Here is a 56,899-nt window from a genome sequence, read left to right as displayed (position 1 = left end):
GCGCAGCAGCCCGAAGCGGGCCCTGGACAGCCGTCCCGAGGCGACGACCTCCGTCACCGTGGCGGGCACACCGCCCGCGGCGGTCGTGCGCTGCGGCACGTACCCGACCCGGGCCCAGTCGCGGAACCGGTGCCGGGGCGTCCCGAACAGCTCGATCTCGCCGGCGGTGACCGGCACCTGGCCGATGACGCTGCGCACCGCCGTCGACTTGCCCGAGCCGTTCGCGCCGAGCAGCGCGACGACCTCACCGCGGCCGACGGACAGGTCGATGCCGCGCAGCACGGGCCGTGAGCCCAGTTCGGCGCGGACGCCGCGCAGGGATATGACGGGCTCGGTCATGCCGTCCTCCGTGGGGTTGGATCCCGGGTCGGTCACTGGGAGCCCAGGGCCGTCTTCAGGGCCGTGAGGTTGGCCTCCATGACCGCGAAGTAGTCGTCGCCCCTCGACTTGTCGGTGATGCCCTCGAGCGGGTCGAGGACGTCCGTCCTCAGGCCGGCGTCCTGGGCGAGGGCCTTGGCGACCTTGTCGCTCACCAGCGTCTCGTAGAAGACGGTGGTGACGCCGTCGGCCTTGGCCTCCTGCCGGAGCTCCTTGATCCGGGCCGGGCTGGGCTCGCCCTCCGGGGAGACGGTGATGGCCTCCTGGGTCAGTCCGTAGCGCTCGGCGAAGTAGGCGAAGGACGCGTGGTGGGTGAAGAAGACCTTCGTCCCGGTGTCCTTCAGGGCGTCCGCGGCCCGGGTGTCGAGTGCGTCGAGCTTCGTGACCAGCGCCGCGGTGTTCTTCTTGTAGTCGTCCGCGTGGTCGGGGTCGGCCTCCTCGAAGGCGGCGCCGACCCCCTTGGCGATCTCGGCGTACTTCACCGGGTCCAGCCATACGTGCGGGTCGAGCGTGTGCCCTTCCCCGGCGTGCTCCTCCTCGGCGTGACCTTCCTCGCCCTCGTGTCCGTGCTCGTGCTCGACGTCGCCGTGGTCCTCCAGCTCGGTCAGCGTGGCCGCGTCGATCTTCGTCTCGACGTCCGCCTGCGCGATCGCCTCGTCGACGGAGGGCTGTAGGCCCTTGAGGTGGAGGAGGGCGTCCGCATCCTGGAGCTGCGCGGTCTGTCTGGCGCTGATCTCCAGGTCGTGCGGCTCCTGGCCGGGCTCGGTCAGGGTGGTGACGTTCACATGGTCCCCGCCGATCCGCTCGGCGAGGAACTGCAGGGGGTAGAACGAGGCGACGACGTCGAACTTGTCCGTGTTGCCCGCGCCGCCCGCGCCCGCGGTGCCGCCGGAGCACGCGGTCAGGGCCGTGAGGCCGAGGGCGGCGAGCGCTGCCGCGGGTATCAGACGTCGTCGTATGTTCATGAGAGTCATTTTCAACAAAACTGGAAACCGTTGTCAACAAACGGCCGATCCCGTTCCAGGGGAGCCCCGATTTGGTTCCGGGGGAGTGCGCGCCGGTAACCTGAATCATTCGCTGGAAGCATCTCGCTTCGTCGCCCGTCGTCGTAATGAAGAGAGCACCGTGGCCGCCGACAAGATCGACACCATCGTCAGCCTGAGCAAGCGCCGTGGCTTCGTTTTCCCCTGCAGTGAGATCTACGGCGGTCAGCGTGCCGCCTGGGACTACGGGCCGCTGGGTGTCGAGCTCAAGGAGAACCTCAAGCGTCAGTGGTGGCGCTACATGGTGACGTCGCGCGAGGACGTCGTGGGTATCGACTCGTCCGTCATCCTGGCCCCCGAGGTCTGGGTCGCCTCCGGCCATGTCGCCACCTTCACCGACCCGCTCACCGAGTGCACCTCCTGCCACAAGCGGTTCCGCGCGGACCACTTGGAGGAGGCGTACGAGGAGAAGAAGGGCCGCGCCCCCGAGAACGGCCTCGCCGACCTCAACTGCCCGAACTGCGGCACCAAGGGCCAGTTCACCGAGCCCAAGCAGTTCTCCGGTCTGCTGTCGACGCACCTCGGCCCGACCCAGGACAGCGGCTCCGTCGCCTACCTGCGCCCCGAGACCGCGCAGGGCATCTTCACCAACTTCGCCCAGGTGCAGACCACTTCGCGCCGCAAGCCGCCGTTCGGCATCGCGCAGATGGGCAAGTCCTTCCGCAACGAGATCACGCCCGGCAACTTCATCTTCCGCACGCGCGAGTTCGAGCAGATGGAGATGGAGTTCTTCGTCAAGCCGGGCGAGGACGAGACGTGGCAGGAGTACTGGATGGAGCAGCGCTGGAACTGGTACACCGGCCTGGGCCTGCGCGAGGAGAACATGCGGTGGTACGACCACCCCAAGGAGAAGCTCTCCCACTACTCCAAGCGCACCGCTGACATCGAGTACCGCTTCCAGTTCGGCGGCAGCGAGTGGGGCGAGCTGGAGGGCGTCGCCAACCGCACCGACTACGACCTGAACGCGCACTCCAAGGCCTCCGGCCAGGACCTCTCCTTCTACGACCAGGAGGCCCAGGAGCGCTGGACGCCGTACGTCATCGAGCCCGCGGCCGGTGTCGGCCGGGCGATGCTCGCCTTCCTCCTCGACGCCTACGTCGAGGACGAGGCGCCCAACGCCAAGGGCAAGATGGAGAAGCGGACCGTGCTGCGCCTGGACCACCGCCTCGCCCCGGTGAAGGTGGCGGTCCTCCCGCTGTCCCGCAACCCCGAGCTGTCGCCGAAGGCCAAGGGCCTCGCCCAGGCGCTGCGCCAGAACTGGAACATCGAGTTCGACGACGCCGGCGCCATCGGCCGCCGCTACCGCCGCCAGGACGAGATCGGCACGCCGTACTGCGTGACCGTCGACTTCGACACCCTGGACGACAACGCGGTGACCGTGCGCGAGCGCGACACCATGAAGCAGGAGCGCATCTCCCTCGACCAGATCGAGGGCTACCTGGCCACGCGTCTGCTCGGCTGCTAGTCGCAGGCCCCGCGCCGGAACGCCGGACGGACCGACTCGGTCGGCCCGTCCGGCGTTCGTCATGCCGGGGACGCTCGTCCTGTTTCGTGTCCTGTCCCGCCGCCGTCGGGCCGCTCGTGGCGTCCGCGGACGGCCATGGCGTGCACCGGCCGCGGGTGACGACCTGGCCGCACCGGACGTTCGCGGGGCCGGCCGCGACACCGGGGTGCGAAGCTCGCCCGCAAGGCGGGCGACGATCCGGAGCTGTTCGCGACCTACAGGGTGCTGACCGGTGAGAGCGGCGTGGCGGTCTCGGAGCACATCGCGGAGCTGACCGCCCAGTTGGCCCGGATGGTCGAGGCGGGGGTGGCGGTCGGCGCGTTCACGGCCGCCGACCCGCGGGTCACCGCGAGCGCGGTGTTCGGCACCGGGCGCTGCCACGATCCCTGTCACGCCCCGATGGGGAGCGGCCGGGTGCGGAGGCGACTTCGCTGCGGTGATGGAACTGGTGGTGCGGGGCCTGCGGGCCTAATCCCGGGTGTGGATCAGGTGCTCGGGTCCACCGTCGCCTGATGGGCCTCCGCGAGGTGCTCCTGCGCCTTCAAACAGGGCAGGGCCTTCAAACAGGGCAGGAACTGCGCGCTCCGGCGCCAGCCGCACTGTCGCACCTGATCGTGCGCTGCACCGTTCCTATTCAGTGTGCAGGAGTGGGTCTTGGACCCATTCCTGGTCACTGCGGACATCCCGAACGGTTGTGGATGTCCTGGTCGCCCGCGTTCTCGCCGCGTCCGGCGGCACGGATCGTGTCCGTGGTCCGGGGATGCGGGGGCGGGGTCCCTCACGCCCAGGGGCACGCCGGTCGGCCTGGACGGTCCGATGCCCGTGCGCATCGCTCTGGTGTGCACGGGGCGGTGTCGTCCTCCCCCAGTGCCTTAAGGGCCTGGGAGGTGCCCCCAGCCGGATCGGATGCCCTTGGGCGCGCCTGCCGATCGCGATGCTCGCGGCATCGTGTCGGGTGGTCTTACGGGTGGGGCCGGCCATCGGCTTCTGCCAGTGTTGTGCGCCCCACTTGCTGGTGTAGGCCGGGTCGACGGCGATGACCGTGATGCCGGTGGCGTCGGCCATGGAGGTCAGCCGGGCGCGCAGTCTGCCGGTGGGCATGCCGGAGATGAGCTGCCGGAATCGGCGTCGGCGGCCGTGTTTCTCGCGGGTCTTGTCCGCTGTGAAGTCGAGGTCCTCGACCGCGATGGCCTTGACGCCGCAGGTCTTCGCCCAGTTCAGCAGCCGCGTCAGGGCGTGGCGGACCTGGGCGTCACGATGGTCCGTGCTGCCGGACAGGTCGTAGAAGAAGCGGCGGGGACGGCCGGTCGGGTTGCCGTGGACGTCGAGGCGCCAGGCGGCGAGGTGGTCGGCGTTGGTGTCGACACCGATCACGCCGTGGGCGAGGGCTGCGTCGATCGGGACGGTCTTCGTCGGTGGGAGCTGCCAGGAGGCCGTCACGTACCAGCGTCCCCGCTGGACGTCGTGGTGGATGCGGTAGGCGACCGCCCGGTTGGCCTCGACGCGGTCGGCCCATTCCTGTCCCCGGTGAGGGAAGCGCACCGTGGCGGCGAGTACGTACCGGCCGTGCCCGGCGTTGGCCAGGTTTGCGAGCGGGGCCGGGAGCCTGATCGACACCTCACCCTGCGGCGAGATACGGATCGTCTCGTTCCCGAACCTCTTGCCGGACTCCCCGTCAGCGGACAGGAACCAACGCTCAGCCTCCCAGCGCGTCCGCCACTCGGCCTCGGTGAGCTGCGCCTCGTCGAGATGGTGGCGGGTGCCCAGCAGACGCTTACCGCCCCGCACCACATGCACGACACCCTTGTCCCGGTCGGCGCGGACCGTAGCGAGCCGGTCTTCGAGGACATGGAGGCGGCGCGTCTTGCTGAACCATTCGCGGGTGGAGCGGTAGCCGCCGGGAGCGCGCTTGCTGCCCTTCTCGCCGACCGGGAGCGACAGGCGGTGCCGGATCGTCTGGACGTCGGCCTCGAGAGACTGCACATGCGCTGCCTGTCCGCGCCGGGCCAGCGCCCACTGGTCGTGCGTGGCCTTGGTGATACTCCCCGCCCACCGCGAGGACGACTGGGCCGTCAGCTCCCGCTTCCGCGCCGCCCATCTCTCGGCGGAGTGCGCAAGCCCGTCCACGCACCGGGCTTTGAGGTCTTTCGACGCCAGCGACCCCAGATGCGCGCCCACCAGCCCGAGCACCCTCTTGTCCTCGGGCGTCAGATGCCTCAGACGGTCACGCACCGCCACCCCGGACGGGCCAAGGACGACGAACGGCGCCGCCACCTCCCGCAGCCCACCCACCACGAACACCCTCGCTCCAAGCCAAGACCCGAGACACCCGCCATCACACCCAACGAACACCACCGGGAAAGGTCACCCATTCGAAACAAGAACCCCCGTTCCAAGCACGACCCGTCCATGAACAGCCGAGCCCTCACCCATGCGCACCCGAACCCACTCAAACGCTGTCATCCGACAGCAGCTCACAACCCCCGTGCGCCGGACGCGGACCACGTGCTCCCGTCCGTGCTGGTCCCACCGGCTGACCTTGCTCGTGTCGATCTGCGGCATGACGCCTCCCACGTCCGGTCCGGCGACCTGTTCGCCCGGCTGTCTCCTCGCGCAGCAAGGAGTGTGCAGCAGGATCAACATCAACGGGGATCTCTTCACGTCGAGTTGGCCAAGCTGTGCCCTGGGGCGAGGAAACGGGCCGGGAAAGGCACTGGTGCCGAGTCGGCCGAGGTTCGCCCCGTCGCGGGCAACCTCGACCGACGCGGTACTAGGGACGCTCCGCGGCCCCCACCGTCTGCCGTGCCGCACCCGGCTCCAGCCGCGCGGCGGTCCGCTCGGCCGTCCCGCGGGCCCACCGTCCGCTGGTCAGCACTCCGAAGACCAGGACGGCCGCACCGCACAGCACGAGCACCCACCATCCGGGCCGGGCCGCCGTGACGAACGCCTCCCGGTACGACGACGTCCCGATCCCCGCCGCCAGCACCGCGCCCACCACCGCGACCCCCAGCGTCTGACCGAGCTGGCGGCTGGTGGAGGCGACGGCGGCGGCCACGCCGGCCTGGGCCCGCGGCATCCCCGACACCGCCGTGTTCGTGATCGGCGCGTTCACGAACCCGAAGCCCACGCCGAACAGCACGTACCCGACGAACAGCGTCACGTCGGACGTCTCGCCCTCGAACGCCGCGAACAGCACCGCGCTCGCCGTCATCCCCAGCCCCGCGATCAGCAGCGGCACCCGTGGCCCCCGGCTCCCCACCAGCCGCCCGGCCAGCGGGGCGCACAGGAACATCGGCACCGCCATCGGCAGCATCCACAGGCCGGCGTGGAGCGCGTCCAGTCCCCGGACGTTCTGGAGGTACAGCGTCGACAGGAACAGGAAGCCGCCCAGCGCCGCGAACGCGCTGATCGCTATCACGGTCGCCCCGCTGAAGGGCGCCGAGCGGAAGAAGCGGATGTCGATCAGCGGCTCGGCGCGCCGTGGTTCATAGGCGAGCAGCCCCAGCAGCGCGGCGAGTGCCAGCGCCGCGAAGGGCAGCACCGTCGCGAGCCCGGCGCTCGGCGCCTCGATGATCGCGTAGGTCAGCGCCCCGAACAGCGCGATCACCAGCAACTGGCCCACCGGATCGGGCCGCCTGGCCTTCGGGGCGCGTGACTCGGGGACGAACCGCAGGGTCAGCAGCAGGGCGGCGGCGCCCACCGGGAGGTTGACCCAGAAGATCGCACGCCAGCTCACCGCCTCCACCAGCAGGCCGCCGACCAGCGGGCCCATGGCCATCGAGATGCCCACGACCGCGCCCCACGCCCCGATCGCGCGGGCGCGCTCACGCGGGTCCGTGAAGGTGTTGGTGATGATCGACATCGCCACCGGGTTGAGCATCGAGCCGCCGACCGCCTGCACCATGCGGAAGATCACCAGCGTGTCCAGGTCCGGCGCCACCGAGCAGAGCGCGGAGCCGATGGTGAAGACGACCAGCCCGGCCATGAAGACCCGCTTGCGCCCGATCCGGTCGGCCGTGGAGCCCGCGAGCATGAGCAGGGACGCGAGAACGAGGGTGTAGGCGTCGATCGTCCACTGGAGCCCGGAGGTCCCGGTGCGCAGGTCCTCCTGCAGCGAGGGCAGGGCCACGTTCAGGGCGGTGTTGTCCAGGCTCACGATCAGCAGACTCATGCAGCAGATCGCGAGAACCAGCAGACGGCGGCGTGGGCTGAGCTCCGGCATGGACTCCATCGTACGCTATTTCGATAGTGCGGTTAACTAACGATTTGGGGAAACTCGTCGCACGGCACAATGGGGGAATGTCCACGCCCCTGCAGATCGGTCCGCACACCGTCCAGCCGCCCGTCGTCCTGGCCCCCATGGCCGGGATCACCAACGCGCCCTTCCGTACCCTGTGCAGGGAGTTCAGCGGTGGCAAGGGCCTGTTCGTGAGCGAGATGATCACGACCCGGGCGCTCGTCGAGCGCAACGAGAAGACCATGCAACTGGTCCACTTCGACGCGAGCGAGCGGCCCCGGTCGATCCAGCTCTACGGTGTGGACCCGGCCATCGTCGGCAAGGCCGTCCGCATGATCGCGGACGAGGACAGGGCGGATCACATCGACCTGAACTTCGGCTGCCCGGTGCCGAAGGTGACCCGCAAGGGCGGCGGCTCGGCCCTGCCGTACAAGCGGAACCTGTTCCGCGCCATCCTGCGCGAGGCGGTCAGCGGCGCCGGTGAGCTGCCGGTGACGGTGAAGTTGCGCAAGGGCATCGACGACGACCACCTCACCTACCTCGACGCCGGCCGGATCGCCGTCGAGGAGGGCGTGGCCGCCGTCGCCCTGCACGGCCGCACCACCGCCGAGCACTACGGCGGCACCGCCGACTGGGACGCCATCGCCCGGCTGAAGGAGCATGTGCCGGAGATCCCCGTGCTCGGCAACGGCGACATCTGGTCGGCCGAGGACGCGATGCGGATGGTCCGGGAGACCGGCTGCGACGGGGTCGTGGTCGGGCGCGGCTGCCTGGGACGGCCGTGGCTGTTCGCCGACCTGGTGGCCGCCTTCGAGGGGCGCGAGCAGGACGTCACACGCCCCGCCCTGGGCCAGGTCGCCGACATCATGGTCCGGCACGCGACGCTGCTCGGTGAGTGGATCGGCGACGAGGCGCGCGGCGTCATCGACTTCCGCAAGCACGTCGCCTGGTACCTGAAGGGCTTCGCGGTCGGCTCCGAGATGCGTAAGCGCCTCGCGATCACGTCCTCGCTCGAGGAGCTGCGCGCCGGGCTGGACGAACTGGACCTCGACCAGCCCTGGCCGGTCGGCGCCGACGGGCCCCGCGGACGTACGTCCAGCAACAACCGTGTGGTGCTGCCGGACGGCTGGCTGAACGACCCGTACGACTGCGCGGGCGTCGGCGAGGAGGCCGAACTGGACACCTCCGGCGGCTGATCACCGCGTCCGCCTCGATCCGGCCGGCCGGTCCCTTCTCGACGGCCGGCCGGCCGGTCCGTCGCCGGTCAGCCGGTCCTGCCCGACGGTGTCGACCCGTACGCCGTCAGGAAGCGGTTGCGGAAGTCGCTCATCTTCCAGACCGGGGTGTCCTGCGTGGGCCGCAGCCCGTCGGTCCAGCCCCAGTCCGCGATCGCGTCCAGCACCTTCGGGTCCTTGGCGACGATCGACACCGGCACGTCCCGGCTGGCGTCGGGGCCGGTCACCTTGGCGAGCGGCTGGTGGTCGCCCAGGAAGACCAGGACGGTGTCGTCGGTGCCGTAGCGCTCGAGCCACTCGGTGAGGCTGGTCACGGAGTACACGACGGACTTGCCGTACTCCTCCTTGGAACGGGCCGCGTCGGACACGATGTCCGTCGCCCGGTTGCCCGCCTTCTCGATGGGCCCGAAGAGCGAGCCGTCGCCCAGGTCCTCCCAGTCGACCATCTTCGGCAGCGGGGCCCATGGCTGGTGGCTGGAGGTCAGGATGAGCTCCGTCATCAGCGGCTTGTCCCGTTCCCTGCCGTGCGCCAGCCGCTCGAACGCCTCCAGCGTGTACTGGTCCGGCATGGTCGACCAGCTGAACTTCGGGCCCTTGTAGCCCAGTTCGAAGGCGTCGTACACGTTGTCCAGGCCGAAGAACCTCTGCTCCGGCCATGCCTTCTGCACGCCCGGCATCACGCCGACCGTGTCCCAGGCGCCGGTCTTCTGGAACACCTTGGTGAGGGTGAGGTGTTCGCCCGTCGTCACGGTCCGATAGCGCTGCTGGGTGTCGATCCACAGGCCGGACAGGAAGGTCGAGTGGCCGAGCCAGCTGCTGCCGCCGAACGTCGCCGAGGTGAGCCAGCCGCTCTGCGCGTGGAAGCCGGCCGCGGCCAGCGCCTCGGTACGGGTGTCCAGGGCCGAGGTGACACCGGGCGCGGTCACCGGGTCCTCGATCGCGGTGCGGCCGTAGCTCTCGATGAAGGCGAAGACGACGTCCTTGCCCCGCAGGTCCGGCACCAACTGATCACCGGGCGTGGCACCGAAGACGTCGTTCCTGGCCTGCTTCGCGAACGCCGCCTCGTCCTTGAGCGTCCACTCCACCAACTGCTGCTTCGCCTGCACGGCCGCGGTGGCCTGGTCGGCGGCCACCGGCACCCCGCCGACGCGGAGTCCCAGGATGGCGCAGGTGATCCAGACGGTGCCGGCGATCAGCGTGGCGCGGCTCGCGACGGCCTTGTCGCGGCCCAGCAGGCCCGCCAGGCGGACCGTCGCCAGTGCCGTGCCCGTGACCAGCAGCAGGACGAGGAGGAACACGGCGACCGTGGCGATCAGCGTGGTCGAACGCCCCATCGTGTCCACCATGTACGACTGCGCGTCGTCCAGCAGTTCCCAGTCCAGGACCGGGTTGAAACCGCGGCCCAGATACTGCTCGAAGCCGAGGTCCAGCAGGTTCACCACGGAAACCGCGCCGAGCACGGCTCCGGCCAGCGCCGCCAGCACCGTCCGTATGCGCCGCGGAGGCACGAGCAGCACCACGGCGGTGACGATCGCCTCGGCGGGAATCCGCAGGAACCGCTCGGGCCGCAGATCCTCCGGCGCGTTGGGGAACAGGAGCGACGCGAACACGAGCAGCACCGCGAGTCCGGTGAGCACCGCCCCCAGGGCGCGGGCGGCGCCGGGGTGGCGGCCACGCCACCCGCGCAGGAGCCTTTGAGGGCGGAGACGAGGTAGGGCGGCGACGAGAGATCGCCGGGAGCGGGAACTCCCACCCGCGGCGGTCCCCCCGTCCCCGTCGCTCCCACCGGCCGCCTCCTCACCGGCCTCGACGGTCTTGACGGCTTCGGCGGTTTCGGCGGTCTCGGTGGTCTCGGCGGTCTCGGCGGTTTCGGTGGTCGCGACGGTTTCAGTGGTCTCGGCGGCTTCGGAGGTATCAGCGGTTTCGACCGCCTCGACCGCCTCGACCGCCTCGACCGCCTCGACCGCCTCGACCGCCTCGGCGGTCACCGGGCCGTCCACGGGCGCCGGTTGCTCCGGTGGCTCGGTGCCTTCGGCAGGATCCGTCGATGCCTCAGATCTGCGCAGGCGCGTGAAGGCGGCCACCAGAGAAGTCCTTCCGTATGCAACGCGGTGGGCGGCGGATCCGCCGTGCGTGGGGGGAGCGAATCCGCCGACCTCCGGTACGGCCACGGTCGCCGCCGCGTTCAGCGCACAGCGGAATATCACCGCCGCCCGGGATCACGCGCCCCCGACGGCCGTCAGCAGAGCCAGCGGTGCCGCGGCCGCCCGTGACTCGCGCACGCACGCGTGCGGATACGGCACCGGCTCGGCGTGCGTGTCCCGGCCGTAGCCGGCGAGCACCTCGGGCAGTCGGTGCCCGGTCGCGGTCGCCGCGTCGATCAGCGCGTGGGCGACGGTGCGGGCCTCGTCGTGCAGCCCGTAGCGTGCGAGGCCCAGGGTGATCAGCGCGTTGTCGTGCGGCCAGACCGAGCCGCGGTGGTACGACAGCGGGTGGTACGCGGCCTGTCCGGCCGCCAGCGTGCGCACGCCCCAGCCGGAGAAGAAGTCGGGCTCCAGCAGACGCCGGCCGACGACCTCGCCGTACTCCTTGTCCAGCAGCCCCGACCAGAGCAGATGCCCGGCGTCCGAGGCCAGCGCGTCCAGCCGGCGGCCCTCGCCGTCCAGGGCGAGCGCGGGGAAGGACCGGTCCGGCATCCAGAAGTCCCGCTGGAAGCGGTCGCGCAGATCACCGGCCGACTGCTCCAGCAGCGCGGCGTACGTCCGGTCGTCCCACACCGTGCGCGCCAGCCACGCCGTGCGGCGCAGCGCGTCGTACGCGTAGCCCTGCGCGCCCGCCGCCATCAGCGGGCCGGACGGGCGGCTGCCGTCGGCGGAGCAGATGGCGCCGGGGGAGTCCTTCCAGTTCTGGTTCGCGAGGCCGCCCTGGTCGGCGCGGTAGACGAGGTAGCCGCGCGAGGTCAGCCCGCCGTGGTCCAGCATCCAGCCGACGGCGGCACGGGCCTGCGGTTCCAGTCGGCGGGCCAGGGCGGTGTCCCCGGTCCGTTCGGTGTACGAACCCAGCAGCACCAGGAACAGCGGGGTCGCGTCCACCGAGCCGTAGTACCGCCCGTACGGCACCTGCCCGAAGTGCGCCAGCTCGCCGTGCCGCACCTCGTGCACGATCTTGCCGGGCTGGGCGACCGAGGCGGGGTCCGTGGCCGTCGCCTGGGTCGCGGCGAGGGCGGAAAGGGTGGCGGCGGCCGGCCCGGGCCGGTACGGCAGGGCGAAGAGCGAGGTCAGCAGGGCGTCACGGCCCAGCAGGGTCAGGAACCAGGGCGCTCCCGCGGCCGGGACGCGCAGGTCCTCGCCGTCCGGGCCGGTGGCCGGCACCTGGAGCGCGGCGAGGTCGGCGAGGCCCCGCGCGCAGGCCGCCGCCAGCTCCGGCCAGCCGGTCGGGAAGGCCACGCCCTCGATGAAACCGCCCTCCATCGCCAGGACCTGCTCGCTCACGGCGGCGGGGGAGCGGGGCACGCGCAGCGCGCGCTTCTCGCCGTGCGGACGGGCGATGACGCGCAGCGTCAGCTCGGCCGTGCCGTGCGGTGCGAGGTCGAGGTTCCACACCAGGCGCCGTGCGCCGGTGCCGGTCTCCTCCACGGCGTCCGGGGCCGGGTCGGCGGTCACCGTCGTGCAGGAGTGCCACTGGCCGCGCCGGTAGGCGAACTCCACTCCGCCGGTGACGGCCTGGCGGGAGCGGACGGCGCCCGTCTTGGCGTAGGTGCGGTGGTCGGAGCGCAGCTCGAACTGGTCGGCGAAGTCGGCGTCGACGGTGAGCGCGAGACGGACCGTGACCGGCGCCGGGCGGTTGCCGGTGACGCGCAGCAGCTCCACGAACGAGCTGTCCGCCACCGCCTGTTCGCGGAAGACCGCGTACGCGGAGGGCTCCTGCCGGCCGCCGCGCGGCACGAGGACACAGCGGGCGGTGTCCCCGTCGGCGACGGGAGCGAGCGCCTCGGGGACATGCCCGTCGACGGTGAGCTGCCAGCGGCTCAGATGGCGGGCGTCGCGCACGAACAGGCCGTCCGGTGAGCCGTGGCCGCGTACGCCGCTGATGTCCCCGCTGTCGCCGACGGCGGCGAACGTCCCTCCGTGCACGAGCAGATGATGCCGGTCCGTCATCCCCGGTCCCCTCCTTCGGCGGCGCCTGCGCCGTGGGTTTTTAACAGGTCGAGTGTGAGTGCGGCGGTCCAGCTGAAGCCGGTCGCGCCGCATGCCTCGCCGGTGTGCGGGTCCACGTACTCCGCGAACCCGGACGCGTCGGCGGTGTCGATCACGGCGTCGCGCAGGGCGTCGGCCCGCGCGGTCGCGCCCTGTGCCCGCAGCCCGCGCTCCAGCAGCCAGTTCGTGTTGAACCACGCCGGTCCACGCCAGTAGCGGTGCGGGTCGAAGGCCGCGCCGAGCAGGTCGTAACTGGGCACCAGCCGGGCCCGGAAGTGCGGCCCGTCGAGGGTGCGCACGAGGGCGGCGACGATCTCGCGGGGGAGGGTGGGCAGGAGGAGGGGGACGAGGCCGGAGACGGCGCGCTCGGGGATCGGCGCGCCGGTGCGCAGGTCCCGGCACAGGAACATTCCCGCCGTCGGGTCCCACAGCCGCGCGACCAAGGCGTCCGTCAGCCGTTCCGCCCGCGTGCGGCGGGCCGTTCCTGCCGCGCCCAGTTCCCCGGCGATCCGCGCGAGCGCGTGCTCGGAGGCGATCAGCAGCGCGTTGAACGCCGGGTCCTCCACCGCGAAGTCGCTCGTCCCGTCGGCGTAGCCGGCGTCGCGGTAGTCCGCCGCCAGCCGTACGTACCGCCCGTAGTCCAGGTCCGTCGGACGGTCCTCGGGGGCGCCGTGGGCGAGGTCGGCGCGGCGGAAGGAGCGGGCCGGGGCCGGGGTGACGCGGGCGAGCGGGGCGTCCCAGCAGGGGCTGTTGTCCATGCCCTGCTCCCAGGGGTGGACCACCGACGCGAGCCCCGCGCCGCCCAGGTCGCGCCGGTGCAGCAGATAGCGGTGCCAGGCCGCCAGCCGCGGGTACACCCCGGCGAGGAAGCCGCGCGCCCGCGACAGCCCGGGGTCGGCACGGTGCACCAGCCACGCCGCCAACGCGTGCACCGGTGGCTGCACGATGCCGGAGGTCTGTACGGTGCGCGGGGCGCCCGCGGCCCGCCCCGCGGCCGAGGAACGCCAGAAGTCGGGGCTCGGGAAGTACGCGTCGAAGGGGACGGAGGGGTTGAAGACGATGTGCGGGACCCGCCCGTCGCCCCACTGGGCGGCCAGCAGCGTCTCCAGCTCCGTCTGGGCCCGTAACGGCGACAGGTGCCGCAGCCCGATCGCGACGAACCCCGAGTCCCAGGACCACTGGTGGGGATACAGCCCGCGCGAGGGCACCGTCGACGTTCCGGTCCAGTTGCCCGCCAGCACGCGCTCGGCCCTGAGGTGCGCGGACTCGGCCCCGGCGGCGCGATCGTATGCGACCGCGCGCGGTGCCGGCCGGTCGGTGAGGTGCGCGGTGCGATCCACTCGGGGCTCCCCGGAAGACGTCCGGCCGGCCGGTTCGGCCCCGGCTACCGTAGAGTTACGTCTATTTAACACGCAAAACCCACTATGTAATGCAGGGTTGGGAAACACAAGGGGGTGCGCATGACCGGACGCAACACGACCCAGGCCAGTGCCGGCGAGCTGCTCGGCCTCGTGCGCAGCGGCCGCGCGACCACGCGGGGCGCGCTCCAGCAGGCCACGGGCCTGTCCCGGGCCACCGTCGGCCAGCGCCTCGACCGCCTCTTCCGAGCGGGCTGGCTGCGCGAGGGGGCCGGCGGCCCGGTGGACTCCCCGCTCGGTGGCCGCCCGGCCATCACCCTGGAGTTCGACGACGAGCACGCGGTGGTCCTCGCCGCCGACCTCGACACCCGCCACGCCCGCGCGGCCGTGCTCTCGCTGACCGGCGAACTGCTCGCCGAGCACGCCGGCACGCTGGTCGTCGAGGACGGACCGGAGCCGGTCCTCGGTGAACTCGGGCGGTGGTTCGCGGACTTGCTGCGGACGGCCGGCCACAGCGCCGACGAGGTGTGCGGCATCGGCCTCGCGGTCCCCGGCCCCGTCGACACCGACACCGGCCGGGTGGTCCAGCCCCCGATCATGCCGGGCTGGGACGGCTACGACATACGCCGCCGGCTGGCCGCGGCGTTCACCGAGCACACGGGCGCCGGACCCGTCCCGGTCCTGGTCGACAACGACGCGAACCTGATGGCCTACGGCGAACAGCGCACCGGTCACCCCGACTGCTCGGCGTTCGTCCTCGTGAAGGTCTCCACCGGAATCGGCGCGGGCGTCGTCGTCGACGGCTCGGTCTACCGGGGCGTGGACGGCGGCGCCGGGGACATCGGGCACATCCGGGTGCCGGAGGGCGCCGACACGCTGTGCCGGTGCGGCTCCTACGGCTGTCTGGCCGCCGTCGCGAGCGGCGGCGCGGTGGCGCGGCGGCTGGCGGAGTCGGGTCTGCCGGCGGCGTCCGGTTCGGATGTGCGCAGGCTGCTGGCGGCCGGGCATCCGGAGGCGGTGGGACAGGCGAGGGCGGCCGGGCGCCGGGTCGGGGAGGTGCTGGCGACCGTCGTGACGCTGCTGAACCCGGGGGTGCTGATGGTGGCCGGGGATCTGGCCGGAACACCCTTCCTGACCGGCGTACGGGAGCTGCTGTACGAACGGGCGCTGCCGCGCTCCACGGCCCGGCTGGACATCGTGACCTCACGGCTCGGGGAGCGGGCCGGGCTGGTCGGGGCGGCCGCGCTGGTCGTGGAGCACCTCTACGCGCCGGACCGGGTCGAGGAGCGACTGCGGGCACTGGGCGTGTGACGAGCACGTTTCCGTCTCTCGACCACGTCCGCATGGTGAAATCCCGTCGCCTGTGGCAGCGTGATTCTCGCCACCTCTGATAAGGGCTGCGCTCAGATGAGCGGATCATGGGCGACTGCACTTCTCCAAAGGCTGGCACTCAGTGCCACCCCTTGATCGTTCATCGATCGAAATCAGACGCGGCGTAGGCCGCTCAGATGAGCACGAAGCCCGGTCTTCGGGTGACACCGCGTTCAAGAAGTGAAAACATGACTGCGTCACCCCATACCAAGCCTTGACTTTCGATCCGGTGGCGGATGACTGGTTACAGGCACATGACGCACAAGTAGACGTACCCAGGCGCCTTCGATCTGGGTATGTTCCTCGCCGTCAGGGCAGCCACCGCGTCCTCGAGGAGTCGAGACCGTGTCGGAAAACAAAGATCCCCAGGTAGCCGAATCCGGCACCGGCGTTGAGGCCGTGAAGTTCGTTTACGACTTCACCGAGGGCAACAAGGACCTCAAGGACCTCCTCGGCGGCAAAGGCGCCAACCTCGCCGAGATGACCAACCTGGGCCTTCCCGTCCCTCCGGGCTTCACCATCACCACCGAGGCCTGCAAGGTCTACCTCGACAGTGGCGAGGAGCCCGCGGCACTGCGTGACGAGGTGAGTGCGCACCTCGACGTGCTGGAGCGGACGATGGGCAAGAAGCTCGGCCAGGCCGACAGCCCCCTCCTCGTGTCGGTCCGCTCGGGCGCCAAGTTCTCCATGCCCGGCATGATGGACACGGTCCTCAACATCGGTCTGTCCGACAAGTCCGTCCAGGGCCTGGCCAAGCAGGCCGGCGACGACCGCTTCGCCTGGGACTCCTACCGCCGCCTCATCCAGATGTTCGGCAAGACCGTCCTCGGCATCGACGGCGAACTCTTCGAGGAGGCGCTGGAGAAGGCCAAGGAGGCCAAGAAGGTCACCGTCGACACCGAGCTGGAGGCCGCCGACCTCAAGAAGCTCGTCACCTCCTTCAAGAAGATCGTCAAGAAGGAGGCGGGCCGGGACTTCCCGCAGGACCCGCGCGAGCAGATGGACCTCGCCATCCACGCGGTCTTCGACTCCTGGAACACCGACCGGGCCAAGCTCTACCGCCGCCAGGAGCGCATCCCGCACGACCTCGGCACCGCGGTCAACGTCTGCTCGATGGTCTTCGGCAACCTCGGCCCCGACTCCGGCACCGGCGTCGCCTTCACCCGCGACCCCGCCTCCGGCCACCAGGGCGTCTACGGCGACTACCTCCAGAACGCCCAGGGCGAGGACGTGGTGGCGGGCATCCGCAACACCGTCCCGCTCGCGGAGCTGGAGCGGATCGACAAGAAGTCGTACGACCAGCTGATGCAGATCATGGAGACGCTGGAGAACCACTACAAGGACCTGTGCGACATCGAGTTCACGATCGAGCGCGGTCAGCTGTGGATGCTCCAGACCCGCGTCGGCAAGCGCACCGCCGGTGCCGCCTTCCGGATCGCGACCCAGCTGGTCGACCAGGGCCTGATCGACGAGGCCGAGGCCCTCCAGCGGGTCAACGGCGCCCAGCTCGCCCAGCTGATGTTCCCCCGCTTCGACGACAGCGCCAAGGTCGAGCAGGTCGGCCGGGGCATCGCGGCCTCGCCCGGCGCGGCGGTCGGCAAGGCGGTCTTCGACTCGTACACCGCCGTGAAGTGGTCCCGTTCCGGCGAGAAGGTCATCCTGATCCGCCGCGAGACCAACCCCGACGACCTGGACGGCATGATCGCGGCCGAGGGCATCCTTACCTCGCGCGGCGGCAAGACCTCCCACGCGGCCGTCGTCGCCCGCGGCATGGGCAAGACCTGTGTCTGCGGCGCGGAGGAGCTGGAGGTCGACACCAAGCGCCGCCGGATGACGGTGCCCGGCGGCCATGTCGTGGAGGAGGGCGACCTCATCTCCATCGACGGCTCCTCGGGCAAGGTCTACCTCGGCGAGGTGCCGGTGGTGCCGTCCCCGGTCGTCGAGTACTTCGAGGGCCGGATGCACGCGGGCGCCGACGACGCCGACGAGCTCGTCGAGGCGGTCCACCGGATCATGGCGTTCGCGGACCGCAAGCGCCGGCTGCGGGTGCGCGCCAACGCCGACAACGCCGAGGACGCGCTGCGCGCACGCCGCTTCGGCGCACAGGGCATCGGCCTGTGCCGCACCGAGCACATGTTCCTCGGCGACCGCCGCGAACTGGTCGAGCGGCTGATCCTGGCGGACACGCAGGCCGAGCGCGAGGAGTCGCTGAAGGAGCTGCTGCCGCTCCAGAAGAAGGACTTCGTGGAGCTTTTCGAGGCGATGGACGGCCTGCCCGTCACCATCCGGCTGCTCGACCCGCCGCTGCACGAGTTCCTCCCCGACATCACCGAGCTGTCGGTCCGGGTGGCCCTCGCGGAGTCCCGTCAGGAGCCGCACGAGAACGAACTCCGCCTGCTCCAGGCCGTGCACCGGCTGCACGAGCAGAACCCGATGCTGGGCCTGCGCGGCGTCCGCCTCGGCCTGGTCATCCCCGGACTGTTCACGATGCAGGTCCGCGCGATCGCCGAGGCCGCGGCCGCGCGCCGGGCCGCGAAGGGCGACCCGCGCGCCGAGGTCATGATCCCGCTCGTCGGCACCGTCCAGGAGCTGGAGATCGTCCGCGACGAGGCCGACAAGGTCATCGCGGAGGTCGAGGCCGCGAGCGGCACGGAGCTGAAGCTGGCGATCGGCACCATGATCGAGCTGCCGCGCGCCGCGCTGACCGCCGCCCAGATCGCCGAGGCCGCCGAGTTCTTCTCCTTCGGCACCAACGACCTGACGCAGACGGTGTGGGGCTTCAGCCGGGACGACGTGGAGGCCTCGTTCTTCACGGCCTACCTGGAGAAGGGCATCTTCGGCGTCTCCCCGTTCGAGACGATCGACAGGGACGGCGTGGGCTCGCTGGTCGCCGCCGCCGTGAAGGCCGGCCGCGAGACCCGTCCCGACCTCAAGCTCGGCGTCTGCGGCGAGCACGGCGGTGACCCGGAGTCCGTCCACTTCTTCCACGAGGTCGGACTGGACTACGTCTCCTGCTCGCCGTTCCGGATTCCGGTGGCGCGTCTGGAGGCGGGCCGCGCGGCGTCGCAGTCGACGGGCAGCGACCACCGCTGACCCAGGGCCCCGAAACCGCCGTTGATCCCGACCCTCACGATCCGGCGGCGGTTCCGGAGTACGAGGAGAGGGCGGCACCCTTGTGCGGGGGTGCCGCCCTCTTCGGCGTGCCGGGGCCGGGCGCCGCCCTACCGCCCCTCGGCGGGCCCGTCGAGCTCCGCGGCGAGCCGGCGCAGCGGCGGGCCGTACTCGGGGTCGGCCAGGGCGGCGGCGAACTGGGCGGTGAGGTAGGCGAGCGGGTTGCCGGTGTCGTACCAGCGCCCCTGGATGACCTGCCCGTACACGGCGCGGCTGCCGGCGTAGGCGTTGATCGCGTCGGTCAGGTAGATCTCGCCGGTCCGGTGCTCGTACCAGCGCTCGGTCTGCTCCCGCAGCTCGTCCACGATGCCCGGGGTGACGACGTACCCGCCGATGGCCGCGTACGCCGAGGGCGCGTCCTGCGGCTTGGGCTTCTCCACCAGGCCGGTGATGCGCAGCAGCCCCTCGTCCAGGTCCTCCCTGACCACGGGGACGCCGTACCGCTGGGAGTCGGCCGGGTCCATCGGCATCAGCGCGAGGACCGGGCAGCTGGTCGCCTCGTAGGCGCGGATCAGCTGCTGGGCGCGCGGCACCTCGGCGACGAACACGTCGTCCGGCCAGAGCACGAGCATCGGCTCGTCGCCGAAGTTGCGGGCGGCGTTGAGGACGGGCGTGCCGTTGCCGTACGGGCCGTGCTGGTCGAGGTAGGTGATGTGGCCGAGCCGGGACAGCTCGCCGACCTCCTCCACGGCGTCCGCGTACGCCGCCTTGCCGTCGGCGCGCAGTTGCGCGACGAGCGCGGGGTTGGGCCGGAAGTGGTCCTGGATGAGCCCCTTGCCGCCCGAGACGACGATGGTGATGTCGGTGATGCCGGACGCCACGAGCTCCCGGACGGTGTGCTCGATGACGGGTTTGTCACCGACGGGCAGCATCTCCTTGGGCGTGGCCTTGGTCAGCGGAAGAAGTCTGGAACCGAGGCCGGCGGCGGGGATGACTGCCCTGCGGATGGTCGTGGCCATGGATGGAGCCCCCAGTGGCGGAGTGGGTGTCGTGGACGGGACGTGGTGGCGGTGAGTCTTCCACCCGGACGTGGACCGCCGACGGACGGCGCATGCCCGTGGCGTGGAGGAGTGCCGCAGGTGGATCACGGCCGGCGGAGAGGCAACCGGGTGACGGGTGTTGCCCGGGGCCGGCGTGCGTCGTTAGGCCGCACATGATCAAGAAGCTCGTGTGCGTCTCCGTCATGGCCGCCGCCCTTGTGGCCGCCGCCCCCACCGCCCAGGCCGCCCCGGCCCCCGACACGGCCAAGGAGGTGCCCGGAAGCGCCCTGCTCGGCGGCCTGCTCGGGTCGCTGGAGGTGGGGCACCCGGTCACCCCGCTCAACGCGATCCTGCCCAGCGGCCTCCTCGGCCGCTGACTCACGCGTCGCAGGCCACGCCGTCGTCGTCCCGGTCCAGGTGCGAGGCGTAGCCGGGTTCACCGCGATGGATCGGGGCGGCGCCGGCCGCCCGTGCCTCGCTGCAGTTGCCGTAGTACACGGCGTCCGAGCCGGACGAGTCGTCCGAGCCGCCGTCGGCCGCGGGTTCGGCGGTGACCGTCCTGGTCGCGGTGACCGTCTTCGTGACGGTCACCGCGGGCGCCGGCTCGGCTTCCGGGGTTTGCGTCGCGGTCGCGGTCGCCGTCACGGTCATGGTCGGCGCGGGTGAGGCGGACACCGGCTTCGCGTCGGTCGTCTTCTCACCGCCGCCCGCGCCGATCCCGACGCCGAGGAAGAGGACCAGGGCCAGGGCGGGCAGTACGTACCGTTTGCGGGCCCACCCGGGGGCCGGACGAACGGCGGGCGGCTGCGGTGCGATGTACGGGTTGGTCATGTCGTCCCCCCAGGCGTGTCACGTGAGGGGATGAACGTATTGCCGGGTCGCGTGACGCGGGGGAGATGTGGCCATTTTGTGATTGTTGTGCGCCTCAGGTGGAGGTCCAGCCGCTCCAGCGCGTGACGCGGACGGCGACCACGGGGCCCGGGGGAGGGGAGTTCCCGTACTGGTCGTGGCGGGTGTACTTGCCGCGCAGCGACTCGACGGCGCGACGGCTTTCCGGCCCGTCCTCCAGGATCTCCCCCCGGCCGTCGGCGCGGGCCCACCACAGTGCCGACCAGTCCTCGTCGTAGTGGTCGGCCAGCACCGCCACCGAGGGGTTCTCCCGGATGTCGCGCAACCGGCGCAGGTCCCGGGTGCTCTTGGGTTTGTCGTCCACGGCGAAATACAGGACCTCGTCGACGACGGCGAACGTCACCGGCACGAGGTGCGGCGTCCCGTCGGCGCCGGCCGTCGCCAGCCGCGCGACCGACGCGGTGACGAAACGCCGCCGAGCCTCGGCGGGCGAGAGTCTCATGCGTCCACCGTGCCACCTCGTGGGCCGGCCGTCCCGGCGTCGAGGGGCCGCGCTCCCGGCGGGCTCGACCGGTTCGGCGAACTCGACGGGGACGCGGCCGCGACCGGACTCAGGTGCGGAAGGGGCCCGTCACCTCGTACGTGATGCCGCCGGACGAGCTGCCGCTCGTGCCGCGCTGGCTGGAGAAGTACAGGCGCCGGCCGTCGGGGGAGAACGCCGGTCCCGTGATCTCCGAGCCGGACTGGCCGTCGATGCGGAGGAAGGGGGCGATCACGTCGTTCGGGGTGATCACGCAGATCTCCATGCTGCCGCCGTCCTCCGCGACGAACAGGTCGCCGGAGGAGCTGCCGGTGATGTTGTCGACGCCGGTGAGCGGGGCCGTGCCGGAGCTGACGAGGGAGTCGTCGTAGGCCAGTTCGTAGGTGTTGTTCGTCAGGTTGACCTGCCAGACGCGGTTGTCGCCCTTGGTGGTGAACCAGACCGTGTCGTCGGCGTAGTGGCAGCCCTCGCCGCCGTTGAAGGACTTCGAGCCGGACACCTGGGAGCGGGTGGCGGTCGGGGAGCCGTCCGGGTCGGGCACGTTCGCCCAGGTGAAGGAGCCCGAGGTGGCGGACCCCGCGACCATCACCTGGAGCGTGCCGGAGGACAGATCGCCCCAGGTCGCCGGCACGAACCGGTAGAAGCGGCCGTTCGTCTCGTCCTCGGTCAGGTAGACGACCCTGCGGACGGGGTCGGCCGCCGCGGCCTCGTGCTTGAAGCGGCCCATGGCGTCACGGCGCACCGCCGCCTGCACGCCCCACGGGTCGGTCTCGAAGACGTAGCCGAGGGACACCTCCTCGCAGGACAGCCAGGTGTTCCACGGGGTCTTTCCGCCCGCGCAGTTGGTGCGGGTGCCGGAGAGGATGCGGTACGCCGACGTGACCGTGCCCGTCGAGGAGAACTTCACCGCGCTCGCGCCGCCGGAGGGGTTGATCTCCGAGTTGGACACATAGATCCAGCCCGTGCCATCGGTGTAACAGGCGCCGCCGTCAGGGGCGTTGTGCCAGGTGTACGACGTGCCGGTGACGCGCTGCCCGGAACGGGCGATCACCCGGCTGGTGAAGCCGCTGGGGAGCCTGATGCCGTTGGCGTCGGGGGAACCGAGCGCACCGTAGGGGCCCGTGCCCGGCTGGGCGGGGGCCGCGAACGCGGCGCCGCGCCACAGGCTGCCGCCGAGCGCTGCCGTCGAGCCGCCGAGGACGGCCGCACGCAGGAGGTTGCGACGTTCCACTCTCACTCCAAGAGGTGCCGTGACCGGCCCCGCCACCGGTCGGCGGCGAGGTCGTGCGGTCAGGGACCCTAGGCGAGCGGGGTGGACGCGCCGTGGACGGGCCGTGACGCGTCGGCGGCGCGTACGCGGAGGGGGCGCCGCACCGGGTGGTCTTCCTCAAGTGCCGTGTGCGGAAGCCCCATTGACTTCCCGTCGTCACGTTGGTTGGGTGGCTCATCCACTGAGTCACCGGGTCACCGGGTCCTGAGGCGCACCACGGAGGAACGCATGGAGGCACTGCCCCGCGACACCGTCGTCGACGTCCTGGAAGGGCGGTTGCGCGAGGACATCCTCGCCGGGCGCCACCCCGTCGGCAGCTATCTGCCGCCGGAGCGCCGGCTCGCCGACGGCTACGGCGTCAACCGCACCACCCTCAAGCACGCCTTCGGCCGCCTCGTCCAGGCGGGCCTGCTGGAGACCAAGCACGGAGTGGGCACCCGGGTACGGGACTTCGCACGCCTCGGCGGCGCCGATCTGCTGCCCATGCTGGTGCGGCACAGCCCGGACTGGGTCGGTGAGATCTTCGAAGTACGGCGTTCCGTCGGCCAGTCGATCGCCGGGCAGGCCGCCGCCAGGGCCACCGCCGGGGACCGCGCCGAACTGCGCACCCTGCTCGACGCCGTTCGCGAGGCCGAGGGCGGCGCGGCGGTCCAGCTCGCCGACATCGAGGTGCACCGGGCTCTGGCCCGCGCGACCGGCAACCGCGTCTACGTCCTGCTGACCAACACGCTCTTCAACGCCTACCTGCCGGTGCGGGCCGCCCTGGTCGGGCCGTTCACCGACGCGGAGGCCGCCCACGCGCGGCTCGCCCCGGTGGTGGACGCCGTCGCGGCCGGTGACGAGGACGGCGCACGTCGGGCGGCCGAGGCGTATCTGACCGCGACCGAGCGGATCATGCTGGAGGGACTCGCATGACGGCCGGCCCGGACACCCCCGCCGAGACCGGCACCGCCGCGCACCGGACACCGGGGACGCGCGGCACGACGTTCCGCGAGACGATGCTCGGCACGGTCCGGCTCGACGGCGAGGACCGCGCCCGCCGTGTCCGCCTCGACCTGCGCGTGGCGGCGGACCGGGTGCTGCGCCCGTTCGCCACGACCCCGGCACGGGCGACCGGACGTCTGCGGATCGCGGGCCTGGCCGACGCCCCGGACACCCGGGGCGAGTTGGAGATCTCGCCCCTCGCCAGGCGCCGGATCCGCTACCGCCTGGACTTCACCGCCGACGGCCGCCGCCTCACCCTCGACGGCTGGAAGTCGGTGACCCCGCGCCGCCCGCTCACCTCGATGACCGTGCTGCCCTTCACCCTGTACGAGGACGGGAAGCGCGCGGGCACCGGCACCCTGCGCTTCCCCCTCACCACCGGCCTGGCGCCGTTCCTCGCGAGCTTCCGCTTTCCTCGCCGCGAGAACGCGGACGCGCTCGTCTCGCCCCGCTGGAACGGGGAGCCGGGGCGCACCGAGGTCTGGTACACCACCCTCACGGACCCGGCCACCGGCACCGGACTGTGGCTGCACCACGAACTCACCGCGCCCGCCGACGGCTCCCCGCCGTACGCGCACGGCTGGGCCGCCGCCTTCCCCGCGCGGGGACCCGTGCGCCACGCCCGCTTCGGCCCGGCCCCGTGGGACCGGCCCGGCGAGGGCTTCACGGCGGCGGGCGCGTCGGCCACTCCCGGACGGCTGACCGGATCGGCGGACACCTTCCGCTGGGACCTCGCCGAACGGGCCGCGGGCGAGCCGCTGTTCACCTTCCCCCGCTGGTCCTGGCGCCGGCCCCTGCTGCCCGCCGCCCAGATCCTGCCCGCCGCGCGCGCCGTCTACGACGGGACCTTCACCTACGACGGCACCACCCTGACCCTCGACGGCGCCCCCGGCGGCTCGGCCCGCATCTACGGCCACGGCAACGCCCGCCGCTGGGCCTGGCTGCACGCCGACCTCGGCGAGGGCGACGTCCTGGAGGTCGTCGCCGCGGTGTCCATGCGGCCCGTGCTGCGCCGGCTGCCTCCGCTGGTGTTCCTGCGGCTGCGGCGCGGCGGCGGGACCTGGCCGCGGCGCGTGGAGCGCGGCGCGATCGGCTGGGCGGGCCTTTGCCGGTTCCGCGCCGACGTCGGCCTGCCCACGTGGACCGTGACCGGCCGCGCGGGACTGCGCCGCATCCGTGTCGAGGTCACCCAGCCCGCGGACCGTACCCTCGCGCTCGACTACACCGACCCGGACGGCGCCCCCGCCGTCTGCCGCAACAGCGAACGCGCCGACGCCCACGTCCTGCTGGAGCGGTGGTGGCCGGGCGGCTGGCGCACCGAGGCCGAGTGGCATCTGGACGGCACCGCGCACGCGGAGGTGGGCACCCGATGAGCCTCACCGGATTCGTCGCCGCGCTGCTCGCCGACGACGGCACCGAGCCCTGGCCCGCCCGGGTGCCCGCCCGTCTCGACCGCGTCCTCGACTCGATGCCGCTGCCCGCGCGCTCCGGCGTACGGGCCGCCGCCCTCGCCGTCGACGCCTACGCCCTGGCCCGCACGGGACGCGGGCTGGCCCGTCTCACCCCCGTCGAGCGCGAGTCGGTCCTCGCCGGTCTGGGCGGCCACCGCGCGCTGGTCCCGCTCCTCGACGTGCTCAAGGTGCCCGTCCTGCTGGCGGCCGGTACCGAGCGCCTCCTCCAGGACGGGGCGAGGCCCACCGCGCCCGCCCCGGCCGATCCGCCGCTCGACTGCACGCCCGCCGGTGCCTGGCCCGCCCGCTCCACCGCCGACGCCGTCGTCGTCGGCTCCGGCGCGGGCGGTGCCGTCGCGGCCCGTACCCTGGCCCGCGCCGGACTCGACGTCGTCGTACTGGAGGAGGGCCACCACCACTCCACCGCGTCGTTCGGCGGGCGGGCCCCGCTGGACCGGTTCGCCGAGCTGTACCGCGACGGCGGCGCCACCGTCGCCCTCGGCGACCCGCCGCTGCTGCTGCCCGTCGGCCGGGCGGTCGGCGGGACCACCGTGGTCAACTCCGGCACCTGCTACCGCACCCCCGCCCACGTACTGGCCCGCTGGAGCGGCGACTTCGGCTTCGGGCTCGCCGACCGCCTCGGGCCCTGCCTCGACGAGGCCGAGCGCACCCTGCGGGTCGCCCGTCAGCCCCTCGACGTGCTCGGTGCCAACGGGCGGCTCGCGCTGGCCGGCGCGGAGAAGCTCGGCTGGCGGGCCGCGCCGCTGCGGCGCAACGCGCCCGGCTGCAAGGGGTCCTGCCAGTGCGTGGTGGGCTGCCCGACCGGCGCCAAGCAGAGCGTCCAGCTCTCCGTGCTGCCGGACGCCTGTGCCGCCGGGGCACGCATCGTGACCGGCGCGCGGGTACGCCGCCTCCTCGTGGACGGCGACCGGCCCGGCGGGCCGCGGGCGGCGGGCGTGCGCGTGCGACGGGACGACGGCGGGGAGTTCGAGATCCTGGCGCCGCTCGTGGTCGTGGCCGCGGGCGCCCTCCAGTCGCCCCCGCTGCTGCGGCGCTCCGGCCTCGGCGGCCATCCGCGGCTCGGCCGCAACCTCAGCGTCCATCCGGCCACCAGCGTCGCCGGGCGGTTCGCCGAACCGGTCGTCGCCTGGGAAGGCGTACTGCAGAGCGTCGGCGTCGAGGAGCACCACGACCAGGGCGTCCTGATCGAGGCCACGGCCACACCGCCGGGCATGGGGTCCTTCGTCCTGCCGGGCCTGGGCAGGCGGTTGCGGCGCGAGCTGGCCGACGCGGGACATCTCGCCACGCTCGGTGCGTTGATCGCCGACCGCCCCTCCGGCCGGGTCCTGGGCCGCGAGCGCACCCTGCTCCGCTACGACCTGGACCCCCGTGACGCGGGCCGGCTGACGCGGGCCGTGCGCGCCATGGGCGAGCTGCTGTTCGCCGCGGGCGCGCGGGAGGTCCTCACCGGCATCCCGGCCGCTCCCCGCGCCGCCACCCTCGCAGAACTGGACGCCGTCCTGGACGGGCTGAGCGCGCGCAGCCTGCACCTGTCGGCCTACCACCCGACCGGCACGGTGGCGGCGGGCGCCGACGCGGAGCGCGCCCCGGCCGACGAGGTCGGACGGCTCCGCGGGGTGTCGGGTGTGCTGATCGCCGACGCGTCCGTGCTGCCGAGCTGCCCCGAGGTGAACCCGCAGCTGAGCATCATGGCCGCGGCACTGGCGGTCACTCAGGCGCACCTGGAGCGGTGAGGCGGGTTCGCGAGAAGACCCGCCCCTCCCGTTCAGGCCGCCCGTACCTCGTACGTCCGCACCCGCACCGTCTCGTCGTCCAGGCACTGCCCGGACCGCAGGTCGAAACGCTGCTTGAGCAGCGGGGAGGCGACGAACGGGCGGCCCCGGTGGGTGCCGGTCAGGCCCCGGGAGAGGACCGCCGCGCCGGTGAACGGGTCGCGGTTGCCGATGGCGTACAGACCGCCCGCGCGGTCGCGGAAGACGGCGGCCTGGTCGCCGTCCGGCAGCAGTGCCGCCACGCCCCGGCCGGGGAGGAGCCGGCGCAGGTCGCAGACCGTGAACCAGTCGTCGGCCAGCTGGAGCTGGACCAGCAGGTCGGTCGTCTCGGGTGCCAGGGTCATCGCTGGGCGGTTCCTTCCAGGACGTCTGCCGCGCGGGGCAGGCCGATCGACAGCAGCGGCAGGTCGGGCTTGATCTGATCGCGTTCGGGGACGAAGGCGACGACCGGGTCGGGGGTGTCGGGCGCGTTCACGAAGGAGACGAAACGGGCCAGCTTCTCGGGGTCCTCGATGGTCTGCGCCCACTCGTCGCGGTAGTGCGCGACGTGCGCCGCCATCAGTCGCTCCAGTTCCTCGCAGATGCCGAGGGAGTCCTCGACCACGACCTCCCGCACATGGTCCAGGCCGCCGGGGAGGCGCTCCAGCCACGTCGACGTGCGCTCCAGGCGGTCAGCGGTGCGGATGTAGAACATCAGGAAGCGGTCGATCAGGCGGATCAGTCCGGCGTCCGACAGGTCCTGCGCGAGCAGGTCCGCGTGGCGGGGGGTCGCCCCTCCGTTGCCGCCGACGTAGAGGTTCCAGCCGTTCGACGTGGCGATCACGCCGAAGTCCTTCGACCGGGCCTCCGCGCACTCCCGGGCGCAGCCGGAGACCGCCGACTTCAGCTTGTGCGGGGAGCGCAGGCCCCGGTAGCGCAGCTCCAGGTCGATCGCCATCCTGACCGAGTCCTGCACGCCGTACCGGCACCAGGTCTGTCCCACGCAGGACTTCACCGTGCGCAGCGACTTGCCGTAGGCGTGGCCCGACTCGAAGCCCGCGTCCACCAGCCGGGTCCAGATCAGCGGCAGCTGCTCGACGCGCGCGCCGAACATGTCGATGCGCTGACCGCCGGTGATCTTCGTGTAGAGGCCGAAGTCGCGGGCGATCTCGCCGATGACGATCAGCTTCTCCGGGGTGATCTCACCGCCGGGGATGCGGGGGACGACCGAGTAGGAGCCGTTCCTCTGGAGGTTGGCCAGGAAGTGGTCGTTGGTGTCCTGGAGGGCCGCCTGCTCGCCTTCCAGGACATGGCCGTCCGCGCCGATCGCCGGGGCGAGCGAGGCGATGACCGAGCCGACCGCCGGCTTGCAGACCTCGCAGCCGTCACCGCCCCGGGCGTCCTTTCGTCCGTAGCGGTCCAGGAGGTCCCGGTACGACGTGACGCGCAGCGCCAGCACGATCTCGTACAGCTCCTCGCGGGTCTGACCGAAGCAGCCGCACAGGCCCTTGTCGACCTCGACGCCGCCCGCCTCCAGCTCCGCGGTGACCAGCTGCCCGAGCACCTTGACGCAACTGCCGCAACCTGTCCCGGCCTTGGTGCACTTCTTCACCTCGGGGACCGTCACGCACCGGTGGTCCGTCACCGCGCCCCGGACGGTGCCCTTGGTGACGTTGTGGCAGGAGCAGATCACCGCCTCGTCGGGCAGCGCGGACGGGCCGAGCGGGGCGCCGCCGCCGGAACCGGCCGGCAGCACCAGCGACTCGGGGGCGACAGGCGGGACGGAGCCGGTGAGGGCGCGCAGCGTGCCGTACGCCTCCGCGTCCCCCACCAGGACGCCGCCGAGCAGCGTGCCGTCGCGGCCGATGACGAGCTTCTTGTACAGGCCGCTGCGGGAGTCGGAGTAGACGACGTCGAGGCAGTCGCCGACCGTGCCGTGCGGGTCGCCGAAGGAGGCCACGTCCACGCCGAGCAGCTTGAGCTTGGTGGAGAGGTCGGCGCCGACGAAGGAGGCGTCCTCCTCGGCGGCCGCGATCGTCGCCGCCGCCGTCACGGCCTGCTCGTAGCCGGGCGCGACCAGGCCGTACACCCGGCCGTCCACGGCCTGGGCGCACTCGCCGATCGCGAACACCCGCGGGTCGGCGACCGTGCGGCACCGCTCGTCGACGCTGACGCCGCCGCGCTCGCCGACCGCGAGCCCGCACGCGCGGGCCAGTTCGTCGCGGGGGCGGACGCCGGCGCTGAACACCACCATGTCGACGGCGAGTTCGCCGCCGTCGGAGAGCCGCATGCCGGTGACGGAGCCGTCGGCGTCCGTGACGATCTCCTGTGTGCCCGTGCCCGTGTGGACGCTCAGGCCCATGCCCTCGATCGTGCGCAGCAGGGCCGCTCCGCCGCCGTCGTCGACCTGCACCGGCATCAGGCGCGGCGCGAACTCCACGATGTGGGTGGACAGTCCGAGGCCCTTCAGGGCGCCCGCGGCCTCCAGGCCGAGCAGCCCGCCGCCGACCACCGCGCCGACCCGCGCCCCGCTCCCCGCGTACGCCTCGATGGCGAGCAGGTCCTCGATCGTGCGGTACACGAAGCAGCCGGTCGCGTCCTTGCCGGGGACCGGCGGGACGAAGGGGTAGGAGCCGGTGGCGAGGACCAGGACGTCGTAGGCGAAGACCTCTCCCGAGCGGGCGGTGACCGTGCGGGCCGCGCGGTCGATCGTCTCGGCCGGGTCGCCGAGGCGCAGGTCGATGCCGTGCTCGGCGAGGAACTCCCCGTCGGTCAGGGACAGGTCCTCGGGGCTGCGGCCCGAGAAGTACGAGGTGAGCTGGACGCGGTCGTACGCGGGACGCGGCTCCTCGCAGAGCACGACCACGCGGTGCGTGCGGGTCAGGCCGCGCTCGGCGAGCGCTTCGAGGAAGCGCTGGCCGACCATGCCATGGCCGACGAGCACGATCGTGGGGGTGGGCCCCGGGGTGGCGGACATTCAGGAGCCTCCGTCGTGGGTGAGCAGATGGAGCAGGGGGCCGTCGCCGGGGAGCGGCTCCGCCCCCTCCCAGGCGCGGGCGAGGGTGCCGACGGTGCCGAGTTCGCCGACGAGGACCCCGCCGACCAGCCGGTCCTCGCGGACGACGACCTTGCGGTAGGTGCCCCGGGTGGCGTCGGCGAGCTGCACGACGTCGTCCCCCGGGAGGGGCTGTGTCTCCCCGAACGCGGCGAGGTCGAAGGGGGCGAGCCCGGAGGGTGCCCGGCCGGCGAGGGTGAGGCGGGTGAGGGCACGGGTGCCGGTGTAGCGGGCGGTGGTGTTGCCGGTCAGCAGCGCGGCGAGGGTGTCGGCCTGGTCGAGCGCGGGGGTCGCGAGGCCGTACAGGGTGCCGTCGTGCTGGGCGCAGTCGCCGATCGCGTGGATGTGCGGGTCGCCGGTGCGCAGTGCGTCGTCGATGAGGACGCCCTCGCCGACCGCGAGGCCGGCCGCCCGCGCGAGCCCGACGCGCGGGCGGACACCGCAGGCCAGGACCACGAGGTCGGTGTCGAGGGCGTAGCCGTCGGACAGCTCGACCGAGCGGACCGTTCCGGAGGCGACCCGGACGTCCCGCACCCGGCACTCGGTGTGCACCTCGACGCCGAGGTCGTGCAGATGGCGCCCGACCAGCCGGGAGGCGGCCGGGTCGAGCTGGCGCTCCATCAGCCGCTCGGACTGCTGGGCCAGCACGACCTGCGCCCCGCGCACGGCGAGCGCGCGAGCGGCGGAGACCCCGAGGAGCCCGCCGCCGACGACGACGGCCCGCGAGGAGGGGCGGACCGCCTTGGACAGCGCCAGGCAGTCGTCCATGGTGCGGAACGCGTGCACGCCCTCCGGCAGCGCGCGGTCACCGGGGGTGAACAGGCCGCGCAGGGGCGGCAGCACCGGGTTGGAGCCGGTGGCCAGGACCAGCGTGCCGTAGGGGATCACCGAGCCGTCCGCGCAGCGCACGGTCCGCGCCTCGCGGTCGATCCCGGTCACCCGGGCGCGCAGCGACTCCGCCGGGCCGGTGAGGCCCGGCAGCGCGATCACGTCCGGCTCGTACCGGCCGGCCAGCACCTCGGCGAGCAGCACCCGGTTGTACGGGCGGTGCTCCTCCTCGCCGACGAGCAGCGCGGGCGTGCCGAGCTCACCGAGCCGCCGGGCGAGCCGTACGCCCGCGAGGCCGGAGCCGATCACCACCACACGCGTTGTCGGGGTCATACATCGCAGCGTGCGGGGCGGGTGTTACCCGGCGGCATCACCTCTGTTTCCCAGGGGGAACGCTGCCCTCAGCGGGGGCGGGGGCCGGCTGTGAGGGCTCCGCCGACGGCGCGGGAGCCCCGGGATAGGGTCGCGATCATGCCCGACATACCCCTCACCATGGTCGCCGTCCTCTGCCTCGCCGCCCTCGCGGCCGGCTGGATCGACGCCGTGGTCGGCGGGGGTGGCCTGCTGCTCCTGCCCGCCCTGCTGCTGGGGCTGCCCGCCGGCACCCCGGCCGCGTACGCGCTCGGCACCAACAAGGCCGTCGCCATCGTCGGCACGAGCGGCGCCGCCGTGACGTACGCCCGCAAGACCCCCGTCGACGTCCGTACCGCGGTCCGTATCGGCCTCGCCGCCCTCGCGGGCTCCTCCGGCGGCGCCTTCTTCGCGGCCGGCATGAGCACGGAGGTGCTCAAGCCGCTGATCATGGTGGTGCTGCTCGCAGTCGCGGCCTTCGTGATCCTGAAGCCCGCCTTCGGCACGGCCCCGGCGCCGGGCCCGGTCACCCGGCGCCGCGTCCTCGCCGCGATCGGTCTCGCGGGCCTGGGCATCGGGTTCTACGACGGACTGATCGGCCCCGGCACCGGCACCTTCCTGGTCCTCGCCCTGACCGCCGTGCTCCACCTCGACCTCGTCGCCGCCTCCGCCACCGCCAAGATCGTCAACTGCTGCACCAACGCCGGCGCCCTGGCGACCTTCGCCTGGCAGGGCACCGTGCTGTGGCAGCTGGCGGCGGTGATGGCCGTGTTCAACCTCGCGGGCGGCACCCTGGGCGCGCGCACCGCGCTGAAGAAGGGCAGCGGCTTCGTCCGGGTCGTGCTGCTGACGGTGGTGTTCGCGCTGGTGGCGAACCTGGCGTATGAGCAGTGGTCGGCCTAGCTGGAGTGCCGATCACCTGTGGTTGTCCCTGCGGCCCGCCCTGCGTCCCAAGGGGACCAGGGGCTTCGTCGTGCTGCCCCGCCGTTGGAAAGTCGAGCGGTCGATCGGCTGGATCATGAATGCCCGCCACGATGTGAGGGACTACGAGCGGCTTCCCCAGCACGCCGAGGCCCATCTGAACCGGGCGTTCATCACTCTCATGACCCGGCGTCCGACCCGCACCGGTCCCCGCGCCGACAGTTGGACGAAGAAGACGAGGACCCCCACCTGATCACGCGATGGGGAGCACCGTGTCAGGCCGATAACCCGTTGACGGGGGCGCCGCCCAGTCCCGACGATCAGGCGCATGTCTGCCGCCCTGGCGCCTGTGCGCTACCGCCCGTTCCGTCATCTCTTCATCGGTACGACGGCCAATCTGCTCGGCAACGGGGTGGCGCCGATCGCCCTGGCCTTCGCCGTGCTGGATGCCACTGGCTCGGTCGGCTCGCTCGGGTTGGTGGTCGGCGCCCACTCCCTCACCGGCATCCTCTTTCTGCTGTATGGCGGGGTGCTGGCGGACCGGCTGCCGCGCGGTCCGCTGCTGGTCGGCAGCAGCGTGGTGAGCGCCGTGAGCCAGGCGGTGATCGCCGCCCTGGTCCTCACCCACAGCGCCGCCATCCCCCTGCTCATGGTGCTCGCCGCGGTCAACGGCGCGTCCGGTTCCTGCTACCAGCCCGCCGCCCAGGCCCTGCTGCCCCAGACCGTTCCGGCCGAGTCCCGCCGCGCCGCGCTCGCGCTCTCCCGGATCGCGGGCAGCAGCGCGGCGATCGTGGGTGCCTCGCTGGGCGGGGTACTGGTCGCCGCGGTCGGCCCCGGCTGGGGCCTGGCCGTCGACGCGCTCACCTTCGCGCTCGCCGCCGCGTTCTTCGCGCTGGTCCGCGTTCCCGTCGCACCGCCCGCGCCCAGCCCCGGTGTGGTGCATGAATTGCGCGTCGGCTGGCGGGAGTTCACTTCGCGCAGCTGGGTGTGGGTGATCGTGGTGGCCTTCTGCTTCCTCAACGCCGGTCTCACCGCCTCGTTCACCGTGCTGGGCCCGGCCGTCGCCGACACCACTGGGATCGGCCGTAGCGGCTGGGGCCTGGCCCTTGCCGCGGGCTCGCTCGGCGCGGTCGCCGGCGGCGTGCTGTCGCTGCGCTGGCGGCCCCGGCGCGCGATACTGGTCGGCTGCGCACTGATGGGTCTGACGGCGACTATCCCGCTGCTGCTCGCGCTCGCCCCGTACACCTGGTTGCTGGTCGTGGCCAACTTCGTCGCGGGCGTGGGCGTCGAGCAGGCCGGCGTCGCCTGGTACTCGACCCTCAACGAACAGATTCCCGAGGACCGCCTGGCCCGCGTCTACGCCTACGACGACCTCGGTTCCTACCTCGCGCTCCCGCTAGCGCAGTTCGCCGCCGGACCCGCCGTACTCCTTCTCGGCCTCCACGCCACCCTCTACGCGGCCGCCGCGCTCATCCTCCTCTCCACCCTCGCCATGGTCGCCACCCCCTCCATCCGCGCGCTGGCCCCGAAGACCACAGAGCCGCTGCCCGCCTCCGAAGATCCGGTGCCTGGCTGAGCTCGACTCCGACGCGTAAATAACCCAGAGGCAGGTGGCGTTTCGAGCCAGGTCAGTCCGGAGAACGGCTCGATCCACTTCGGATCATCCGCTGCGATCACCCCACCCATGCCCAACCGCCACACCGGTTACGGGACAACCTCTAGCCGTTCTGTCCGGCGCGTTCTCGGTGACCAGCGGTTCGATCACCCCGGCGGTGAGTCATGTGCTCCCCGTGAGATGGGCGAACACCACGACGTTGCCCTGGTAGCCGGTGCTGCGGGAGTAGCCGCCGCCGCAGGTGATGACCCGCAGCTCGGGGCGGGCCGCCGCGCCGTAGACCTTCTCGTCGGGGAAGTCCTCGGCGTCGTACACCTCGATCGCGTCCACCTGGAACCGGGCCACGCTGCCGTCCCGGCGGTCCACCTCGATGGCGCTGCCGCGCTTGAGGGCGCCGAGGCGGAAGAAGACGGCGGGGCCCTCGGTGTTGTCGACGTGCCCGGCGACGATGGCGGTGCCGGTCTCTCCGGGTGTGGTGCCGGCCTCGTACCAGCCGGCGAGGTTCTTGTGCGCGGCCGGCGGCACGTCGAGGCTGCCCGCGCGGGTCAGGCCGAGGCCCATCAGGGGCGCGTCCACGCGGATCTCGGGGATGCGGATGCGGTCCGGCGGGGACGGCGGCAGCCCCGGCGCGGAGCGCAGCAGGGCCGGGCCGACCCGCGCCTCGGCGGCCGACGGCTGCGGCGGGGGCGCGTCACGCGCGTCGGTCAGCAGCCACACCCCGGCGCACAGGGCGAGGACGGTGACGCCGGCTATCGCGACGTCGCCGGTGTTGCCGTACCTGCGCATGCCGGCCTCCCAGCTCGACTGTTCCACCCGTTCCCCCTCCGGGCCGCGAGGGGCGTCGGACCCGGAGGGGGAGGGGACTTGCGGTACCGGCGGACGGACAGCGGAGGGTGTCCGTCAGATCCCGTCGCCTCTCGCCCGGCGATGCAGGAGCCAGGTACCGCCCGCGCCGGCGACGGCGAGAGCCGCCACGCCGGCCGCGGTCTGCACGGGGTCGGAGCCCAGAGCGCCGCCGACCCCCGTCTTCACGATTCCCTTGGGGTGCACGTAACCCCGCGCCGACTCCATGACGACCACCAGGTCGCCGCGGACCTCGGGGCCGCCCCCGGGGCACTTCGCGACGATCTCGTACGTCCCGGGCTGGGCGCTCGGCGGCACCCGGAACTGCCCGATCGCGTCGCCCTCGTGCGTGCTGGGCGCGAGCGTGAAGCGCCCGGCCCCGACGGCGCTGGCGTCGCCCTCCGCCGTGCCGTCCTGCCCGCACGCCGCGGTGTTGACGGTGACGTCGCCGCCGGGCACCGCGGTGGACGGGAAGACCTCCAGGCGTCCGCCGTCCGCGCCGTACACGGGTGCGCCGATGAACGCCGTGGTGGCGACGGCGAGTGCCGTACCGGTCAGCAGACGGGCGGTGCGTCGCATCGATGCTCCTCACGGGCTCTCCGGCGGGCCACGTCCCGCGGCACCCCCTTGTGCCGCCGTCGGTCGCACCCCTGCACTCCCGAGGTAAAGGGCAGGGCGACGAGCTCGCTCCCTGAGAGGCCGTCAGATTTACGGTGAACGGGTGCCCCCGGACGCCTCCGGCCCCCGCGTCGGCCTGTGTTTCAGCAGGTCACGGCCTTCTGGTGAGGGTGGTGGGGAAAGAATCCGAAGGGCGCGAGCGGGAGGTGTGAACGGGTGACCGGGCCCGCGGACGCGTCCGCGGGGAACGTGACCTCAGGGCCTCGGGCACCGCGCCCGGCGGGAGGAACAGCGAGGCCGGCCGCCTCGACGACGCGTCGGGGACAGCCGGCCTCATCGCGGCAGCGCGGCTCAGCCCACGTCCACCGCGCTCCATGCCGCCCTCACGGCCGCGTGCTCCGCGCCGTCCGCCCCGTACAGATCCCCCGCCGCCTTCAGGGTCGCCGTCCGCGCCCCCGCGTAGTCCGTCGACGAGGTCATGTACACCGTCAGCGCCCGGTACCAGATCGCGCCCAGCTTCGCCCGGCCGATGCCCTTGACCGTGGAGCCGTCGCAGGTGCGGGAGTCGTGTGCGGTGCCGCCGATCGTCCTGGCTCCGCTGCCCTCCGCCAGCAGATAGGCGAAGTGGTTGCCGATCCCTGACGAGTAGTGGACGTCGAGGCTGCCCGCGGTGGCGGTCCAGCAGTCCGCCGAGAGGCCGTCGCGCGAGGGGCGGTCCATGTACCGCAGCGCCGTCCGCCCGAAGCCCTCGCGCACGATCTTCTCGCCGATCAGCCAATCGCCCTTGTCGGACGGGTTGCCCGCGTGGAACTCCACCAGCGTGCCGAAGACGTCGGAGGTGGCCTCGTTCAGCCCGCCGGACTCGCCCGAGTACGTCAGTGCCGCCGTCTTGGAGGTCACGCCGTGCGCCATCTCGTGGCCGGTGATGTCGAGGGAGACCAGCGGCCCCATGTTCGTGCCGTCACCGTCGCCGTAGGTCATGCAGAAGCAGGTGTCGTCCCAGAACGCGTTGTTGTACCGGGTGCCGTAGTGCACACGGTTGAACGAGCCCTTGCCGTCGCCCGCGATGCCCTCGCGCCCGTGGACGTCGTGGAAGTAGTCCCAGGTGGTGTCGGTCCCGTACTGGGCGTCCACCGCCGCCGAGACCCGGTCCGCCGTCGTGCCGTCGCCCCACTGGTCGTCGGCGTCCGTGAAGACCGTCGAGGGCGCGCGCACGAGACAGAGGGTGCCGAGGAAGCACAGGTCGGAGCGGTTCGCGGCGTCACCGGTGTAGGTGCCGCCCCGCGTCGGGTCGGTGAGCCGGTACGACGACCCCTCGGCCGTCGTCACCAGCGGCACCGTCCCGCCGTACAGCGAACGCCCCTTGCCCGACGCCGACTCCAGGGTGTCCCAGGCGTCGATCTGCGTGCCGCTGCGGGCGTCCGTCAGCACCGTGCGGGCGACCGGGTTGCCCTGCCCGTCCAGCGCCACCGCCTCGGTCCGCCACGCCAGCCTCGGCGCTCCGTGCAGGGCGTCGACGACCAGTTCCGGCTTGGCCGTGAGCCGCTTCAGCGCCTCGCCCAGACGCGTGGCGCGCAGGGAGCCGACGGCGTGGTCGGCGGCCTTCGGGGCGGAGAGCAGGGGGGTGACCGACGGCAGCGAGAGGGGCCGGCGGGTGGCCCGGCTCGCTCCGCGGTAGCTGCCGTCCGGCGCCAGATGGACGACGAAGTCGCCGCCGAGGACCGGGAGTTGCCGGTAGGTGCGGTCGTAGCGGACGTGCTGGGTGCCGTCCTGGTCGACGATCACGTCCCGGACCTTCGTGCCCTGGGCGGCGGTCAGGCCCAGGGCGCCGGCCTGCCGCGCGAGCGCCGCGGCCGCGTTCTCGACCGCCTGCTCCCGGGTGGGCCGCTCGGCCGCGCCCGCGGCGGTGGGGGAGAGGGCGGTGGCGAGCAGGGCGGCGGTGGCGGCGGTGACGGCGAGACGGGAACCTCGCGCGTGCCGTATTCGACTCATCGGTCTCCTCGGGAAGGCGCCGAAGTGGGGGGCGGCGTAGACGTTCACCGAGGTTTACGTGATCATGATTTGTCATGTCCATAGACGTCCGGTGTGGGTGTGTGAGGGGTGAGAATCGTTTCTGTGACCCTCCCGTTCTTCGTCTACGGCACCCTCCGCCCGGGTGAGCCCCACCACGGCACGTTCGTGCGCGGCCGCACGCGCACCGAGGAACCGGCCCGCCTCACGGGCGCGGTGCTCTACGACGGACCGGGCTATCCGTACGCCGTGGAGGAACCCGGCTCGGTGGTGATCGGCGAACTGATCACGCCCCTTCCGGACGCCTACGCCGAACTCCTCGCCGCGCTCGACCGGTTGGAGGAGTACGCCCCCGGCGACGCCCGCAACCTCTACGAGCGCGTCGCCCGCGAGGTCGTCCGGGACACCGACGGCGCCACGCTGCGGGCCTGGGTGTACGTCGCCGCCCCGGCGGTCGCGGCCCGGCTGCGGGCCCGGGGCGGGCTGATCGCGGGCGGGGACTGGCGGGCGCGGAACTGAGGCTCGCGCGCGGCCGGTTCCGGCACGGGGTCTACGCGGGGGCCGACGCCGATTCCGATGCGGATGCCGCCGCTGACGCCGACTCCGCCGCTGACGCCGACGCTTGTGTGGCGTGACCGTGCGCGGGCTCCACGGCCTCCACACGCACCGCGCACACCTTGAACTCCGGCATCCGCGAGACCGGGTCCAGCGCCGGATTGGTGAGGGTGTTGGCGCGGCCCTCGCCGGGCCAGTGGAACGGCATGAAGACGGTGTCCGGGCGGATGGACGGGGTGATCCGGGCCGGTGCCACCGCCCGCCCCCGCCGCGACACGACCGCCACCGGGTCGCCCTCGGCCGCGCCCAGCCGCCGCGCCAGCCGCGGGTGCAGCTCGACGAAGGGTCCGGGCGCGGCCGCGTTCAGCTCCTCGACGCGACGGGTCTGGGCGCCGGACTGGTACTGGGCCACCACCCGCCCGGTGGTCAGCAGCACCGGGTACTCGTCGTCGGGTTCCTCGGCGGCGGCCCGATGGGAGACGGCCACGAAGCGCGCCCGGCCGTCCTCGGTGGCGAAACGGTCGAGGAAGAGGCGGGGGGTGCCGGGGTGAGCGCCCGTCCCACCGGCTCCCTCCGGCGCCGGACATGGCCAGAACACCCCGTTCTCCCGGGCCAGGCGGCGGTAGGTGATGCCGGAGTAGTCCGCCGGACCGCCCGCCGTCGCGCGCCGCAGTTCCTCGAAGACCTCCTCGGGGTCGGCCGGGAAACCCTTCTCGACGCCGAGGCGGGCGGCGAGTGCGCGCAGCACCTCCAGGTCGCTGCGGACGCCCGGCGGCGGGGTGATCGCCCGCCGGCGCAGCAGTACCCGGCCCTCCAGGCTGGTCGTCGTGCCGCTCTCCTCCGCCCACTGCGTCACCGGCAGCACCACGTCCGCGAGGGCCGCCGTCTCCGACAGCACCACGTCGCACACGGCGAGGAAACCGAGGGACCTGACACGCTCCTCCACATGCGCGGCGCGCGGCGCGGACACCACCGGGTTGGAGCCCATCAGCAGCAGCGCCTTGATGTCGCCGCCGAGCGCGTCCAGCAGCTCGTACGCGCTGCGGCCGGGTCCCGGGAGGCTGTCGGGGTCGACGCCCCACACCCCGGCCACGTGCCGCCGAGCCGCCGGATCGGTCAGCTTGCGGTACCCCGGCAACTGGTCGGCCTTCTGGCCGTGTTCGCGCCCGCCCTGCCCGTTGCCCTGCCCGGTGAGACAGCCGTACCCGGACAGCGGGCGGCCCGCCCGCCCCGTCGCCAGGCACAGGTTGATCCAGGCGCCCACCGTGTCCGTGCCTTTGGACTGCTGCTCAGGGCCGCGCGCGGTGAGCACCATCGCCGCGTCCGGCGCGCAGAACATCCGCACTGTTTCCCGCAGCAGCGGCACCGGCACCCCGGTGATCCGCTCCACGTACTCCGGCCAGTGCGCCATCGCGGCGGCCCGCGCGTCCTCCCAGCCGCTGGTGCGCTCCCGGACGTACTCCTCGTCGGTCCGCCCCTCGGCGACGACGAGGTGCAACAGACCGAGCGCGAGGGCGAGATCGGTGCCGGGCCGGGGCGCGAGGTGCAGGTCGGCCTGTTCGGCGGTCCTGGTGCGGCGCGGGTCGACGACGATCAGCGTGCCGCCGTTGTCCTTGAGCTCGGTCAGGTACCGCAGCGCCGGCGGCATGGTCTCGGCGAGGTTCGACCCGACCAGGATCACGCATCCGGTCCTGGGGATGTCCTCCAGGGGGAAGGGCAGCCCCCGGTCGAGACCGAAGGCCCGGTTCCCGGCCGCGGCGGCCGACGACATGCAGAACCGCCCGTTGTAGTCGATCTGCGAGGTGCCCAGCACGACGCGGGCGAACTTGCCGAGGGCGTACGCCTTCTCGTTGGTCAGCCCGCCCCCGCCGAACACGCCCAGCGCGTCGGGCCCGTGCGCCGACCGGATCGCGGCGAACTCCTCGGCGATCCGGTCCAGCGCCTCGTCCCAGGCCGCGGGCCGCAGCACGCCCTTCTCGCGGACCAGCGGCGAGGTCAGCCGCACCCGCGACGACAGCACCGCGGGTGCCGTCCGGCCCTTGCCGCACAGCGCGCCCCGGTTCACGGGGAAGTCCGCGCGCTCGCTCACCTCGACCGTGCCGTCCGGGGCGGGCGTGAGATTCATCCCGCACTGCAGGGCGCAGTAGGGACAGTGCGTGGGCGTCGCGGAGGGTTCCATGCGCGTCAGGGTGCGTCGCCGGTGTTACGCGCCGGGACGGCTCCCGGTTACACGGGCGCGACGGTGATCTCCCCGTTCCCCGGAGCCCGCCGTGAGGCGTCCGGGTCGCCGGGAACGGCCCGGAACCTCGCAACGACTCAAAGCCTCAGGTAATCGACCAATTCCGGCCAAGATTCACCCATGCTTCAGCCACCGGGCGGCCCCCCGCTGCAGCCACCCGCGTCACTCCTCCCCGCCCGCCGCGAGCGCCAGTTCCACCCCCGGCTCGCGGGGCCCGAGGAACCGCGGGTCCGGCCGCAGGACGACGTCCAGCGCCCCCTTTCCGGCTGCGAGGATCTCCCGGACGCCCCCGTAGTACCAGGTCGCGTCGTGCCGCTCGTCCACTCCGACGCCGTGCGAAGCGACCCCCGCCGCCTCGCACAGCGCGACCGCGCGCCGGATGTGGAAGGCCTGGCTGATCAGCACCGCCTCCTCGACCCCGAAGATCTTCCGGGCCCGCACACAGGAGTCCCAGGTGTCGAAGCCCGCGTAGTCGCTGACGATCCGGGCGTCCGGCACGCCCTGCCGGGTGAGGTAGGCGCGCATGGCGTCCGGCTCGTCGTAGTCCTCCCGGCTGTTGTCGCCGGTGACGAGCACCGCCTTCACGCGCCCGTCGCGATACAGCTCGGCCGCCGCGTCGAGCCGATGGGCCAGGTACGGCGACGGCTCGCCGTTCCACAGCCCCGCGCCGAAGACGACCGCGACCCCGGTGCGAGGTGCGTCGGCCGTCGTGCGCAGCCGGTCGTCCGTGCTGACGTACATCCATGTCGACGGCAGCAGCGCGAGCACGCACCCCGCGAGCAGCGCCTGCACCAGCCGACGCTGTCCGGTCCGGGTGCGCGGCAGACGCGGTCGGCGGATCTTCATGGGACGTCCTCCCGGTCGGTCCGACACGTCGGCGACACATCGGTCTCGACACGACGAGACGCTCCGCGAGGCCGCCGGGTTGCGTGTCCGCCGTCACCGCCGGCGCGGAAACGCCGGCCCACCCCACCTCACACACCCCGGCGGGACACGGTGAACCTCACGAAAACCCCCGTGACCGCCGGGCAACGGGGCGGCAACGTCGCGGCGCGACGATCGGTCCATGACGGCGCCGCTCCCGCTTCACGACGAGTCCGGCCAGGACTCCGGTTCCCCTGCCCTGGTCCTGGTGGCCCACGGCAGCCGCGACCCGCGCACCCTCGCCACGGTCCACGCCCTGCTCGACCGGATCCGCGAACTGCGCCCCGGACTGCGCCTGCTTCTCGGCCACATCGAGCTGAACGAGCCCCTGCTGCCCGCAGCCCTCGCCGCCCTCGGCGACGACGCGGCGATCCTCGTACCCCTCCTGCTCAGCCGTGGCCACCACATCAAGCGGGACATCCCGGAGGCGGCCGCCGCGGCCCGGGCACGCACCCGGGTGGCCGCGCCGCTCGGCCCGCACCGCCTCCTCGTGGAGACCCTGCGCGCCCGCCTGGCCGAGGCGGGCCGGCGCGCCCCCGTGACAGAGTCCGACCGCCGCTCGGCCGCTGTGATCCTCGCCGCGGCCGGCTCCCGCGACCCCGACGCCGCGACCGACACCGGCCGCACCGCGGCGCTCCTCGCCGCCCGTCTGGGCGTCCCGGTCCTCCCGGCCTACGCGTCGGCCGCCTCGCCCACGGTGGCGGAGGCCATCCACGCGCTCAGGTCGGAAGGCCGTCGGAACATCGCCCTGGCCTCGTACTTCACGGCGCCGGGCAGATTCGCGCAGGAGTGCGCGGACGCGGCGCCGGGCATCACCGCGGCCCCCTTGGGCGCCCACCCCCTGATGGCCCGCCTGATCCTGACCCGCTACGACGAGGCGAGGCTCACCAGCCCGACGCTCCTCCCGGCACTGGCGCCGGCCTGACGCCCCCAGGCGCGCGGGGAACCGCGCGACAAGCCACGTACCACGACCGGGTTCTCCCCCGGTCCTCCCGGAACCGGCGCCGGTCCGTCGCCCCTGGGGGCGCGGGGAACTGCGCGACCAGCCACATACCACCCGCACCCGCCAACACACCACGACCGGGCGGACGCGTACGCGACTGTCACCCGGTCCGCCCGGAACCGGCGCCGGCCTGACGCCCTGGGGGCGCGGGGAACTGCGCGACCAGCCACATACCACCCGCACCCGCCAACACACCACGACCCGGCACACGCCTACGCGATCGTCACCCCCTGCACGTACTGTCGAGTCATGGAAGGCACCGCACAGCCCCGGCTCGAGAACCACGTTCCACCCCCCGGCTACGACCCGGCGTCGGTCGACCGCTGGGCCCCCGAGCCCGACAAACGCCCCGGCCGCACCGCCTTCCAGCGCGACCGCGCCCGCATCCTGCACTCCGCCGCACTGCGCAGGCTCGCCGGCAAGACCCAGGTGGTGACCCCGGGGGCCGGCAGCGCCGCCTGGGACCCCAGCCCCCGCACCCGCCTCACCCACTCCCTGGAGTGCGCCCAGGTCGGCCGCGAACTGGGCGCGGCCCTCGGCTGCGACCCCGACCTGGTCGAGGCCGCCTGCCTCTCCCACGACCTCGGTCACCCGCCCTTCGGGCACAACGGCGAACAGGCGCTCAACGAATTCGCCGAGGACTGCGGCGGTTTCGAGGGCAACGCCCAGTCCCTCAGACTCCTGACCCGCATCGAGCCCAAGCGCTTCACCCCGGAGGGCTCCGTGGGCCTCAACCTGACCCGCGCCGCCCTCGACGCCGCCACCAAGTACCCCTGGCCCCGGGGCTCGCACCCCACCGACCCGCACTCCCGGAAGTTCGGCGTGTACGAGGACGACCGCCCGGTGTTCGACTGGGTCCGCAAGGACGTCCCCGGCACCCGCACCTGCTTCGAGGCCCAGGTCATGGACTGGTCGGACGACGTGGCGTACTCGGTGCACGACGTCGAGGACGGTCTGCACGCGGGCCACATCGACCCCAACTACCTGCACGCGGAGCCGGAACGGCAGGAGGTGTTCGAGGTCGCCGTGGGCCGGTACGTCCCGGCGGACACCGACCCGGCCGAACTGGCCGCCGCCCTCGACCGGCTCCTCGACGAGGAGTGGTGGCCGCACGGCTACGACGGGACGGCCCAGGCGCAGGCCCGCCTCAAGGACGCCACCAGCCAGCTCATCGGCCGGTTCTGTCTGGCCGCCGAGGGCGCCACCCGCCAGGCGTACGGCGGCGGCAGGCTCACCCGCTACGCCGCCGAACTGGTCGTGCCGCGCGAGACCCGGATGGAGTGCGCGGTGCTGAAGGCGGTCGCCGACCGCTACGTCATGCAGCGCGCCGAACAGACCCGGATCCGCGCCGACCAGCGGGTCGTCGTCGCCGAGCTGGCGGAGGCGCTCACCGCACGCGCCCCGGACGGACTGGACCCCCAGTTCCGCGCGTTGTTCGACGCCGCGCCCGACGACCGCGCGCGCAAACGGGTGATCGTCGATCAGATCGCCTCCCTGACCGACGCCTCGGCACGCTCGCTCCATGGACGGCTGACGGCGCGTCGGTGAGAACCAGGCGGCCCGTGCGGCCCCGGCCATGGTCCGAACGTGACCCTGCGTGGCCTGATCGGGGCACTCCCTCTTCCCGCATCACGCTCCGTGCGGGACGCTCGCATATGACCGCACGTCGAACTCGCACGGGGCGGCACGATGAAGAGGAGGCATCAAGTGGTCGACGCGGATCAGACGTTCGTCATCGTCGGAGGAGGGCTCGCCGGCGCGAAGGCGGCCGAGACGCTGCGGGCGGAGGGCTTCACCGGCCGGGTCATACTGATCTGCGACGAACGTGACCACCCGTACGAGCGCCCGGCCCTGTCGAAGGGCTATCTGCTCGGCAAGGAGGAGCGCGACAGCGTCTTCGTCCACGAACCCGCCTGGTACGCGCAGAACGACATCGAGCTGCACCTCGGCCAGACGGTCGACGCGATCGACCGGACGGCGAAGACGGTCCGCTTCGGCGAGGACGGCACCGTCGTCCGCTACGACAAGCTGCTGTTGGCCACCGGTTCCGAGCCGCGCCGCCTGGACATCCCCGGCACCGACCTGGCCGGCGTGCACCATCTGCGCCGCCTCGCGCACTCCGAGCGGCTGCGCGGCGTCCTGCAGTCGCTGGGCAGGGACAACGGCCACCTGGTGATCGCCGGCGCGGGCTGGATCGGCCTGGAGGTCGCGGCGGCGGCGCGCGAGTACGGCGCCGAGGTCACGGTCGTCGAGCCGGAGCCCACCCCGCTGCACGGTGTGCTCGGACCGGAGCTGGGCACCCTCTTCGCCGAGCTGCATCAGGACCACGGTGTCCGGTTCCGCTTCGGGGTCCGGATGACCGAGATCGTCGGCCAGGACGGCATGGTGCTGGCCGCCCGCACGGACGACGGCGAGGAGCACCCCGCGCACGACGTCCTCGCCGCGATCGGCGCCGCCCCCCGGATCGGGCTCGCCGAGGCGGCGGGCCTGGAGATCGCCGACCGGGCGCACGGCGGGGGCATCGTCGTCGACGAGCGGCTGTGCACCTCCGACCCCGACATCTACGCCACCGGTGACGTCGCCGCCTTCCCGCACGCCCCCTTCGACACCCGCATCCGTGTCGAGCACTGGGCGAACGCGCTGAACGGCGGCCCGGCGGCGGCGAGGGCCATGCTGGGCCGGACGGTGACGTACGACCGCGTGCCCTACTTCTTCTCCGACCAGTACGACCTGGGGATGGAGTACTCCGGGTGGGCGCCGCCGGGCACGTACGACCAGGTGGTGATCCGCGGGGACGCCGGCAAGAGGGAGTTCGTCGCGTTCTGGCTGGCCGAGGGCCGGGTGCTCGCCGGGATGAACGTGAACGTGTGGGACGTCACAGAACCGATCCAGCACCTGATCCGCTCGCAGGCGCGGCTGGACGCCGACGCCCTGGCCGACCCGCACGTGCCGCTGGACGGCCTGCTCCCGTAGCCGGCGGGACTGTCGCCGCGTCCCCGTAGAATCACCTCGTGGCAGGACGGATCAACGACGAGGACGTGAAGGCGGTACGGGACGCGGTCCCGATCGACGCCGTCGTGTCCGAGTACCTCCAGCTGCGCAACGCGGGCGGCGGCAACCTCAAGGGCCTCTGCCCGTTCCACGACGAGAAGTCGCCGTCCTTCCAGGTCAGCCCGAGCAAGGGACTCTTCCACTGCTTCGGCTGCCAGGAGGGCGGCGACACCATCACGTTCGTGATGAAGGTCGACCACCTCTCCTTCTCGGAGTCCGTCGAGCGCCTCGCCGCCCAAGCCGGCATCACCCTGCGCTACGAGGAGGGCGGCTACAACCCCGCCCACCAGCGCGGCGAACGCATCCGCCTGGTCGAGGCCCACAAGGTCGCCGCCGAGTGGTACGCGGAGCAGCTCGCCACCTCCCCCGAGGCGGAGACCGGACGGGTCTTCCTCGCCGACCGCGGTTTCGACCGGTCGGCGGCCGTCCACTTCGGTGTCGGCTACAGCCCCCAGGGCTGGGACCACCTCACGCGCCACCTCCGCGGCAAGGGCTTCACGGACAAGGAGCTGCTGCTCTCCGGCCTCTCCCAGGAGGGCCGCCGCGGCCCCATCGACCGCTTCCGGGGCCGGCTGATGTGGCCGATCCGGGACATCGGCGGTGAGGTCGTCGGCTTCGGCGCCCGCAAGCTCTACGAGGCGGACAACGGCCCGAAGTACCTCAACACACCCGAGACGGCGATCTACAAGAAGTCCCAGGTCCTCTACGGCATCGACCTGGCCAAGAAGGAGATCGCCAAGACCAGCCGCGCGGTGGTGGTCGAGGGCTACACCGACGTCATGGCCTGCCACCTCGCGGGCGTGACCACGGCCATCGCCACGTGCGGCACGGCCTTCGGCGGCGACCACATCAAGATCCTGCGCCGACTCCTCATGGACAACGGCTCGGCCCGGGTGATCTTCACCTTCGACGGCGACGCGGCAGGCCAGAAGGCGGCCCTGCGGGCCTTCGAGGACGACCAGAAGTTCGCCGCCGAGACCTATATCGCGATCGCCCCCGACGGCATGGACCCCTGCGACCTGCGGCTCGCCAAGGGCGACGACGCGGTGGCGGACCTGGTGGAACCCCGCACCCCGCTCTTCGAGTTCGCGCTGCGCCAGATCGTCGTCCGCTACGACCTCGACACCCCGGCGGGACGGGCCGCCGCCCTCGACGAGGCCGCCCCGATCGTCGCCCGGATCAAGAACAGCGGCGCCCAGCACGAGGTCGCCGTCCAGCTCGCCGGCATGCTCGGCATCCTGGACACCCAGTTCGTGGTCAAGCGCGTGGCGCAACTGGCCCGCTGGGCACGCGACCGCGGCGGCAGGGGCCCGGCGCCCACGCGTGCGCAGCAGCCCTACGGCGCCGCCCCCGCGCCCCGGACGTCGGGCCCGGCCCTGACCCTGCGCAACCCGGTGTACGCCACCGAACGCGAGCTCCTCAAACTCGCCCTCCAGCGGCCCGAGTTGGTCTCCCCGGCCTTCGACGCCTACGGCGTCGACGAGTTCACCGCCGCGCCCTACGCCGCCGTCCGCCAGGCCGTCCTGGACGCCGGCGGCGCCGAGTACGGCGTGCGGGATTCCCAGGAGTACCTGATCCGGGTCCGTGACGCGGCCCCGGACGACTCGGTCCGCGCGATGGTCACGGAGCTGGCGGTCGAGGCGATCATGCGCCGCACGGTCGACGAGGCGTACGCGGGGGAGCAGTTGGTCTGGGTCCGCCGCCGTGCCGTCGACCGCCGCATCCAGGACGTCCAGAGCACCCTGGCCCGCCTCGGCGGCAGCGGTGACGCGGCCCGGCTCGCCGCGGTGCAGAACGAGTTGTGGGTGCTCCAGCAGTACGGTCAGGCACTGCGGGAGCGCGGCGCCGCCGCCCTCTGAACCCCGCGAGAACCGCCCCTCCGCCCCGGCGGAAACCCGGGCCGGGACCCCAGCCGAAGCACGGGGCCGAAACCCCAGGCGAAGCCCCAGGCGAACCCCCGGGGGAACCTCCCCGCCGGCCTCGCTGTGACCGCCCCGTCACGGGCCGAACGCAAAAAGTCACCGCACGCCCCTCGTGGCGACGATGTGTCGTACCCCACACTGGGTCCCGGTGCCTGAGTCCTCGGAGCGCGGCCGATCCGTCCCCGACGGGTCCCTCACCCCCGCTGTTCCGCTCATCGCGTACGGGACGGACAGCGGCGAGGCCGCCGACTCCGTCCCCGAGCAGCGCTGCCGCACGCCTCAGCAGCGATCATCCTGGAGGTCGCCCCCGTGCAGACCCAGACCCTCATCCAGACCGACACCGACAGCGCCACGGGCGCGGACGACGCCGCGCCGGACGCGGAGCCCGGTGTGCTGGTGGCCGTGCCCCCGCAGAACCGGGCCGTGCGCCATCCGGAGACGGAGCCGCCCGAGGTGATGGAAGCCGCAGGTCACCCCGGGGAATCCGCCGGGGCTCCCGGCCCGGGCGAGCCGGTCGAACCCGCCGAGCCGGTCGACGTGGAGCCGGTGGAGCCGCGTGTGCCCAGCCGGGCCGACACCGGCGGACCCTCCTCCGACCTGTTCCGCCAGTACCTGCGGGAGATCGGCCGCATCCCGCTGCTCAGCGCGGCGGAGGAGGTCGAACTCGCGCGCCGGGTCGAGGCCGGCCTGTTCGCCGAGGCGAAGCTGGGCAGCGCCGCGGACCTGGACTCCCAGCTGGCCCTGGACCTGGACCGCCTGGTCGTGATGGGCCGGATGGCCAAACGCCGTCTCATCGAGGCGAACCTGCGGCTCGTCGTCTCGGTCGCCAAGCGGTACGTCGGCCGCGGACTGACCATGCTGGACCTGGTGCAGGAGGGCAACCTCGGCCTCATCCGCGCGGTGGAGAAGTTCGACTACGCCCGCGGCTACAAGTTCTCCACGTACGCGACCTGGTGGATCCGCCAGGCCATGTCCCGCGCCCTCGCCGACCAGGCCCGCACGATCCGGGTCCCCGTCCACGTGGTGGAGTTGATCAACCGCGTGGTCCGTGTGCAGCGCCGGATGCTCCAGGAACGCGGCTACGAACCCACCCCCGAAGAGGTCGCCGCCCACCTCGAACTGCCGCCCGAGCGGGTCGGCGAGGTGCTCCGCCTCGCCCAGGAGCCGGTCTCCCTGCACGCCCCCGTGGGCGAGGAGGACGACGTGGCCCTCGGCGACCTGATCGAGGACGGCGACGCGGCCAGCCCTGTCGAATCGGCCGCTTTCCTCCTCCTGCGGGAGCACCTGGAGGCGGTCCTGTCGACCCTGGGCGAGCGGGAGCGGAAGGTCGTCCAGCTCCGCTACGGCCTGGACGACGGCAGGCCCCGCACCCTGGAGGAGATCGGCCGCATCTTCGGCGTCACCCGCGAACGCATACGCCAGATCGAGTCGAAGACCCTGAACAAGCTGCGCGACCACGCCTTCGCCGACCAGCTCAGGGGCTACCTGGACTGACCGGGGGTGCCGCCGCGACGCGCGCGGCGGCACCCCCGGCACCTCCCGGCGGCTCAGTCGACCTCGGCCACCGCCTGCGCGAACTGGGCCTTGTAGAGGCGGGCGTAGGCACCGCCCGCCGCCAGCAGCCCGAGGTGCGTCCCCTGCTCGACGATCGACCCGTTCTCCATCACCAGGATCGTGTCCGCGTCCCGGATCGTCGACAGCCGGTGCGCGATCACGAACGACGTCCGGCCGTGCGCGAGCTTCGCCATCGCCTTCTGGATCAGCACCTCGGTGCGGGTGTCCACCGAGGACGTCGCCTCGTCCAGCACCAGGATCACCGGGTCGGACAGGAACGCCCGGGCGATCGTGATCAGCTGCTTCTCGCCCGCGCTGACCCCGGCCCCGTCGTCGTCGATCACCGTGTCGTAACCGTCGGGCAGCGTACGGACGAAACGGTCCGCGTGCGCCGCCCGCGCCGCCTCCTCGATCTCACCGCGGGTGACCTCGCGCGCCGCCCCGTACGCGATGTTCTCGGCGATCGTCCCGCCGAACAGCCAGGTGTCCTGGAGCACCATCCCGATCCCGGACCGCAGTTCGTCGCGGGACATCCTCGCGATGTCGGCCCCGTCGAGTGTGATCCGGCCGCCGGACACCTCGTAGAACCGCATCAGCAGATTGACCAGCGTGGTCTTGCCCGCGCCGGTCGGGCCGACGATCGCGACCGTCCGCCCGGGCTCCACCGTCAGCGTCAGATCCTCGATCAGCGGCTTCTCCGGGTCGTACCGGAAGGACACGCCCTCCAGCGCCACCCGGCCCCGCAGTTCCTCGGGACGCTGCCCCGGCACCGGGTCGGCGGACTGCTCGGGGGCGTCGAGGAGCTCGAAGATCCGCTCGGCGGACGCCACCCCGGACTGCACCAGGTTCGCCAGCGACGCGAGCTGCGTCAGCGGCATAGAGAACTGCCGCGAGTACTGGATGAAGGCCTGCACGTCACCGATCGACAGCGAGCCGGAGGCGACCCGCAGCCCGCCGACCACCGCGACCAGCACGTAGTTCAGGTTCGACACGAACAGCATGAGCGGCTGCATGACCCCGCTGTTGAACTGCGCCCGGAACCCCGCCTCGTACAGCGCCTCGTTCTGCTCGGCGAACTGCCGCGCCGACTCCTCCTGCCGCCCGAACACCTTCACCAGCGTGTGCCCGGTGTACATCTCCTCCACATGCGCGTTGAGCCCGCCCGTCGACCGCCACTGCTGCACGAAGTGCGGCTGCGACCGCTTGCCCACGTACGTCGCCACCCACAGCGACAGCGGCACCGTCACCAGCGCCACCAGCGCGAGGATCCAGGACACCCAGAACATCATCGCCAGCACACCGATGATGGTCAGCAGCGAGTTGATCAGCTGGCCCATCGACTGCTGGAGGGTCTGGCCGATGTTGTCGATGTCGTTCGTCGCCCGGCTCAGCACCTCACCGCGCCGCCGCTCGTCGAAGTACGACAGCGGCAGCCGCGACAGCTTCGTCTGCACGTCCTCGCGCATCCGGTACATCGTCCGGTTGACGGCCCGGTTCACCAGCCGTGTCGCCACCGCCATCAGCAGCCCGGCGACCGTGAACACCACCAGCGCCAGCAGCAGTACGTCCCCCACCGCGCCGAAGTCGATGCCCTCGCCGGGCGTGAAGTCCGTGCCGCGGAGCATGTCGGCCACGGCGCCGTCGCCCCGCTCCCGCATCGCGTCGAGCGCCTGCTCCTTGCTCGTGCCGGCCGGCATGTCGCGGCCGACGATCCCCGCGAACACCAGGTCGGTGGCGTGCCCGAGGATCTTCGGGCCGATCACCGACAGCCCCACGCTCACCACCACGCACAGCAGCAGCGCGCCGACGGTCAGCCGTTCGTGCCGGAACCGGCCCACCAGCCGCCACCCCGACACCCGGAAGTCCATCGAGCGATGGTCGGGGCCGGTCCCGGCCATCATCCGCCCCATCGGACCGGCCATCAGGCAGCCTCCGCTTCCGTCAGCTGGGAGAGCACGATCTCCCGGTAGGTCTCGTTGTCCGCCATCAGCTCGTGGTGCGTCCCGGTGCCCACCACCCGGCCCGCGTCGAGCACCACGATCCGGTCGGCGTCCCGGATGGTCGCCACCCGCTGGGCGACGATCACGACCGTCGCCCGCGCCGTCTCCCGGGTGAGCGCCGCGCGCAGGGCGGCGTCCGTGGCGTAGTCGAGAGCGGAGAAGGAGTCGTCGAAGAGATAGATCTCCGGCCGCTGCACCAGCGTCCGCGCGATGGCGAGCCGCTGGCGCTGACCGCCGGAGACGTTGGTTCCGCCCTGCGCGACCGGCGCGTCCAGCCCGCCCTCCAGCCCCTCCACGAACGCCCTGGCCTGCGCCACCTCCAGCGCGTGCCACAGCTCCTCGTCGGTCGCGTCCGGACTGCCGTACCGGAGGTTGCTCGCGACCGTGCCCGCGAAGAGGTACGGCTTCTGGGGCACGAGCCCGACCGTCCGGGCCAGCACCCGCGGGTCGATCGTCCGGACGTCCACCCCGTCGACCAGCACCTCCCCGTCGGTCGCGTCGAACAGCCGGGGCACCAGCCCGAGCAGGGTGGACTTGCCGCTGCCGGTCGAACCGATCACGGCGGTGGTCTCACCGGGCCGGGCGACCACGTCGATGCCCCTCAGCACCGGTTCCTCGGCACCCGGGTAGCGGAAGCCGGCCCCGCGGATCTCCAGATGCCCGTGCCGCTGGAACTCGCGCACCGGCGTCACCGGCGGCACGACGCTGGAGGCGGTCCCCAGCACCTCCTGGATCCGTTCGGCGCACACCTCCGCGCGCGGGACCATCATGAACATGAACGTGGCCATCATGACGGACATCACGATCTGCAGCAGATAGGCGAGATACGCCGTCAGATCGCCGATCTGCATCCCGCCGCCGGCGATGCGGTGCGCGCCGAACCACACCACCGCGATCGACGACAGGTTCACCACCGTCATCACGATCGGGAACATCAGGGCGAGCAGCTTGCCGGTGCCGAGCGACACCTCCGTCAGCTCCGCGTTGGCCTTCCGGAAGCGGTCCTGCTCGTAGGCGTCGCGCACGAAGGCGCGGATCACCCGGTTGCCGGTGATCTGCTCGCGCAGCACCCGGTTCACCGTGTCCAGCCGCACCTGCATCGACCGGAACAGCGGCCGCAGCGCCCGCACGATCAACGTCACGGTCAGGCCGAGCACCGGCACCACGGCGACCAGTACCCCGGACAGCGGTACGTCCAGGCCGAGCGCCAGCACGATGCCGCCCACGCACATGATCGGCGCCGACACCATCAGCGTGAACGTCATCAGGCACAGCATCTGCACCTGCTGCACGTCGTTCGTGGTTCGTGTGATCAGCGAGGGCGCGCCGAAGTGCCCCACCTCACGCGCGGAGAACGACTGCACCCGGTCGAAGACCGCGGCCCGCACGTCCCGGCCGAACGCCGAGGCGGTGCGGGCGCCGTAGTACACGGCACCGATGTTGCACACCACCTGGACCAGCGAGACGCCGATCATCACGGCGCCGAAGGACAGGATGTGACCGGTGTCGCCGAGGACGACACCGTTGTCGATGATGTCGGCGTTCAGCGTGGGCAGGTAGAGCGTCGCGCAGGTCTGCAGGAACTGCAGCAGCACCAGCACGGCGATGGGTCTCTTGTAGGGCCTCAGGTGGGTTCGCAGCAGTCGTATGAGCACGCTGTTCTCTCGGAGTCGGCGACCGGGGCCGGATGGTTGCCCCTGGCCCCTATCGTCGAACGCTCCGCCCGCGTTACCTCGGCCCGTGCGGACCTACACCCGAAAGGCCCCGGGATGCGTCTGCTCCCGCACCGACACGTACTGCTGCCGCACGGCCTGCCCCACCGCGAGGTCCTCGCCGGGCTCGAGCACCTGCGCGACCGCGCCTTGCCAGGCGGGCGGCGTCCGCGGATCGAGCGTGCCCTGCGACACCCCGAGCGCCCAGGCCGCCTGCCGGGCCGCGCCGACCGCCGCGTAGTCCGCGGGCTGCGGGACGACGACCTGCGCCCCGAACAACGAGGGCGCCGACGCCTGTACGGACGGCAGCTCGGCCGCCGCCCCCAGCAGGAAGACCCGCCGCACCTCCACCCCACGCCCGCGCAGCACGTCGAGCGCGTCCGCGAGGCCGCAGAGCATGCCCTCGAAGGACGCCCGCGCCAGGTGTTCCGCCTTCATCGACTCCCGCCGCAGCCCGGTCAGCGTCCCCGCGGTGTGCGGCAGCGAGGGCGTGCGCTCACCTTCCAGATAGGGCAGCAGCACGAGGCCGTGCGAGCCCGGCGTCGACTTCATCGCGAGGTCGGACAGGCTCTCCAGGTCGGAGAGCCCGAGCAGCTCGGCGGTGCCGCGCAGGGCGCGCACCGCGTTCAGCGTGGTGACGACGGGCAGGTGCATACCGGTGGCGTCGGCGAGGGAGGTGATCATCCCGGAGCCGTCCTGGAGCGCCTCGGGGTGCACGGCCATCACGGACCCGGAGGCACCCAGCGAGACGACCGCGTCCCCGAAACCGAGGCCCAGCCCGAAGGCCGCGGCCATGGTCTCGCCCGTCCCGGCGGAGATCAGCAGCCCCTCCGGTGTCGTACCGGCCGCCTCGGACGGCCCGATCACCTCGGGCAGCATGACCTGGTGACCGAGCGCCAACTCCACCAGGTCGGTCCGGTAACCGCCGGAGGCGGCGGACCAGTAGCCCGTGCCCGAGGCGCCGCCCCGGTCGGTGGTCCGCCGCACCGGCCGGCCCAGCAACTGCCACACCAGCCAGTCGTGCGCCTGCATCAGCATGGCGACCCGTGCCGCGTTCTCGGGTTCGTTCCTGGCGAGCCAGCGCAGCTTGGTCACAGGCTGGGCGGCCTGCGGCACGCTGCCCACCGCCTGCGCCCAGGCCTCCCGTCCGCCCAGCGCGTCGATGAGATCGGCCGCCGAGACCTGCGCCCGCTTGTCACCGCCGACCAGCGCGGGCCGTACGGTGCCGCCCTGCCCGTCCAGCGGCACGAGGGCGTTCTGCTGCGCGGAGACCCCGATGGCCTGCACACCTTCCAGCAGTCCACCGCCGGCGGCCTCGCCCAGGGAGAGCAGCCACGCCTGCGGATCGACGTCACTGGGACGCCCGCCCTCGGTGCCTTCCAGCGGATGCGGCGCGTAGCCCTGCCGCAGCACGGCCCCGGTGTCCGCGTCGCAGACGACGATACGAGTGAAATCGGGCGAACTGTCCAACCCGGCTACTATCCCCATGGCTCGAATTCTGCCGCAGTGCCGCGCATGCTCGGGCCGTGGGCGCGGTCTCAGGTGTTGCTCGTGCCCCAGTCGTCCTCCGCCGAGCCGTTGACGTTGCGCACGCGCAGCAGGCGGACGCGGTGAGCGACCGAGTCGGGCACATGGTCGCCGACCCTCTCGCTCACCGTGTGGAACGCCTTGCCCGCGAACTGGCGGCCCTGCAGCGCGGCCGTCTCCGCGGTGTTGCGGACGGCGGGGTTCTGCGCGATCTGACGCGCGGTCTTCTTCAGCTGCTCGTAGCGCTCGCGTCCGGCCCGTGTGCCCAGCACGTAACCCACAGCGACTCCGACGACGAACGTGAGCCGGTAACGCATGGCGGCCACCCTTCCCTTGCGTAGGTTCTCCGGCGCGGCCCCGGAGCCGGGAGTACTGATTGGCGAAGCACCCCCCTGCTTGCGCTAATGTATGTGTCGCAGCGAGCGCGCGCCCCCTGGCGAATACCCGGGTGAGTGCGTTCGATGCAACGAGGCATTCCCCTGTAGCTCAATTGGCAGAGCAGCCGGCTGTTAACCGGCAGGTTACTGGTTCGAGTCCAGTCGGGGGAGCTCGGTCCCCTGTAGCTCAATTGGCAGAGCAGCCGGCTGTTAACCGGCAGGTTACTGGTTCGAGTCCAGTCGGGGGAGCAGCTTGAAGAGGACCCCGTCGGGGTCCTTTTTCATGTCCGGCGGAACCGCCCGGGCCACGGGGGAGTCCTCAAGGTCAGGTGAAGCCGACCATCCGGAGCAGGAGATCGTATGAGCGGCTATGCTGCGGCAGACGGCGCGTACAAATGTGCGCGACACGCCGCTATGGGGCGGTAGCTCAGCCGGTTAGAGCAGCGGACTCATAATCCGTCGGCCGTGGGTTCGAGTCCCACCCGCCCCACCGCGGCAGAAACGTCGTGACCTGCGAGAACGTAGGTTTCACGCTAGCGCAGGCGCTGCGTTCGCCACACAAGCGCCACACCGAAGCCTCGTACGATCTCCCCATGGCTTCGAACAAGACCAACTCCCGGCTGTCGGGAGACCCCTCGTACACCGTCGTCTGGCGGGCCGGCGGATCCCGAACAGGGGCCTGGTGCCGCGAGACCTTCGATGACGAGGATCAGGCGAAACGTTTCCGCGACCTGGTCAACGGTCACGGACAGCAATGGCCGCCGGGGTGGGTCAAGGGGAAGGGCTTCGTCGAGTCGGGCGAGCCGCCGATGCCGGACTCGGAGACGTTTCCGGTCTATGCGCACGCCTACGTGGGGCTATTGACGGACATATCCGAGCACACCAGAACCAACTGCACGAGGTTCATCGATAACCATATGATCCCGTGGTTTGGCGAGCTGTCAGTCTCCGACCGCGGGAGCAGGCTTACCCGGGACCACGTCAGCCAGTGGATTCTGGACCTTCAGAACGGGAGGCCCGGCCCTCTGCACCCAGCGGGTACGAAGCGCCGGGCGTACGCCCCGAAGACCATCGCCAACCTCCACGGCTTGCTCTACAGCGTCTTCCAGTCCGCCGTGAGCGCCGATCCCGCCCTGCGCGACTCGAACCCCTGCGCCCACACGCGCTTGCCCAAGGGGAACGACACCGAGGATGACGAGGTCTTCCTCGAACCCGAGGAGTACGCCCTTCTCAAGACACACGTGCGTGCTGATGCTGTCGACATCGTCGATGCCCTGGTGAGCACCGGTCTCCGGTGGGGTGAGGTGACGGCACTCCAGCCCCGGGACTTCACCTTTGCGTCGAAGCGGCCGACGCTCCGCGTGCAGCGCGCGTGGAAGCGACGCGGGGAGGGAGGGACGTTCCTCGGCGCCCCCAAGACGAAGAAGTCGCGACGGACTCTTGTGCTCACCCCGGAACAGGTGCAGTTGTTCCAACGGCGTTGTACGGGAAAGCAGCCAACTGACCTGGTCTTCACCGCACCCGAGGGCGGGGCCTGGCACTCCGGAGTCTTCTACGCACACCGCTGGAAGCCCGCCCTTGACGCGGCCAACGCGGTCGGCCTCACCAAGCGCCCGCGGATCCACGACCTACGGCACACGCACGCTTCCTGGCTCATCGCCGGCAAGGTCCCGCTGCCGGTGATACAGGCCCGCCTCGGCCACGAGTCGATCACCACGACCGTCGACCGGTACGGACACCTGCTGGAGGCCTCAGATGACGAAGTCGTGGCCGCTGTTAAGTGGGCCATGGGCGCCACGGTTCCGGACGCCATGACCAAGGCGGCCTGAGGTCGGTCCCGGAACGCAGGGAGCCGGACACTGTTCGGGGGCCTACGAACGCCAGAACTGCAGAAGGCGACGGAGCCTGGAGGGCTGCACCGGCTCGCGGGTCCCAGTGCCTTGGGCCAGCAGGCGACGGTCCCGGGCCCGATTTTGATCGATTTCCGCCGACGAGTACCGGTGGCTCCAGCGGACGCGGCCACTACGGATCCAGTAGTGCGACTGACACGGGAGTGACCAGTTGCCGATCGAGGGAGTGAGGGACACGCTTTCGCCGTCGTAGGTAACCGACCACTGGGCCGGGGAGAGCGGTGTGATGACTTCCTGGCCACAACCGCAGCAGCACAAGTGGCCGCACGTGCGGTAGAGAACCGAGATGTAGAGCACGCCTGCGTCCATCGTTGACGGGAAGGTCTCGGTGAAGACCGGCCGCAGAGTGTCCTGCCTGAGGGCTGTCCCGTAAATGATCTTCGATGTGCTGGATGACCTGGCTGTTTGCCCCTCACCCCGCGAGGGTGAGGTTGTGCAGGCGGGCGATGCCGAGCATCGCGTGGTGGGCGCCGTCGCCCTTGAGGCGGCAGTCGCGCAGGATCCTCCAGGTCTTCATCCGGGCGAAGGCGTGCTCGACGCGGGCTCGGACCTTGCGATGGGAGGTGTTGTGTTCCTCTTTCCAAGGCGGGAGTTCGGCCTGGCCGCGCTCGCGTCGGTGCGGGATGACCAGGCCGGTGCCCCGGTAGCCGCCGTCGGCGATGACGGTGGTGTTGCCGACTGCTTCTTTCGCGCCGGACAGTTCCCACGCCTTGCAGTCGTTGCGGTTGCCGGGCAGCGGCCGGCCGACCACGACGACCAGCCGGGTGTCGGCGTCGATGACGACCTGGTGGTTGGTCGAGTACCTGTAGTTCTTGGACTGCTCAGCAACGGTGTGGTCGCGGGTGGGGACCAGGGTGCCGTCCACGATCAGCACAGCGTCCTTGCGGAACCGCTTGCGCTGCTGGAGCGCGAGAGCCGGACCGAGGTGATCGATGATGCGGTCCGCAGCCGACTTCGACACCCCGAACAGCGGGGCGAATTGTCGCAGAGTGCGGTTGGTGCGCCAGTACGCGGCGACCAGCAGAACCCGGTCCTCCAGCGGCAGGCTCCACGGCCGGCCCTTGCGGACGGGGTCCGCACCCTCGCGCCGCAGCGCAGTGATCAGCCTGCCGAACTGACGCGGACTCAGCCCGGTGAACGGGGCTGTCCAGGACGGCTCCGACGCCGTGATCACACCAGCCACAGCAAGATCATCTCACCCGTGACCAGCAGTTACGGGACAGCCCTTTAGGGATCGGGTGTCCAAGATCACGGGGAAGCTTCACCGGCCTGCTGTCCCAGCAGCAGATCGTGGACCTGAGCGCGGCACAGCAGATCTGAAGCGGGGTCACACCGAAGTTCGCGACGTCTCACCGCCAAGCGTGCACCAGCTCGCTATGCCGAGTGCCTTGTCCATCGATGGATGTAATGCTTTCAACAGATGTCTTGTCGTAAGGGGGAAGTCAAGACCCGAGGAGTGAAGTGATGACTCAGCCCATCCTTGAGCCTGCAGCTCTGGAGCTCGCGGAGGCGACGGCCAATCCGCCGTTCCTGTATGAGCTCGG

The 56,899-nt window shown here is 72.1% G+C and carries 43 protein-coding genes, 3 tRNA genes and 1 pseudogene (1 of these 47 cut by a window edge); 22 read left to right on the top strand and 25 right to left on the bottom strand.

All coding sequences use genetic code 11. The features are described from left to right. Positions 1-339, bottom strand: partial view of a metal ABC transporter ATP-binding protein gene (locus tag ACWCPM_RS00235; protein WP_450973856.1) — the start only. 429 nt of this gene lie to the left of the window's left edge; only the first 339 of its 768 coding nucleotides appear in the window; its start codon is at positions 337-339; its stop codon lies off the left edge, out of view. A gap of 32 nt (positions 340-371) precedes the next feature. Next, the gene (locus ACWCPM_RS00230; protein WP_450973855.1) at positions 372-1,343 is read right to left on the bottom strand and encodes a metal ABC transporter solute-binding protein, Zn/Mn family; all 972 of its coding nucleotides are present in this window, start codon (positions 1,341-1,343) and stop codon (positions 372-374) included. 160 nt (positions 1,344-1,503) lie between these two features. Here ACWCPM_RS00230 and ACWCPM_RS00225 point away from each other — a divergent pair, with 160 nt between their 5' ends. Then, a complete protein-coding gene (locus ACWCPM_RS00225) occupies positions 1,504-2,886 on the top strand; it encodes a glycine--tRNA ligase (protein WP_450973854.1) in 1,383 nt (460 codons plus the stop codon). A gap of 261 nt (positions 2,887-3,147) precedes the next feature. Next, positions 3,148-3,438 carry a hypothetical protein gene (locus tag ACWCPM_RS00220; protein WP_450973853.1) on the top strand — a complete coding sequence of 97 codons (291 nt, stop codon included), beginning with the start codon at positions 3,148-3,150 and terminating at the stop codon, positions 3,436-3,438. A 117-nt stretch (positions 3,439-3,555) separates the two neighbouring features. On the opposite strand, the gene ACWCPM_RS00215 is transcribed toward ACWCPM_RS00220, so the two are convergent. Beyond that, on the bottom strand, positions 3,556-5,217 hold the full coding sequence (locus tag ACWCPM_RS00215) for an IS200/IS605 family accessory protein TnpB-related protein (protein ID WP_450974080.1): 1,662 nt from the start codon (positions 5,215-5,217) through the stop codon (positions 3,556-3,558). A gap of 478 nt (positions 5,218-5,695) precedes the next feature. Next, a complete protein-coding gene (locus tag ACWCPM_RS00210) occupies positions 5,696-7,147 on the bottom strand; it encodes an MFS transporter (RefSeq protein ID WP_450973852.1) in 1,452 nt (483 codons plus the stop codon). Positions 7,148-7,224: 77 nt separating this feature from the next. Here ACWCPM_RS00210 and dusB point away from each other — a divergent pair, with 77 nt between their 5' ends. Beyond that, complete coding sequence (dusB, locus tag ACWCPM_RS00205) at positions 7,225-8,358, top strand: tRNA dihydrouridine synthase DusB (RefSeq protein ID WP_450973851.1); 1,134 nt, start codon at positions 7,225-7,227, stop codon at positions 8,356-8,358. 68 nt (positions 8,359-8,426) lie between these two features. Here dusB and ACWCPM_RS00200 read toward each other — a convergent pair whose 3' ends face one another. The 3 genes from ACWCPM_RS00200 to ACWCPM_RS00190 form a co-directional block, all read right to left on the bottom strand. After that, a complete protein-coding gene (locus ACWCPM_RS00200; protein WP_450973850.1) occupies positions 8,427-10,481 on the bottom strand; it encodes a CDP-alcohol phosphatidyltransferase in 2,055 nt (684 codons plus the stop codon). A gap of 135 nt (positions 10,482-10,616) precedes the next feature. Further along, complete coding sequence (locus ACWCPM_RS00195; RefSeq protein ID WP_450973849.1) at positions 10,617-12,554, bottom strand: amylo-alpha-1,6-glucosidase; 1,938 nt, start codon at positions 12,552-12,554, stop codon at positions 10,617-10,619. Beyond that, positions 12,551-13,933 carry an MGH1-like glycoside hydrolase domain-containing protein gene (locus ACWCPM_RS00190; RefSeq protein ID WP_450973848.1) on the bottom strand — a complete coding sequence of 461 codons (1,383 nt, stop codon included), beginning with the start codon at positions 13,931-13,933 and terminating at the stop codon, positions 12,551-12,553. Before ACWCPM_RS00190 ends, ACWCPM_RS00195 begins: the two co-directional genes overlap by 4 nt. 120 nt (positions 13,934-14,053) lie before the next feature. On the opposite strand from ACWCPM_RS00190, the gene ACWCPM_RS00185 reads away from it, so the two are divergent. Further along, positions 14,054-15,262: an ROK family protein gene (locus tag ACWCPM_RS00185; protein WP_450973847.1), complete on the top strand. Its 1,209-nt coding sequence runs from the start codon at positions 14,054-14,056 to the stop codon at positions 15,260-15,262. Between the two features lie 405 nt (positions 15,263-15,667). Continuing rightward, positions 15,668-18,415 carry a pyruvate, phosphate dikinase gene (ppdK, locus tag ACWCPM_RS00180; RefSeq protein WP_450973846.1) on the top strand — a complete coding sequence of 916 codons (2,748 nt, stop codon included), beginning with the start codon at positions 15,668-15,670 and terminating at the stop codon, positions 18,413-18,415. Between the two features lie 128 nt (positions 18,416-18,543). Here the strand turns inward: ppdK and ACWCPM_RS00175 are convergent, their stop codons facing one another. After that, positions 18,544-19,452, bottom strand: coding sequence for a UTP--glucose-1-phosphate uridylyltransferase (locus tag ACWCPM_RS00175; RefSeq protein ID WP_450973845.1), 909 nt, complete (start codon positions 19,450-19,452; stop codon positions 18,544-18,546). A gap of 194 nt (positions 19,453-19,646) precedes the next feature. On the opposite strand from ACWCPM_RS00175, the gene ACWCPM_RS00170 reads away from it, so the two are divergent. Further along, on the top strand, positions 19,647-19,850 hold the full coding sequence (locus ACWCPM_RS00170; RefSeq protein WP_450973844.1) for a hypothetical protein: 204 nt from the start codon (positions 19,647-19,649) through the stop codon (positions 19,848-19,850). Position 19,851: 1 nt separating this feature from the next. Here ACWCPM_RS00170 and ACWCPM_RS00165 read toward each other — a convergent pair whose 3' ends face one another. The 3 genes from ACWCPM_RS00165 to ACWCPM_RS00155 all read right to left on the bottom strand — a co-directional run bounded on the left by ACWCPM_RS00165 (position 19,852) and on the right by ACWCPM_RS00155 (position 22,094). Continuing rightward, positions 19,852-20,304: an excalibur calcium-binding domain-containing protein gene (locus ACWCPM_RS00165; RefSeq protein WP_450973843.1), complete on the bottom strand. Its 453-nt coding sequence runs from the start codon at positions 20,302-20,304 to the stop codon at positions 19,852-19,854. Between the two features lie 94 nt (positions 20,305-20,398). Continuing rightward, the gene (locus ACWCPM_RS00160) at positions 20,399-20,824 is read right to left on the bottom strand and encodes a TIGR03668 family PPOX class F420-dependent oxidoreductase (protein WP_450973842.1); all 426 of its coding nucleotides are present in this window, start codon (positions 20,822-20,824) and stop codon (positions 20,399-20,401) included. 109 nt (positions 20,825-20,933) lie between these two features. After that, positions 20,934-22,094, bottom strand: a complete 1,161-nt coding sequence (locus ACWCPM_RS00155; RefSeq protein ID WP_450973841.1) for an alkaline phosphatase PhoX — start codon at positions 22,092-22,094, stop codon at positions 20,934-20,936. 267 nt (positions 22,095-22,361) lie between these two features. On the opposite strand from ACWCPM_RS00155, the gene ACWCPM_RS00150 reads away from it, so the two are divergent. The 3 genes from ACWCPM_RS00150 to ACWCPM_RS00140 are packed head-to-tail and all read left to right on the top strand — an operon-like array spanning position 22,362 to position 26,322. Continuing rightward, on the top strand, positions 22,362-23,048 hold the full coding sequence (locus tag ACWCPM_RS00150) for a FadR/GntR family transcriptional regulator (RefSeq protein ID WP_450973840.1): 687 nt from the start codon (positions 22,362-22,364) through the stop codon (positions 23,046-23,048). Beyond that, on the top strand, positions 23,045-24,490 hold the full coding sequence (locus ACWCPM_RS00145; protein ID WP_450973839.1) for a hypothetical protein: 1,446 nt from the start codon (positions 23,045-23,047) through the stop codon (positions 24,488-24,490). The genes ACWCPM_RS00150 and ACWCPM_RS00145 overlap by 4 nt, the downstream gene beginning before the upstream one ends. Continuing rightward, positions 24,487-26,322, top strand: a complete 1,836-nt coding sequence (locus ACWCPM_RS00140) for an FAD-dependent oxidoreductase (protein WP_450973838.1) — start codon at positions 24,487-24,489, stop codon at positions 26,320-26,322. Before ACWCPM_RS00145 ends, ACWCPM_RS00140 begins: the two co-directional genes overlap by 4 nt. 32 nt (positions 26,323-26,354) lie before the next feature. Here ACWCPM_RS00140 and nirD read toward each other — a convergent pair whose 3' ends face one another. Genes nirD through ACWCPM_RS00125 form a run of 3 tightly spaced genes read right to left on the bottom strand, consistent with a single transcriptional unit; the run spans position 26,355 to position 30,556 of the window. Then, entirely contained in the window at positions 26,355-26,705 is a 351-nt protein-coding gene (gene nirD / locus ACWCPM_RS00135) for a nitrite reductase small subunit NirD (RefSeq protein ID WP_450973837.1), read from the bottom strand. Beyond that, a complete protein-coding gene (nirB, locus tag ACWCPM_RS00130; protein ID WP_450973836.1) occupies positions 26,702-29,317 on the bottom strand; it encodes a nitrite reductase large subunit NirB in 2,616 nt (871 codons plus the stop codon). The genes nirD and nirB overlap by 4 nt, the downstream gene beginning before the upstream one ends. Next, entirely contained in the window at positions 29,318-30,556 is a 1,239-nt protein-coding gene (locus ACWCPM_RS00125; RefSeq protein WP_450973835.1) for an NAD(P)/FAD-dependent oxidoreductase, read from the bottom strand. A gap of 138 nt (positions 30,557-30,694) precedes the next feature. Between ACWCPM_RS00125 and ACWCPM_RS00120 the strand changes: the two genes are divergently transcribed. From ACWCPM_RS00120 to ACWCPM_RS00110, 3 genes are all read left to right on the top strand, one after another. Continuing rightward, positions 30,695-31,477, top strand: a complete 783-nt coding sequence (locus tag ACWCPM_RS00120; protein WP_450973834.1) for a sulfite exporter TauE/SafE family protein — start codon at positions 30,695-30,697, stop codon at positions 31,475-31,477. Beyond that, positions 31,458-31,748 carry a hypothetical protein gene (locus tag ACWCPM_RS00115; protein WP_450973833.1) on the top strand — a complete coding sequence of 97 codons (291 nt, stop codon included), beginning with the start codon at positions 31,458-31,460 and terminating at the stop codon, positions 31,746-31,748. Before ACWCPM_RS00120 ends, ACWCPM_RS00115 begins: the two co-directional genes overlap by 20 nt. Positions 31,749-31,823: 75 nt before the next feature. After that, positions 31,824-33,071, top strand: a complete 1,248-nt coding sequence (locus ACWCPM_RS00110; RefSeq protein WP_450973832.1) for an MFS transporter — start codon at positions 31,824-31,826, stop codon at positions 33,069-33,071. A gap of 201 nt (positions 33,072-33,272) precedes the next feature. Here ACWCPM_RS00110 and ACWCPM_RS00105 read toward each other — a convergent pair whose 3' ends face one another. The 3 genes from ACWCPM_RS00105 to ACWCPM_RS00095 form a co-directional block, all read right to left on the bottom strand. Beyond that, a complete protein-coding gene (locus ACWCPM_RS00105; RefSeq protein WP_450974079.1) occupies positions 33,273-33,896 on the bottom strand; it encodes a class F sortase in 624 nt (207 codons plus the stop codon). 114 nt (positions 33,897-34,010) lie between these two features. Beyond that, a complete protein-coding gene (locus ACWCPM_RS00100) occupies positions 34,011-34,532 on the bottom strand; it encodes a hypothetical protein (RefSeq protein WP_450973831.1) in 522 nt (173 codons plus the stop codon). Positions 34,533-34,922: 390 nt separating this feature from the next. Next, positions 34,923-36,563, bottom strand: coding sequence for a M4 family metallopeptidase (locus tag ACWCPM_RS00095; RefSeq protein ID WP_450973830.1), 1,641 nt, complete (start codon positions 36,561-36,563; stop codon positions 34,923-34,925). A 123-nt stretch (positions 36,564-36,686) separates the two neighbouring features. Between ACWCPM_RS00095 and ACWCPM_RS00090 the strand changes: the two genes are divergently transcribed. After that, positions 36,687-37,100 carry a gamma-glutamylcyclotransferase family protein gene (locus tag ACWCPM_RS00090; protein WP_450973829.1) on the top strand — a complete coding sequence of 138 codons (414 nt, stop codon included), beginning with the start codon at positions 36,687-36,689 and terminating at the stop codon, positions 37,098-37,100. A 31-nt stretch (positions 37,101-37,131) separates the two neighbouring features. On the opposite strand, the gene ACWCPM_RS00085 is transcribed toward ACWCPM_RS00090, so the two are convergent. Together ACWCPM_RS00085 and ACWCPM_RS00080 are read right to left on the bottom strand one after the other, a co-directional pair. After that, the gene (locus tag ACWCPM_RS00085; RefSeq protein WP_450973828.1) at positions 37,132-39,315 is read right to left on the bottom strand and encodes a molybdopterin oxidoreductase family protein; all 2,184 of its coding nucleotides are present in this window, start codon (positions 39,313-39,315) and stop codon (positions 37,132-37,134) included. A gap of 222 nt (positions 39,316-39,537) precedes the next feature. Beyond that, complete coding sequence (locus ACWCPM_RS00080; protein ID WP_450973827.1) at positions 39,538-40,221, bottom strand: SanA/YdcF family protein; 684 nt, start codon at positions 40,219-40,221, stop codon at positions 39,538-39,540. A gap of 220 nt (positions 40,222-40,441) precedes the next feature. On the opposite strand from ACWCPM_RS00080, the gene ACWCPM_RS00075 reads away from it, so the two are divergent. The 5 genes and pseudogenes from ACWCPM_RS00075 (at position 40,442) to ACWCPM_RS00055 (ending at position 47,769) form a co-directional block, all read left to right on the top strand. After that, positions 40,442-41,224: a sirohydrochlorin chelatase gene (locus tag ACWCPM_RS00075; protein WP_450973826.1), complete on the top strand. Its 783-nt coding sequence runs from the start codon at positions 40,442-40,444 to the stop codon at positions 41,222-41,224. A 327-nt stretch (positions 41,225-41,551) separates the two neighbouring features. After that, a complete protein-coding gene (locus ACWCPM_RS00070) occupies positions 41,552-42,850 on the top strand; it encodes a deoxyguanosinetriphosphate triphosphohydrolase (RefSeq protein ID WP_450973825.1) in 1,299 nt (432 codons plus the stop codon). A gap of 159 nt (positions 42,851-43,009) precedes the next feature. After that, complete coding sequence (locus ACWCPM_RS00065; RefSeq protein WP_450973824.1) at positions 43,010-44,275, top strand: NAD(P)/FAD-dependent oxidoreductase; 1,266 nt, start codon at positions 43,010-43,012, stop codon at positions 44,273-44,275. 38 nt (positions 44,276-44,313) lie between these two features. Further along, the gene (gene dnaG, locus ACWCPM_RS00060) at positions 44,314-46,212 is read left to right on the top strand and encodes a DNA primase (protein WP_450973823.1); all 1,899 of its coding nucleotides are present in this window, start codon (positions 44,314-44,316) and stop codon (positions 46,210-46,212) included. A gap of 211 nt (positions 46,213-46,423) precedes the next feature. Beyond that, positions 46,424-47,769, top strand: a pseudogene (locus ACWCPM_RS00055) (sigma-70 family RNA polymerase sigma factor). A 53-nt stretch (positions 47,770-47,822) separates the two neighbouring features. Here the strand turns inward: ACWCPM_RS00055 and ACWCPM_RS00050 are convergent. The 4 genes from ACWCPM_RS00050 to ACWCPM_RS00035 all read right to left on the bottom strand — a co-directional run bounded on the left by ACWCPM_RS00050 (position 47,823) and on the right by ACWCPM_RS00035 (position 53,385). Then, complete coding sequence (locus tag ACWCPM_RS00050) at positions 47,823-49,751, bottom strand: ABC transporter ATP-binding protein (protein ID WP_450973822.1); 1,929 nt, start codon at positions 49,749-49,751, stop codon at positions 47,823-47,825. After that, positions 49,751-51,484 (bottom strand): ABC transporter ATP-binding protein, encoded by a 1,734-nt coding sequence (locus ACWCPM_RS00045; protein WP_450973821.1) that lies wholly within the window; start codon positions 51,482-51,484, stop codon positions 49,751-49,753. Before ACWCPM_RS00045 ends, ACWCPM_RS00050 begins: the two co-directional genes overlap by 1 nt. Before the next feature lie 93 nt (positions 51,485-51,577). Then, complete coding sequence (locus ACWCPM_RS00040; RefSeq protein ID WP_450973820.1) at positions 51,578-53,029, bottom strand: FGGY family carbohydrate kinase; 1,452 nt, start codon at positions 53,027-53,029, stop codon at positions 51,578-51,580. 50 nt (positions 53,030-53,079) lie between these two features. Continuing rightward, entirely contained in the window at positions 53,080-53,385 is a 306-nt protein-coding gene (locus tag ACWCPM_RS00035; protein ID WP_450973819.1) for a YtxH domain-containing protein, read from the bottom strand. Between the two features lie 158 nt (positions 53,386-53,543). Here ACWCPM_RS00035 and ACWCPM_RS00030 point away from each other — a divergent pair. The 4 genes from ACWCPM_RS00030 to ACWCPM_RS00015 all read left to right on the top strand — a co-directional run bounded on the left by ACWCPM_RS00030 (position 53,544) and on the right by ACWCPM_RS00015 (position 55,274). Next, a tRNA-Asn gene (locus ACWCPM_RS00030) sits at positions 53,544-53,616 on the top strand. 5 nt (positions 53,617-53,621) lie between these two features. Continuing rightward, a tRNA-Asn gene (locus ACWCPM_RS00025) sits at positions 53,622-53,694 on the top strand. Between the two features lie 167 nt (positions 53,695-53,861). Beyond that, positions 53,862-53,935, top strand: a tRNA-Ile gene (locus tag ACWCPM_RS00020). A gap of 103 nt (positions 53,936-54,038) precedes the next feature. Further along, positions 54,039-55,274: a tyrosine-type recombinase/integrase gene (locus tag ACWCPM_RS00015; protein WP_450973818.1), complete on the top strand. Its 1,236-nt coding sequence runs from the start codon at positions 54,039-54,041 to the stop codon at positions 55,272-55,274. Positions 55,275-55,316: 42 nt separating this feature from the next. Here the strand turns inward: ACWCPM_RS00015 and ACWCPM_RS00010 are convergent, their stop codons facing one another. Then, positions 55,317-55,664 carry a DUF6527 family protein gene (locus tag ACWCPM_RS00010; protein WP_450973817.1) on the bottom strand — a complete coding sequence of 116 codons (348 nt, stop codon included), beginning with the start codon at positions 55,662-55,664 and terminating at the stop codon, positions 55,317-55,319. Positions 55,665-55,767: 103 nt separating this feature from the next. Then, positions 55,768-56,538, bottom strand: coding sequence for a transposase (locus tag ACWCPM_RS00005; protein WP_450973816.1), 771 nt, complete (start codon positions 56,536-56,538; stop codon positions 55,768-55,770). Positions 56,539-56,899: the final 361 nt, after the last annotated feature.

The sequence above is a fragment of the Streptomyces sp. NPDC002309 genome, from assembly GCF_053593375.1.
The sequence above is the reverse complement of the archived record's forward strand: the minus strand, read 5'-3'. Positions and strand labels throughout refer to the sequence as shown.

What these genes read in the sequence shown, in the direction of transcription:
- ACWCPM_RS00040 (WP_450973820.1), bottom strand. Translation starts at nt 53,029, where the DNA reads ATGGGGATAGTAGCCGGGTTGGACAGTTCGCCCGATTTCACTCGTATC.
- ACWCPM_RS00035 (WP_450973819.1), bottom strand. Translation starts at nt 53,385, where the DNA reads ATGCGTTACCGGCTCACGTTCGTCGTCGGAGTCGCTGTGGGTTACGTG.
- ACWCPM_RS00100 (WP_450973831.1), bottom strand. Translation starts at nt 34,532, where the DNA reads ATGCGACGCACCGCCCGTCTGCTGACCGGTACGGCACTCGCCGTCGCC.
- ACWCPM_RS00080 (WP_450973827.1), bottom strand. Translation starts at nt 40,221, where the DNA reads ATGAAGATCCGCCGACCGCGTCTGCCGCGCACCCGGACCGGACAGCGT.
- ACWCPM_RS00050 (WP_450973822.1), bottom strand. Translation starts at nt 49,751, where the DNA reads ATGGCCGGTCCGATGGGGCGGATGATGGCCGGGACCGGCCCCGACCAT.
- ACWCPM_RS00230 (WP_450973855.1), bottom strand. Translation starts at nt 1,343, where the DNA reads ATGAACATACGACGACGTCTGATACCCGCGGCAGCGCTCGCCGCCCTC.
- ACWCPM_RS00170 (WP_450973844.1), top strand. Translation starts at nt 19,647, where the DNA reads ATGATCAAGAAGCTCGTGTGCGTCTCCGTCATGGCCGCCGCCCTTGTG.
- ACWCPM_RS00125 (WP_450973835.1), bottom strand. Translation starts at nt 30,556, where the DNA reads ATGACCCCGACAACGCGTGTGGTGGTGATCGGCTCCGGCCTCGCGGGC.
- ACWCPM_RS00105 (WP_450974079.1), bottom strand. Translation starts at nt 33,896, where the DNA reads ATGCGCAGGTACGGCAACACCGGCGACGTCGCGATAGCCGGCGTCACC.
- ACWCPM_RS00145 (WP_450973839.1), top strand. Translation starts at nt 23,045, where the DNA reads ATGACGGCCGGCCCGGACACCCCCGCCGAGACCGGCACCGCCGCGCAC.
- ACWCPM_RS00140 (WP_450973838.1), top strand. Translation starts at nt 24,487, where the DNA reads ATGAGCCTCACCGGATTCGTCGCCGCGCTGCTCGCCGACGACGGCACC.
- ACWCPM_RS00095 (WP_450973830.1), bottom strand. Translation starts at nt 36,563, where the DNA reads ATGAGTCGAATACGGCACGCGCGAGGTTCCCGTCTCGCCGTCACCGCC.
- nirB (WP_450973836.1), bottom strand. Translation starts at nt 29,317, where the DNA reads ATGTCCGCCACCCCGGGGCCCACCCCCACGATCGTGCTCGTCGGCCAT.
- ACWCPM_RS00085 (WP_450973828.1), bottom strand. Translation starts at nt 39,315, where the DNA reads ATGGAACCCTCCGCGACGCCCACGCACTGTCCCTACTGCGCCCTGCAG.
- ACWCPM_RS00165 (WP_450973843.1), bottom strand. Translation starts at nt 20,304, where the DNA reads ATGACCAACCCGTACATCGCACCGCAGCCGCCCGCCGTTCGTCCGGCC.
- ACWCPM_RS00175 (WP_450973845.1), bottom strand. Translation starts at nt 19,452, where the DNA reads ATGGCCACGACCATCCGCAGGGCAGTCATCCCCGCCGCCGGCCTCGGT.
- ACWCPM_RS00120 (WP_450973834.1), top strand. Translation starts at nt 30,695, where the DNA reads ATGCCCGACATACCCCTCACCATGGTCGCCGTCCTCTGCCTCGCCGCC.
- ACWCPM_RS00110 (WP_450973832.1), top strand. Translation starts at nt 31,824, where the DNA reads ATGTCTGCCGCCCTGGCGCCTGTGCGCTACCGCCCGTTCCGTCATCTC.
- ACWCPM_RS00075 (WP_450973826.1), top strand. Translation starts at nt 40,442, where the DNA reads ATGACGGCGCCGCTCCCGCTTCACGACGAGTCCGGCCAGGACTCCGGT.
- ACWCPM_RS00195 (WP_450973849.1), bottom strand. Translation starts at nt 12,554, where the DNA reads ATGACGGACCGGCATCATCTGCTCGTGCACGGAGGGACGTTCGCCGCC.
- ACWCPM_RS00015 (WP_450973818.1), top strand. Translation starts at nt 54,039, where the DNA reads ATGGCTTCGAACAAGACCAACTCCCGGCTGTCGGGAGACCCCTCGTAC.
- ACWCPM_RS00010 (WP_450973817.1), bottom strand. Translation starts at nt 55,664, where the DNA reads ATGGACGCAGGCGTGCTCTACATCTCGGTTCTCTACCGCACGTGCGGC.
- ACWCPM_RS00210 (WP_450973852.1), bottom strand. Translation starts at nt 7,147, where the DNA reads ATGCCGGAGCTCAGCCCACGCCGCCGTCTGCTGGTTCTCGCGATCTGC.
- dusB (WP_450973851.1), top strand. Translation starts at nt 7,225, where the DNA reads ATGTCCACGCCCCTGCAGATCGGTCCGCACACCGTCCAGCCGCCCGTC.
- ACWCPM_RS00070 (WP_450973825.1), top strand. Translation starts at nt 41,552, where the DNA reads ATGGAAGGCACCGCACAGCCCCGGCTCGAGAACCACGTTCCACCCCCC.
- nirD (WP_450973837.1), bottom strand. Translation starts at nt 26,705, where the DNA reads ATGACCCTGGCACCCGAGACGACCGACCTGCTGGTCCAGCTCCAGCTG.
- ACWCPM_RS00160 (WP_450973842.1), bottom strand. Translation starts at nt 20,824, where the DNA reads ATGAGACTCTCGCCCGCCGAGGCTCGGCGGCGTTTCGTCACCGCGTCG.
- ACWCPM_RS00185 (WP_450973847.1), top strand. Translation starts at nt 14,054, where the DNA reads ATGACCGGACGCAACACGACCCAGGCCAGTGCCGGCGAGCTGCTCGGC.
- ACWCPM_RS00115 (WP_450973833.1), top strand. Translation starts at nt 31,458, where the DNA reads ATGAGCAGTGGTCGGCCTAGCTGGAGTGCCGATCACCTGTGGTTGTCC.
- ACWCPM_RS00150 (WP_450973840.1), top strand. Translation starts at nt 22,362, where the DNA reads ATGGAGGCACTGCCCCGCGACACCGTCGTCGACGTCCTGGAAGGGCGG.